The organism is Xanthocytophaga flava, from assembly GCF_030068545.1.
GTDB lineage: Bacteria > Bacteroidota > Bacteroidia > Cytophagales > 172606-1 > Xanthocytophaga > Xanthocytophaga flava.
This window is the reverse complement of sequence record NZ_JASJOR010000002.1, coordinates 346,029-403,699: the sequence shown is the minus strand read 5'-3', so window position 1 is coordinate 403,699 and position 57,671 is coordinate 346,029. Positions and strand designations below refer to the sequence as shown.

At 39.1% G+C, this 57,671-nt stretch carries 54 protein-coding genes (2 of these 54 cut by a window edge); 41 read left to right on the top strand and 13 right to left on the bottom strand.

The features are described 5' to 3' along the window. The 7 genes from QNI15_RS04455 to QNI15_RS04425 all read left to right on the top strand — a co-directional run. On the top strand, positions 1–535 hold the 3' end of the coding sequence (locus tag QNI15_RS04455) for a SusC/RagA family TonB-linked outer membrane protein (protein ID WP_314030739.1). The gene continues 2,507 nt to the left of window position 1, outside the view; only the last 535 of its 3,042 coding nucleotides appear in the window; its start codon lies off the left edge, out of view; its stop codon occupies positions 533–535. A gap of 8 nt (positions 536–543) precedes the next feature. Further along, positions 544–2,031, top strand: a complete 1,488-nt coding sequence (locus QNI15_RS04450) for a RagB/SusD family nutrient uptake outer membrane protein (protein ID WP_314030738.1) — start codon at positions 544–546, stop codon at positions 2,029–2,031. Positions 2,032–2,043: 12 nt separating this feature from the next. Then, positions 2,044–3,132: a SusE domain-containing protein gene (locus tag QNI15_RS04445; protein ID WP_314030736.1), complete on the top strand. Its 1,089-nt coding sequence runs from the start codon at positions 2,044–2,046 to the stop codon at positions 3,130–3,132. Positions 3,133–3,198: 66 nt separating this feature from the next. Then, complete coding sequence (locus tag QNI15_RS04440; protein WP_314030735.1) at positions 3,199–4,590, top strand: alpha-amylase family glycosyl hydrolase; 1,392 nt, start codon at positions 3,199–3,201, stop codon at positions 4,588–4,590. Between the two features lie 72 nt (positions 4,591–4,662). Further along, complete coding sequence (locus QNI15_RS04435) at positions 4,663–6,852, top strand: glycoside hydrolase family 97 protein (RefSeq protein WP_314030733.1); 2,190 nt, start codon at positions 4,663–4,665, stop codon at positions 6,850–6,852. 344 nt (positions 6,853–7,196) lie between these two features. Further along, positions 7,197–7,745 carry a hypothetical protein gene (locus QNI15_RS04430; RefSeq protein ID WP_314030731.1) on the top strand — a complete coding sequence of 183 codons (549 nt, stop codon included), beginning with the start codon at positions 7,197–7,199 and terminating at the stop codon, positions 7,743–7,745. A gap of 318 nt (positions 7,746–8,063) precedes the next feature. Continuing rightward, the gene (locus QNI15_RS04425; protein ID WP_314030730.1) at positions 8,064–8,780 is read left to right on the top strand and encodes a pirin family protein; all 717 of its coding nucleotides are present in this window, start codon (positions 8,064–8,066) and stop codon (positions 8,778–8,780) included. Positions 8,781–9,122: 342 nt separating this feature from the next. On the opposite strand, the gene QNI15_RS04420 is transcribed toward QNI15_RS04425, so the two are convergent. From QNI15_RS04420 to QNI15_RS04400, 5 genes are all read right to left on the bottom strand, one after another. Then, positions 9,123–9,926 (bottom strand): enoyl-CoA hydratase/isomerase family protein, encoded by an 804-nt coding sequence (locus QNI15_RS04420; protein WP_314030729.1) that lies wholly within the window; start codon positions 9,924–9,926, stop codon positions 9,123–9,125. 79 nt (positions 9,927–10,005) lie between these two features. After that, positions 10,006–10,902 carry an AraC family transcriptional regulator gene (locus QNI15_RS04415; protein ID WP_314003018.1) on the bottom strand — a complete coding sequence of 299 codons (897 nt, stop codon included), beginning with the start codon at positions 10,900–10,902 and terminating at the stop codon, positions 10,006–10,008. Between the two features lie 167 nt (positions 10,903–11,069). Then, the gene (locus tag QNI15_RS04410; RefSeq protein WP_314003020.1) at positions 11,070–11,504 is read right to left on the bottom strand and encodes a hypothetical protein; all 435 of its coding nucleotides are present in this window, start codon (positions 11,502–11,504) and stop codon (positions 11,070–11,072) included. A 382-nt stretch (positions 11,505–11,886) separates the two neighbouring features. Continuing rightward, the gene (locus tag QNI15_RS04405) at positions 11,887–12,837 is read right to left on the bottom strand and encodes a bifunctional metallophosphatase/5'-nucleotidase (RefSeq protein ID WP_314003022.1); all 951 of its coding nucleotides are present in this window, start codon (positions 12,835–12,837) and stop codon (positions 11,887–11,889) included. Continuing rightward, positions 12,815–13,573, bottom strand: coding sequence for a 5'-nucleotidase (locus QNI15_RS04400; protein ID WP_314030727.1), 759 nt, complete (start codon positions 13,571–13,573; stop codon positions 12,815–12,817). Before QNI15_RS04400 ends, QNI15_RS04405 begins: the two co-directional genes overlap by 23 nt. An 833-nt stretch (positions 13,574–14,406) precedes the next feature. Between QNI15_RS04400 and QNI15_RS04395 the strand changes: the two genes are divergently transcribed. The 3 genes from QNI15_RS04395 (at position 14,407) to QNI15_RS04385 (ending at position 18,487) form a co-directional block, all read left to right on the top strand. Then, on the top strand, positions 14,407–15,300 hold the full coding sequence (locus tag QNI15_RS04395; RefSeq protein WP_314030726.1) for an OmpA family protein: 894 nt from the start codon (positions 14,407–14,409) through the stop codon (positions 15,298–15,300). Positions 15,301–15,422: 122 nt separating this feature from the next. Further along, positions 15,423–16,844, top strand: coding sequence for a chloride channel protein (locus tag QNI15_RS04390; RefSeq protein WP_314030724.1), 1,422 nt, complete (start codon positions 15,423–15,425; stop codon positions 16,842–16,844). Between the two features lie 200 nt (positions 16,845–17,044). Continuing rightward, positions 17,045–18,487, top strand: a complete 1,443-nt coding sequence (locus tag QNI15_RS04385; RefSeq protein ID WP_314030722.1) for an HTTM domain-containing protein — start codon at positions 17,045–17,047, stop codon at positions 18,485–18,487. Between the two features lie 100 nt (positions 18,488–18,587). On the opposite strand, the gene QNI15_RS04380 is transcribed toward QNI15_RS04385, so the two are convergent. Then, positions 18,588–18,884, bottom strand: coding sequence for a hypothetical protein (locus QNI15_RS04380; RefSeq protein ID WP_314003032.1), 297 nt, complete (start codon positions 18,882–18,884; stop codon positions 18,588–18,590). A 333-nt stretch (positions 18,885–19,217) separates the two neighbouring features. On the opposite strand from QNI15_RS04380, the gene QNI15_RS04375 reads away from it, so the two are divergent. From QNI15_RS04375 to QNI15_RS04345, 7 genes are all read left to right on the top strand, one after another. Next, on the top strand, positions 19,218–19,958 hold the full coding sequence (locus QNI15_RS04375) for an SDR family oxidoreductase (protein WP_314003034.1): 741 nt from the start codon (positions 19,218–19,220) through the stop codon (positions 19,956–19,958). 41 nt (positions 19,959–19,999) lie between these two features. Further along, the gene (locus QNI15_RS04370; protein ID WP_314003036.1) at positions 20,000–20,752 is read left to right on the top strand and encodes an SDR family oxidoreductase; all 753 of its coding nucleotides are present in this window, start codon (positions 20,000–20,002) and stop codon (positions 20,750–20,752) included. A 70-nt stretch (positions 20,753–20,822) separates the two neighbouring features. Beyond that, positions 20,823–21,176, top strand: a complete 354-nt coding sequence (locus QNI15_RS04365; RefSeq protein ID WP_314003038.1) for a hypothetical protein — start codon at positions 20,823–20,825, stop codon at positions 21,174–21,176. 97 nt (positions 21,177–21,273) lie between these two features. Beyond that, entirely contained in the window at positions 21,274–21,597 is a 324-nt protein-coding gene (locus QNI15_RS04360) for a hypothetical protein (protein WP_314030721.1), read from the top strand. A 78-nt stretch (positions 21,598–21,675) separates the two neighbouring features. Beyond that, positions 21,676–22,554: an SDR family oxidoreductase gene (locus QNI15_RS04355; RefSeq protein WP_314030719.1), complete on the top strand. Its 879-nt coding sequence runs from the start codon at positions 21,676–21,678 to the stop codon at positions 22,552–22,554. Positions 22,555–22,780: 226 nt separating this feature from the next. Then, positions 22,781–23,713, top strand: a complete 933-nt coding sequence (locus QNI15_RS04350) for an AraC family transcriptional regulator (protein WP_314030718.1) — start codon at positions 22,781–22,783, stop codon at positions 23,711–23,713. A gap of 56 nt (positions 23,714–23,769) precedes the next feature. Beyond that, positions 23,770–26,079 (top strand): hypothetical protein, encoded by a 2,310-nt coding sequence (locus QNI15_RS04345; protein ID WP_314030717.1) that lies wholly within the window; start codon positions 23,770–23,772, stop codon positions 26,077–26,079. Positions 26,080–26,143: 64 nt separating this feature from the next. Here the strand turns inward: QNI15_RS04345 and QNI15_RS04340 are convergent, their stop codons facing one another. Continuing rightward, on the bottom strand, positions 26,144–26,533 hold the full coding sequence (locus QNI15_RS04340) for a hypothetical protein (RefSeq protein ID WP_314030716.1): 390 nt from the start codon (positions 26,531–26,533) through the stop codon (positions 26,144–26,146). 646 nt (positions 26,534–27,179) lie between these two features. Here QNI15_RS04340 and QNI15_RS04335 point away from each other — a divergent pair. From QNI15_RS04335 to QNI15_RS04230, 22 genes are all read left to right on the top strand, one after another. Continuing rightward, positions 27,180–28,400 carry a winged helix-turn-helix domain-containing protein gene (locus tag QNI15_RS04335; protein WP_314003049.1) on the top strand — a complete coding sequence of 407 codons (1,221 nt, stop codon included), beginning with the start codon at positions 27,180–27,182 and terminating at the stop codon, positions 28,398–28,400. 183 nt (positions 28,401–28,583) lie between these two features. Then, a complete protein-coding gene (locus tag QNI15_RS04330) occupies positions 28,584–29,285 on the top strand; it encodes an NUDIX hydrolase (RefSeq protein ID WP_314003051.1) in 702 nt (233 codons plus the stop codon). 118 nt (positions 29,286–29,403) lie between these two features. Next, entirely contained in the window at positions 29,404–30,546 is a 1,143-nt protein-coding gene (wecB, locus tag QNI15_RS04325; RefSeq protein ID WP_314003053.1) for a non-hydrolyzing UDP-N-acetylglucosamine 2-epimerase, read from the top strand. Beyond that, positions 30,539–31,588, top strand: a complete 1,050-nt coding sequence (locus tag QNI15_RS04320) for a hypothetical protein (RefSeq protein WP_314003055.1) — start codon at positions 30,539–30,541, stop codon at positions 31,586–31,588. The genes wecB and QNI15_RS04320 overlap by 8 nt, the downstream gene beginning before the upstream one ends. A 37-nt stretch (positions 31,589–31,625) precedes the next feature. Beyond that, entirely contained in the window at positions 31,626–32,786 is a 1,161-nt protein-coding gene (locus tag QNI15_RS04315; protein WP_314003057.1) for a glycosyltransferase family 4 protein, read from the top strand. Positions 32,787–33,135: 349 nt separating this feature from the next. Continuing rightward, positions 33,136–34,032 carry an O-antigen ligase family protein gene (locus tag QNI15_RS04310; protein WP_314030715.1) on the top strand — a complete coding sequence of 299 codons (897 nt, stop codon included), beginning with the start codon at positions 33,136–33,138 and terminating at the stop codon, positions 34,030–34,032. Positions 34,033–34,065: 33 nt separating this feature from the next. Beyond that, on the top strand, positions 34,066–34,863 hold the full coding sequence (locus QNI15_RS04305) for a glycosyltransferase (RefSeq protein WP_314030713.1): 798 nt from the start codon (positions 34,066–34,068) through the stop codon (positions 34,861–34,863). 11 nt (positions 34,864–34,874) lie between these two features. After that, positions 34,875–36,140: a hypothetical protein gene (locus QNI15_RS04300; protein WP_314030711.1), complete on the top strand. Its 1,266-nt coding sequence runs from the start codon at positions 34,875–34,877 to the stop codon at positions 36,138–36,140. A gap of 2 nt (positions 36,141–36,142) precedes the next feature. Further along, a complete protein-coding gene (locus QNI15_RS04295; protein WP_314030709.1) occupies positions 36,143–38,275 on the top strand; it encodes a bi-domain-containing oxidoreductase in 2,133 nt (710 codons plus the stop codon). Positions 38,276–38,425: 150 nt separating this feature from the next. Continuing rightward, positions 38,426–39,130: a tetratricopeptide repeat protein gene (locus tag QNI15_RS04290; RefSeq protein ID WP_314030707.1), complete on the top strand. Its 705-nt coding sequence runs from the start codon at positions 38,426–38,428 to the stop codon at positions 39,128–39,130. A gap of 129 nt (positions 39,131–39,259) precedes the next feature. Continuing rightward, on the top strand, positions 39,260–39,736 hold the full coding sequence (ribH, locus tag QNI15_RS04285) for a 6,7-dimethyl-8-ribityllumazine synthase (protein WP_313986873.1): 477 nt from the start codon (positions 39,260–39,262) through the stop codon (positions 39,734–39,736). 87 nt (positions 39,737–39,823) lie between these two features. Beyond that, positions 39,824–41,179: an aspartate kinase gene (locus QNI15_RS04280; RefSeq protein WP_313986875.1), complete on the top strand. Its 1,356-nt coding sequence runs from the start codon at positions 39,824–39,826 to the stop codon at positions 41,177–41,179. A 217-nt stretch (positions 41,180–41,396) separates the two neighbouring features. Beyond that, entirely contained in the window at positions 41,397–42,671 is a 1,275-nt protein-coding gene (gene serS, locus QNI15_RS04275) for a serine--tRNA ligase (protein ID WP_314003067.1), read from the top strand. Between the two features lie 86 nt (positions 42,672–42,757). Continuing rightward, positions 42,758–43,336: a hypothetical protein gene (locus QNI15_RS04270; RefSeq protein ID WP_314030706.1), complete on the top strand. Its 579-nt coding sequence runs from the start codon at positions 42,758–42,760 to the stop codon at positions 43,334–43,336. 25 nt (positions 43,337–43,361) lie between these two features. Further along, positions 43,362–43,895 carry a hypothetical protein gene (locus QNI15_RS04265; protein ID WP_314030704.1) on the top strand — a complete coding sequence of 178 codons (534 nt, stop codon included), beginning with the start codon at positions 43,362–43,364 and terminating at the stop codon, positions 43,893–43,895. A gap of 71 nt (positions 43,896–43,966) precedes the next feature. Next, complete coding sequence (locus QNI15_RS04260; protein ID WP_314030703.1) at positions 43,967–44,341, top strand: hypothetical protein; 375 nt, start codon at positions 43,967–43,969, stop codon at positions 44,339–44,341. Between the two features lie 6 nt (positions 44,342–44,347). Next, positions 44,348–44,602 carry an immunity protein Imm33 domain-containing protein gene (locus tag QNI15_RS04255; RefSeq protein ID WP_449358284.1) on the top strand — a complete coding sequence of 85 codons (255 nt, stop codon included), beginning with the start codon at positions 44,348–44,350 and terminating at the stop codon, positions 44,600–44,602. A 69-nt stretch (positions 44,603–44,671) separates the two neighbouring features. Next, a complete protein-coding gene (locus QNI15_RS04250) occupies positions 44,672–44,977 on the top strand; it encodes a hypothetical protein (protein WP_314030700.1) in 306 nt (101 codons plus the stop codon). A gap of 191 nt (positions 44,978–45,168) precedes the next feature. Continuing rightward, positions 45,169–45,639: a hypothetical protein gene (locus QNI15_RS04245; protein ID WP_314030698.1), complete on the top strand. Its 471-nt coding sequence runs from the start codon at positions 45,169–45,171 to the stop codon at positions 45,637–45,639. Between the two features lie 117 nt (positions 45,640–45,756). After that, entirely contained in the window at positions 45,757–46,290 is a 534-nt protein-coding gene (locus QNI15_RS04240) for a hypothetical protein (protein WP_314030696.1), read from the top strand. 627 nt (positions 46,291–46,917) lie between these two features. Continuing rightward, positions 46,918–47,511, top strand: coding sequence for a T6SS immunity protein Tdi1 domain-containing protein (locus QNI15_RS04235; RefSeq protein WP_314030694.1), 594 nt, complete (start codon positions 46,918–46,920; stop codon positions 47,509–47,511). A 132-nt stretch (positions 47,512–47,643) separates the two neighbouring features. Next, positions 47,644–48,045: a hypothetical protein gene (locus tag QNI15_RS04230; protein ID WP_314004333.1), complete on the top strand. Its 402-nt coding sequence runs from the start codon at positions 47,644–47,646 to the stop codon at positions 48,043–48,045. Between the two features lie 463 nt (positions 48,046–48,508). Here QNI15_RS04230 and QNI15_RS04225 read toward each other — a convergent pair whose 3' ends face one another. After that, on the bottom strand, positions 48,509–48,916 hold the full coding sequence (locus QNI15_RS04225) for a PRC-barrel domain-containing protein (RefSeq protein WP_314030693.1): 408 nt from the start codon (positions 48,914–48,916) through the stop codon (positions 48,509–48,511). 451 nt (positions 48,917–49,367) lie between these two features. Then, positions 49,368–50,471, bottom strand: a complete 1,104-nt coding sequence (locus QNI15_RS04220; protein ID WP_314004331.1) for a PAS domain-containing sensor histidine kinase — start codon at positions 50,469–50,471, stop codon at positions 49,368–49,370. Positions 50,472–51,173: 702 nt separating this feature from the next. Between QNI15_RS04220 and msrB the strand changes: the two genes are divergently transcribed. Next, positions 51,174–51,638, top strand: coding sequence for a peptide-methionine (R)-S-oxide reductase MsrB (gene msrB, locus QNI15_RS04215; protein WP_314004330.1), 465 nt, complete (start codon positions 51,174–51,176; stop codon positions 51,636–51,638). A gap of 341 nt (positions 51,639–51,979) precedes the next feature. Here the strand turns inward: msrB and QNI15_RS04210 are convergent, their stop codons facing one another. Next, positions 51,980–54,175 carry an ATP-binding protein gene (locus QNI15_RS04210; RefSeq protein ID WP_314004327.1) on the bottom strand — a complete coding sequence of 732 codons (2,196 nt, stop codon included), beginning with the start codon at positions 54,173–54,175 and terminating at the stop codon, positions 51,980–51,982. Positions 54,176–54,377: 202 nt separating this feature from the next. After that, positions 54,378–55,076 carry a LytR/AlgR family response regulator transcription factor gene (locus tag QNI15_RS04205; protein ID WP_314004325.1) on the bottom strand — a complete coding sequence of 233 codons (699 nt, stop codon included), beginning with the start codon at positions 55,074–55,076 and terminating at the stop codon, positions 54,378–54,380. 159 nt (positions 55,077–55,235) lie between these two features. On the opposite strand from QNI15_RS04205, the gene QNI15_RS04200 reads away from it, so the two are divergent. Then, the gene (locus tag QNI15_RS04200; RefSeq protein WP_314004323.1) at positions 55,236–56,189 is read left to right on the top strand and encodes an AraC family transcriptional regulator; all 954 of its coding nucleotides are present in this window, start codon (positions 55,236–55,238) and stop codon (positions 56,187–56,189) included. Between the two features lie 738 nt (positions 56,190–56,927). On the opposite strand, the gene QNI15_RS04195 is transcribed toward QNI15_RS04200, so the two are convergent. Continuing rightward, positions 56,928–57,416: a YybH family protein gene (locus QNI15_RS04195; RefSeq protein WP_314030692.1), complete on the bottom strand. Its 489-nt coding sequence runs from the start codon at positions 57,414–57,416 to the stop codon at positions 56,928–56,930. A 116-nt stretch (positions 57,417–57,532) separates the two neighbouring features. Then, a protein-coding gene (locus QNI15_RS04190) for a hypothetical protein (RefSeq protein ID WP_314004319.1) crosses the window boundary here: on the bottom strand, positions 57,533–57,671 show its 3' portion. It continues 284 nt past the right edge of the window; the window shows 139 of its 423 coding nt (coding positions 285–423); its start codon lies off the right edge, out of view; its stop codon occupies positions 57,533–57,535.

Below are 57,671 nucleotides of genomic sequence, written 5' to 3'. Positions count from 1 at the left end.
TGAGACAGTAGCGGATCGTGATGGTAATGGTATTATAGACCAGGGGGTAAGAAGTCCTGACAGAGCATATGCTGGAAATGCGTTGCCTACACATACCTATGCATTTACCCCAACACTAAAACACAAAAATCTGGATGTAACTATGGTATGGCGTGGATCAGGTGGAAACAAGATTTACAATGGGCTACGTCAAAATCTGAGTCTGATGGAAAACATCGGGAAGGCCAATGTACTGAAGAGTGCGGTTGCAGACGGCATCTATACAACTCAATACGGTTCGGATCTATGGCTGGAAAATGGTTCTTATCTCCGACTGGATAACGTAACAGTAGGGTACACTATCCGTTCTGCCAGCCTCAAATACATTGATCATCTCCGAATTGCATTGACTGCAAACAACCTTGCCTTAATTACACGCTATTCAGGGGTTGATCCCGAATTGAATGTGAGTGGTGGAAATGGATTTGGAGGAGACAATGGAATCTATCCTCGTACAAGAAGCATTGCTTTGGGATTAAACGTAGTTTTTAAATAATGACGAATATGCGAAAGATATTTTTATTTACCTGTTTTAGCTTTCTGTTCTTCTCTGCTTGTACCAATGTAGATGAACATGTATATGATAAATACTCTGAAAAGGATTTCTATGGCTCTGCAGAAGGTGCCAATGTAGCTCTGGCTGGTGTATATGCCAAAATTGGGGGAAACTGGGGCGGTGTAGGATATGCTGGTGCAGATAACGGATGGTATGATCTGAATACTATGTCTACTGACGAGCAGGTAATTCCTCATCGAAATACAGGAGACTGGCAACTCGATTTTGCCCGTCTGCATCTTCATCAGTGGCTGCCTACTGACCTTATTGTTACCAATACCTGGAACTGGCTGTATAGTTCTATATTCTCTGCTAATCTGGCTGTAGCACAGTTAGAAAATGCCAATGCTGATCCTGCAAAAATTGCAGAAGCAAGAGTGTTGCGTGCCTTTTTCTATTATCTGCTGATGGATGATTATGGGAACGTACCCTTTTATACAGAGAATACCATTACAGTTGACAAATTGCCTCAGGTTAGTCGTGCAGAGATCTATCAGTTTGTGGTAAATGAGCTAACCAATAATGTAGACAAACTGTCTACTAATAAAGGCGGAGAATATTATGGACGATTTAACCGATGGGCAGGGTATGCATTACTGGCAAAAGTATATCTGAATGCCGAAGTATATACGGGCACTGCTAAATGGAATGAATGTCTGGCGGCTTGCGAAAAGTTAACAGAGGGAGGCTTTTCTCTTCATCCAGGGGCTGCCAATGCTTCCAGTCCGCTGGGCTATCAGTATTATGAGTTGTTTGGCGACAAACTGCCTGACGACGAAACGATCCTGGCTATCTATGTACAGGCAAACGTAGTTTCACGTAATATCTTTACCATACGATCTCTCAATGGACCTAACGCTCTGGCATTGTTCGGCTTTAATGGATGGAATGGTACCATTGTTCCCAAGTCCTATTATGAAAAATTTTCAGATGCTGATATACGAAAAAAACAGTTCCTAGTAGGAGCACAGCCTGGAGGTGTTACCTACACGCCAGAAGTAACTTCTTTAGACAACCCTGGTGCTGATCGCAATGCAGGTGTACGAAATATGAAGTTCTATCCTGTTACACCTATGGATGGTGGCGGTGCATCTAATGACTTTCCAATTTACCGCTATGCTGATATTCTATTGATGCAGGCAGAGTGCTATGTACGATTGGGGAATGCTTCGCAAGCTAAGTCTTTGGTAGATGCTGTACGGGTTCGGGCTGGACTAAATGCACTTACAGCTAACCCAACTCTGACAGATATATACAACGAACGGGTACTGGAACTCAACTGGGAAGGACATCACAGGCAGGATATGATCCGGTTTGGAACCTTTCTGCAACCCAATGATTTCAGAGGCGCTTCTGAGGAACATAGAAAGTTGTTTCCTATTCCTACCGATGCATTGAATACTAATCCTGCTTTAAAACAGAACCCTGGTTATTAATAAGCTATTCGTATGAGAAAATATATAAATATACTCCTTGTATTCTGTACCATATTGATAGGGGGGACTGCCTGTGAGAAGGATGCTGAACTAACCGTTTTGAAACCCGTATCTTTCACTGGTACTCCACAGATTTCTGCTGCTGATATTGTACTGAATAAGCAAAATAAAAATGAATCTGTACTAAGTATTTCCTGGCCAGAGGTATCTTTTCCAGTAAAGGCTCCTGTAACCTATACAGTCCAGATTGATGTACCTGCTGATACTCTCGGAACTACTGCCTGGGCTAATGCCAAAACTGTTACTGCCGGAGAGGATGTGCTGAGTAAATCTTTTCTGGGAAGCGATCTCAACAATCTGGCGAAAGGATTAGGATTAGTAGATGATCAGAAAGGAACGTTGGTGATGCGCGTACAGTCTACATTAGACAGATCTGTTTATTCCTCTGCTCTTGCTGTGGCCGTAACACCTTATTCAGAAGTAACACAGTTTCCTTCTGCTTTGTGGGTAGCAGGTGATTTTCAGGGCTGGAATGTCACTGCTGCTCCCACATTGATTTCTGAAAACAATGATGGTATCTATGAAGGCTACATTTACATCCCTCAAGGCGGAACCAACGAGTTTAAACTTTATGCACAGGCTGCCTGGGAACCGATGTCCTATGGAGATGCAGGAGGCAGCAAGATTATGGAAGCCAACTATGCAGGTGGTAACTTCAAAGCTCCTTCAGATGGTTATTACCTACTGGCTGTAAACCTGAATACCATGAGTTATCTGTTGTTGAAAACTTCCTGGGGAATTATCGGCGCGGCTACTCCGGGTGGTTGGGATGCTGATACACCGATGACATATGATGCAGCCACACAAACCTGGAAGGTGACGGCTGCTATGAAAGCCAACGGATCATTTAAGTTTCGGGCAAACAATGCATGGCAGCTTGACTTTGGTATAGATGCTAATGGAAAGCCAGCCTATGCCAATCATCCCTGGAGAACCTATGTAGATCAACCACAGTTCACCGTTCCCGATGATGGTAACTATACGATTACACTGGATCTGCACAAGGCGGGTAACTACAAGTACACACTCCAGAAAAACTGACTTATCCCAAATCCTGAAAAATGTAAGCTACTTCGAAAGAGGTAGCTTACTTTACCAATACTACTTATGATGAATTATAACAAGCTTAAAGGACTTATCTGGGCCTTTCTACTGATAACCGTTTCTGGTGCGTGCAAGAAAGATAGTCCTGGTCCTTCATTCTCCTATAAACAATATGGAAGTCCTTTTCAGGGAGTGCCAGAACGTCAGAATGCAGCCATCTATCAGGTAAATCTTAGGGCTTTTAGCGAAGCCGGAACCTTCAAAGGGGTGGAAGCCCGTTTGGACTCAGTTAAGGCATTAGGGATAAATGTTCTTTATCTGATGCCTATCTATCCGGTAGGAGTGGTAAACTCGGCGGGTGGTTTAGGCTCTCCCTATTCTATAAAGGATTATAAGGCTGTAAATCCGGAATTTGGTACACTGGAAAACCTTCGTGCCTTAGTAGATGCTGCTCATAGCAAAGGAATGGCAGTGATTCTTGACTGGGTTGCCAACCATACATCCTGGGATAACGAATGGATTACTGCTCACAAAGACTGGTACCAACAGGATAATTCAGGCAATGTGATCAGTCCTCCAGGCACAGGATGGTTGGATGTAGCTCAGCTAAACTATACCAATACAGAGCTTAGAAAAGCGATGATTGATGCAATGGCCTATTGGGTATATACAGCCAATGTCGATGGCTTCCGTTGTGATGCTGCTGATTATGTACCCTATAGTTTCTGGAAAGAAGCTATCGAATCACTACGAACCATCCAAAGCCACAAATTACTGATATTGGCAGAAGGTGGACGAAATGATCATTTCAAGGCTGGCTTTGATCTGCTGTATGGTTTTAACTTCTTCTATACCATGTCTGATAAAGTATTTGAAGAGAAGGGTTCGGTGACATTGCTGCAAAATGTCAATACAGCTGAATATGCCATTACTCCGGAAAGTACTCAAAGAGTAGTGCGTTACACTACTAATCATGACGTAAATCTGAGTGATGGTACTCCTTTAGAACTGTTTGGCGGAAAACAAGGATCTATGTCGGCCTTTGTTGTAGCTGCCTATATGAAAGGTGTGCCTATGATCTACAATGGTCAGGAAGTCGGACAGGCAACCCGCTTGCAATACTTTACCCGAACACCGATTAGCTGGAACACGGCAGATTATGGCATGGTAGCTGAATACAAAAAGCTGCTTGCTTTTTATAATGCAAGTAACACAGTACGTATGGGTGAATTACGGTCTTTTAGTAGTGATGATGTATGTGTATTTACCAAGCATGTGGAAGGGGAAACTATACTGGTAATAGCCAATCTGCGTAATAAAGCAGTTACCTATTCTGTGCCTGGTGCTTTGGTGAATACTGCCTGGACAGATGTATTTACCAATACCAGTACAGCTGTAAGCAACCAAATATCCTTGCCTGCATATAGCTATAAAGTGTTGAAAATAAATCAATAAACATATATTCAGAAATAGTTATCTTGAAGTGATAACCATTTCTGTTTTGTTTCATTTCTCATTTATGTATCCATGATTGCTGATAAAGTACTTAACAAAATACATTGTCGTTCTTTTCTGTCTATAAAGAGACTTTTAGTTGTGATACTTGTGTGCGGAAGCATAAGTCTGGCAGAAGCTCAACAGATTACTTCTCCCAATAAGAACTTCAGTCTAACCTTTAGTCTAAAAGAAAATGGAGTGCCGTTTTATGAACTAACCTTTAAAAGCAAACCTGTCATCAAATCCAGCAAACTTGGACTGGCTACTCGTCAGGGAGGTTCGTTTCTGGATGGATTTACTGTAACTGATGTAAAAACAACTTCCATTGATGAATCATGGGACCCTGTATTGGGTGAACAAAAAACAATCCGCAATCACTACCAGGAGTTGCTGGTAACACTTACCCAGCAGGCACAACAGGGACGATTTATGCGTATCCGTTTTCGTTTGTTTGACGATGGCCTTGGATTCCGTTATGAGTTTCCGATGCAGAGAGGGTTGAGTTATTTTATTGTAAAAGATGAGGTAACAGAGTTTAATCTCGCTGGTAATCATAAAATATTCTGGATTCCAGGTGATTATGATACAAATGAGTATCCATATACTACTTCTACGATTGCAGAAATACCTTCTCTGCAAAAGAAAGCTACTGTTCCGATTACAGCTCAGCAACCTATCAAAGCTCCTTCTGTACAAACACCCTGTATGATGAAATCAGCAGATGGGTTGTACATTAATATCCATGAAGCAGCACTAATAAACTATCCGGCTATGGACCTGGAAGTAGATGCTGCAACATTAAAAATGAAAACGCATCTGGTTCCTGACGCTGTTGGAAACCTTGCCTACATGCAAACCAATGCTCAGACTCCCTGGCGTACCATTGTGGTAAGTGATAAGGCAACAGACATTCTGGCATCACGGCTTATTCTTAATCTGAACGAACCAACCAAATACAAAGACGTATCCTGGATAAAACCTGTCAAGTATATGGGAGTTTGGTGGGAATATTTTGTAGCAGGCAAAAGCAACTGGGCTTACAGCACAGTAAACAATGTGAAGCTGACGGATAATTTTGCCGCCTTTCCACCTAGCGGACATCATGGTGCTACCAACGAAAATGTAAAGAAATACATCGACTTTGCCTCAGCCAATGGGTTTGATGCAGTACTGGTAGAAGGATGGAATGTAGGTTGGGAAGACTGGATTGGAAACTGGAAGGAAGAGGTATTCGACTTTGTTACCCCTTATCCGGATTTTGATGTAAAGATGCTTAGAGAGTATGCTGCCTCAAAAGGCATTAAAATAATCATGCACCATGAGACATCTGCAGCAGCTACCAATTACGAACGGCGTTTGGATAGAGCTTTTCAGTTTATGGTTGATAATGGATATAATGCTGTAAAAACAGGCTATGTAGGAGATATCATCCCTCGTGGAGAACATCATGATGGACAATGGATGGTAAATCACTACATTCATGTTGCGGATCGGGCTGCTGACTATAAGATTATGGTGAATAGTCACGAAGCGGTACGACCTACAGGATTAAACCGTACCTATCCCAATTGGATTGCACAGGAATCGGCGCGGGGAACAGAGTTTGAGGCAATGGCTGGACTTGCTCCTGAACATGGCACCATCCTGCCGTTTACACGACTAATGGGTGGACCTATGGATTATACGCCAGGTATTTTCCAGACAGATTTGTCTTATTATGGCACAGGAAGCAAACAACGTGTCAATACAACATTGGTCAAGCAACTAGCTTATTATGTAACTATGTACAGTCCGTTACAGATGGCAGCCGATATGCCTGAAAATTATGCCCGTTTTCCAGATGCCTTTCAGTTTATTAAAGATGTAGCGGTAGACTGGGACGATACCTACATACTTGAAGCTGAACCGGGAGATTATATAACCATAGCCCGTAAAGCCAAAGGAAAACAGGAATGGTATGTGGGTGGCATTACAGATGAGAACCGCCGTACAGCTACTATTTCATTTAGCTTCCTGCCGAAAGGAAAATCCTATATAGCGACTATCTATGCCGATGGTACAGATGCCAGCTATGATAAGAAGCCCCAGAGTTACACCATTCGTAAGGTATTGGTTTCCTCTTCCAGTGTATTAAAGCAGGTACTTGCTTCCAGTGGTGGGGTGGCAGTGAGTATAAAAGAAGGGACATCAGGAGAGATAAAAGGTCTAAAGAAGTTATAATAACTTTGAAGGCTTAAGTATATTCGAAAAGAAGAACTGTATAAACGGAGGCCATAGGTAACTGTCGGGTTACTTTTAGCCTCCGTTTTGTTTATCTAAAAGAAGCAGATTGAAGGTGTACTTCTATAAACTGTTGTCTGGAAGTTCTTTGTTTGTAATTTTATTCCTTATTTTATGAATCATAATAAAAGTTAGTAGTATTTTTTCTACCCGAACTAACAAGTGTAAGTTACTTCACAGGTTATAGTCGTCAGCAGAGTTGTATATCTTTTAAGAACTTTAGTATTTATGAGTGTGATCTCTATATGGAGAGGTCAATGACTCCTTTAATTATCCATAAGGCTATGACTCAATTTGTTCCTTTTGAAAAAGGTGTAGAAGTAAACGGACAAACCATTCTTGCAGTAGTATATGCCCTTCATGCAGGAAGAGATACCCGATGGGGTATCCTGGAAAAGCATGGACTGGGCAATGTACAGCCCGATCAATGGTATAGTCAGGAAAAGTGGTTGAATGCATTTCGTGATATTAGTAAGCATCTGGGAGATCCTACACTTTTTGTTATTGGAAAGGCCATTCCAGAAAATGCACTATTTCCTCCTGAAATAGATTCTCTGGAAAAGGCATTAAACAGTATTGATATTGCGTATCATATGAATCACCGTGGAGGAGCGATTGGAAGCTACAAGCTTACAAGCTTTGATGCTGCTAAAAGAGAAGCAATTATGGTGTGTCATAACCCATACCCTAGCGAGTTTGACAGAGGTATTATCACAACAATGCTCCGCAAATTTAAGCCAAAAGATTCCTACATAGCTGAAGTTAACCTTGATCAAACGAAAGAAACTCGCCAGGAAGGAAAAGAAACCTGTACTTATATTATTACCTGGTAATACCTTATTACACAAGTAGGAAAATCTGTGTTTTTTGACTTGTGCAAAAAACGATTCTACTATTTCTTTGCAATACAAAAACATAAAAGCAGCATTTAGGGCGGCTTTTCTCAGAGCATTAAGCTCCGAAGCCCGGCGGGAGTGCCGGGCTTTGTTTTTTCTATCTTTCCCCAATTATTCCTGTATTTTTGCTGAAAGCATCAACTGTAACAAGAGGTATTGTTTAGTAGGGCAATGTGTTTTGTAAAAGATACGTTTGCTTACAAAAGCACCACACAGATAGATTCTTCTATTGTTTGCACTCCAACTACATACAACATGATTGTACAAAATAAGGCCGTGATCCATCTGGCCGAACAACGGGGCTTTCTGAGTTCAGAAGGCCAGAAAAGTTATGTTACCTTCAATTTTGGTGAATATCAAAATGAACACCGGAAACCTTTTGGTGTGCTTCAGTTATGGAATGAAGAAATTCTTTCTGCAGAAAAGAGTATTGAGCTAACAGTACCTCAATCAGTAGATGTAGTACTTGTGCCATTGGCTGGGCTGATTGAATACAAAGACAGTAATGGTACAGAAAACTTCATTTCTGCCGGACAGATCTATGTAACCTCATTATCAGAGGGAACAAGTTATCAGCTTATCAATCCATTTGAGAAAGATGAGATTGTGATCTGTCTGCACATGTGGTTGACCAAGTTGACCAAGACAACAGATATCGCAGAGCCAACAGAACAAATTACCTTTAATTTGGATGAAACAAATCAGTTGCTACCGTTGATTGCTGTCACCACGAAACCCTATCAATGCTATATTGGCAAATACGATGGTCGTGTTAAAGGAGAATATACATTGACAAATAACCGTAATGGCATTTACGTTTTTGTCATTACCGGAGCTTTTGAAGTACAGGACAGATTGTTACATGCCAAAGATGCTCTGGCATTATGGGAAACCGAAAGTATAGATTTTGAAGCATTGTCAGAAGGGGCTATTCTTCTCTTATTTGAAGTTTCAGGTGAATTCCCTGCATAAGAGAGATGACCGGAATTCTGTTCATTTCCTGTGAATGATTCGAATTCCGATCAAAGCCTCTCAAAAAGTATTTCGTATGTGTTGAATGATCAAACAAAGAAGTGACCATTATTCGAATCACTTTTAGTTTTGACCATACTTCCGTTCACTTTCAACTTTGACTGGAGTTCCGGTCATTTTTTATTTTGACTGGTATTCCAGTCACTTGTCGGAAATATTCGATCTCTGTTCACTTTACAGAATGACTGGAGTTCTGTTCACTTTTGACAGTGACTGCAACTCCAGTCATTTTTTATTATAACCAGCATTTCGAGAGATATCCTCATTCATACTGATCGCTCGCTAAAGATATTTGGCAAGGTTTAACTCTACATCACTATATTGCTGCAATCCTTTATCCAATAAAGCTTTTATCCGTTGTCTGCTTTCTGGCCATTCCAGTGAAGCAAAGAAACGTTGTTGTGTTTCCTGCAAATGATCGTTTTGTGGAAGTGTGACTCTTTGGTTTATTGTAGCTTTGATTGATGTAATGGCTTGTTTGTCAAATGAGGAAACACGTTTGGCGAAATTATCTACAAACGCATCCAGTTCATTATCAGGAATAGCCCGGTTTACCCATCCATATGAAGCTGCTGTTTCTGCATTGTAATCATCTCCACTCATGATTACTTCTAATGCCTTCGCTCTCCCTATGAGTAACGGCAGGCGTTCCAGTCCACCCCCACCCGGAAAAGCACCGATACCAATTTCAGGTTGTGCAAAAATAGCTTTCTCCTTACTGGCAAACCGAATATCAAATGCCTGTATAAACTCGCTGCCTATCCCTCTTGCTCTCCCTCGTATAGAGGCAATGCTTACAAACGGAGCCTGCTCCAGGCGTTTGGCGAGATCTGGCCAGGCAATGGAGAGTCCTGTCTTACCTGGACCTTTAGGAAACGCTGCAATATCAATAAGTTCAACATGAGCAACAAAGAAATCGGGATTGGCACTTTCGAAAACTACAACTTTTAGGTTTTCATCTGCTTCCATCTGATCCAGTAATACCCGTAATTGATTGGAGAACTCTGCATCAAATATGTTGATAGGAGGGTTGTCAATCAGTACTTTCCAGTACCCCTGGTTTATTTTTTGTGTTGTGAAGATCATAGTAGAAGATTGAATTAGTTTGATAAGACAAAAGTAAATTCAACTTCCTGCTGGCAGTTAACACAAAGTACGGAATTGCTTATCCTTTTCCCTGATTTCGGATTTCGTTGGGTGAGACACCTTTTACTTTCTTAAAAAACCTTGAAAAATAAGGTACATTGTCAAATCCAAGCTGATAGGCAATATCGCTGATATTCATGTCGGTTTGTTGCAATAAAATCTCTGCCTGCTCAGCTACAAACTCGTGTATCAGAGTTATAGTACTTTTTCCTATTTCTGCTCTGACTAAATCGGTAAGATAATTGGGTGAAAGACTTAATTCCTGAGCAATAGAAGATACGGTAGGTATGTTTTGTACAGGTTGTGCTAAGTTGTTGTAATGATATTGCAACAACGCCTTTACTTTGGACGCGATGGAAATAGATTGAGTACCTACTTCGCGGAACTGTCTTTCGTAGAATAGCTCGGCATAGGTAAGTACAACATTGAGCAAGGATAAAATTACATCCTGATTGGCATTGCTTTTATGAGTGATCAATTCCTGATGAATTTTAGTAAATAGCCAGGTTATCGTTTCTTCTTCCTCTGGTGTAAGAAACAATGCATCCTTCACTTCATAACTGAAATATTTGTATTGTTTAACTTTATGAGCAACCGGATGTTTTTTGATCAGATCCGGATGAAAGACAAAAGAATACCCATCCCAGAATGTGAGACTATCCCAGGACACAATTTGTGCAGGTTCTGTAAATAACAGCAAACCGTTTTCTGTATTGTATTTTTTACTGCCATATTTAATATCACCTGTAAAGTTTTTTTTCAATGAAATTCTATACAGATTGACTTGTATCTCTTTACTTGATTGCGGGAAATTAGGAATAGACTCCTTACAAACCCTGCTATCCATTAATGGATGTGGAGGATTTGCCAGATTCAGATACTTGTTATAGGCTGTTATGTCATTGAATACTTTCACAAATGCAAAGATGTGAAAATTTTAGTTTGCTTTTGGCTGAGTGATGTTTTAGTAAATTACAGGTTTACATGTAGGCTTCCCTATAAAGTGAGCCAGTAGTAAGTATAGCTAGCTGGCATTGGTAAAGTCAAAGTGAAAACTTATGCATTTTTTCACACCCTCAAATTTTAGGGCATTTTATTTAGATTCTCTAATGTATACTCAAATAATGCATTATTTCTTTGATCTACTCCGGGTATACAACTAAATATGATGGCTATTCTATTATAGTCATATGGAAAGTCTTTAGTTAAAATTTTCCTATGTAACTGGTTTGCAAGATTATTTGCAATTTTTTTTAAGCTATCTTTTTCTGTAATAGCTCTGCAGGAAACGCTGTCCAGCACCAATATATAATACCCTTTTTCGCTAAAAATTTCATTACTACTTTTATTCCCCTTTCGAATTTTGGGGTTTACTTCTCGTTCAGTACGACAGTTGCATTGCCTTTCAAGTATGTCAATAAATGCTTTTTCCGGCATCGTTAAGGGTGGTTGTTCAGGTCGAGCCATACAACCAACAAAAAAAACGACAATTGCGACAAAAGCTAATCGGGATATCATATTATTCAAGGTTGATTTATCTTAAAAGACCTGTAAAAGTATTAGCATCATTATCAGTATATTTTTTTAGCGTACTCTTCTATACAATCATAATAGTTCTTGTATACTCAGGCAATAGCACTTATGTAAAGGTGTGTATGTCTGAAATGAAACATTTAAATTCTACTGATCATTAATAACTCTAGAGCAGGAAATTGTAATTGCATGCGGTCTGAAAATTGGAGGGTTACTGTACAGCTAAACATAAAGATGCCTCTCATTATCTGCATCCATTGATACCTCTAAAATAAGGAGAAACAACGAAGGTAAAACTCTAGTAAAACAAAACCAGAGCCTACTAAACATAAACTCTGGTTCTTACTAACTATCAAATGAACTTTACTTACCCCGGCAACTGATTATTAATCTGATATTGAGTGGCAGCTTTAATCTTCTTAGCAGAGCCTTTTTCAAAGTAATAATCAATCCGGCCCAGGTTAATGCCTGCCCATCCTACCTGATTGATGGTCGTAATATGTCCATCCAGATTCTTTACATCCTCAGGCTGATCCAGAAACGTATGCGTATGTCCTCCTATGATCAAGTCAATGTTACGGGTATTTTTGGCTAGGACCTGATCCGATACTTTTGACTCTTTGTAGTTATACCCTAAGTGAGATAAACAAATCACCAGATCGCAGGCATGGTCATTTTTAAGAATAGCAGCCATCTCATTACCCTTTTTAATTGGGTCCAGATAGATAGTATCTCCATAATTTTTCTTTTCTACCAATCCTGCCAGTTCAATGCCCAGACCAAAAACTCCTATCTTCAAACCATCTTTCTTAAATATCTTATAGGGTTGAGTAGAGTTTTTAAGAATAGTATTAGAGAAATCGTAATTGCTGACCAGAATCGGGAATTTGGCATGAGGCAATTGTTTATAAAAACCTTCCATTCCATTATCAAAATCATGATTTCCCATAGTGGCTGCATCATACCCCATATCCGTCATCATACGCATTTCCAGTTCACCATTGAACATATTAAAATAGGGCGTACCCTGGAAAATATCACCTGCATCCAGAAGTAATACATTTTTCTGTTCTTCCCGGATTTTTTTTATCAGCGCGGCTCTTCTGGCAACTCCACCCAGACCCTGATTACGTGATCCATCCATAGGGAAAGGTTCAATGCGACTATGAACATCATTGGTATGCAAAATGGTGAGCTTGTGTAGATCTCCTTCTTTCGCAAGAGTTTCTAAGGACTGTGTACTAAAGGCAAGAGAGGCTGCTGCAACTCCTGCTGCTTTCAGAAATTTTCTTCTGTCAAATTTTTGTGATTCTTCCATCGAGTTCTGCATTAATATCTTTACCTGCGTCAGTGGTTGTTCTAATAAAATTAATCAGGGCATCACGTATTTTTAGCCCTAAGGACCTTCTTTCAAGCGGATCTTTAAACCCACCCACATGATCACCACCATTGGCAACATAGTCAGATGTTAGTATCAAATAGGTTCTGTTCTTGTCAAATGGCTGTCCATTAATTAGTGGGTTAACAGGCTTCTGAGACTCAATTGTCATTCGAAGACCTGCTACAGGCTGCCCTCCCGAACGGGCAATAAAGTTTAACAGTTCTTCCACATCTGAGCCTTTGAGTTTCAGTACAACCATTTCATTTTCAAAAGGCATTAACTCAAACACATTCGACAAGTGAATGTCTCCTTTGGGAAGGCTGTTGCGCATGCCACCTTTGGTACTGGGAATAGCAAAGTCAATGGATGGATCTATTTTCTTTCCTTCTGCAAGAACAGCATCTGAAAAAAAGTTGCCCAGCAACGTTTCTGGTAAGTCATAGCTTTTGGTCAGTTCCTTGGCACAATGTCCGATTACCTGATTCATCTTTGCATCCATTTGCTCCTTATAGGGCCAGTAGGTTTTGACAATAGAGGAATCAACAGGAACTTGTGAGTCAATGGAATATTTCCCTCGATCACTGCTTACCAACGCATAGTGTGACTTGCAAGACCAGAGGATCGTAAGCAGATACAGGACTAGAATAGTTTCTAACTTAATTACAATCTTCATTAGGGTTATTTGGATTAAAAATGGTGGTTGACAGTTGCTGAAATTCCGAAGAACAGATTTATACTCTATTTCTTCTGTATTTCACAAGCTGATAAACCATGTATGGTTTGTTTATTGACTATTGCTTTAGTATTCTGTGACTGAATAATGGTAGGCTAAGCGTTAACGAATAAATAATCAGAAAAAAGCGTACACAGGAAATCTGTAATTTCCTCTCATTCTTCTTTTAAATTTATACAGTAATGTAAAAAACGCATCTTACTGTGCGCTGGCATCAAAGGAGATGCAAAAATAGAGAAATGTCTGCATTGCACAATCTACATCTTGTAAAAATTATAAAATAGATATACTAAACGCTATGCACATGGAAAGTAACCCAGCCATCAGGTTTGGGTGAGGTATTTCTTTTTTTGTAAAATATCTGTATTGTCAAAATAGAATTTTAAGGAAATTTTAAGGTTGTTTTTAAGCTTTTTTTAAGGTTGTGAGTTTATGTTTGTGGCATCTAGATTTGTATAGAATAGGATTATTCTATAATACGGTGTTTTAAGATATAGTTATGGTTGGGGGCACTGCCTCCAGCTATACTTTTGCCTCTTCTTTCCTGCAAACCTGCTTCAACAGAATTTCTATTCAAAAATGTGTATCTATGCAATTTCGTTTTCATGTATAGATATACCTCTGCGCTATTTGTTCAGATCCTTTTATATACACATGAATAGAAACAAAGAATTCCAACCATTATTAACCTTAGTATGTATCACAGTAGTCTGTTCAAACGAATAGAGCACAGACAATCTGTGAGCAGAAGTATTAACCCTTGTTCTTTTACTATGTTTGTACATTTTAGAAAAATTACTTTTCTGATTGCATTGCTCATATCGATAAGTTCATGTGTGGTAGGTAAAAAAAAGTATGATGCTGAGGTTGCACTGAAAAAAACAGCACAGCAGCAGCTAGATGATGCCTTAAAGAAAATTACTGCCTTACAGTCTGATACAAGTCAGTTGAATAACCAACTCCAGTATGTACGACAGGAATTGAAAGGATTGCTGGACAATTATCAGCAGTTGGAAACCAAATACAAACAAGCCAATGAACAACTGGCTAATCGACAAAAGACAAATGACCAATTGCGTACCGAGTTAAATCGTAGAGAAAAAGAGCTACAGGATAAGGAGGCAACCTTAGCTGAACGAGAAAAGCTGGTACAGGAATTACAGGACGCCATCCGTAAGAAGGAAGAAGCTTCAAAAGCATTGCTGGATCGTATTAAGGGTGCTCTCAGTGGATTTAACTCAGACGAGTTGTCCATTACGCTGAAAGATGGTTTGGTCTATGTATCTCTTTCGGATAAATTATTGTTTAAATCAGGTAAAACAGATGTAGATGCTAAAGGAAAGCAGGCACTTGGCCAATTGGCTACAGAACTTAATAAAAATCCGGACATACAGATTACCATAGAAGGTCACACCGATAATGTACCAATCAAAACAGCTGTTTTTAATGACAACTGGGATTTGAGTGTAATGCGGGCAACTTCCATTGTGCGATTACTTACCAAAGAGTACGATGTAGATCCCCGTAGATTGACGCCTTCCGGACGTAGTGAATACTTCCCGAAAGCAGCCAATACAACACCTGAAGGGAAAAGTCAGAATCGCCGTACTGAAATCATTCTTTCTCCTAAGCTGGATGAACTTTACCGGATACTGGAAGGAAAATAAATCATTCAGATATTGTAGAGAAATGCGGATACTCAGATATAGATCCGCATTTTTTGTTTCATCCTTATACTTTTTTGAGGAACAATCTTTTTATTTGCTTGGGATTACCTAATACAATCCTAGTGAGCGAAGAAAATCAACACCCTGAAAGTCTATCATCAGACGAATCTGCCTCAGTTGCAGATGAAGAATCTACACCATTCAGAGAAAAATCTGTTTTTACCCGATTGATAAGTTTCCTGGAAGCACGAACCAAACACGTAGCTTCTGAAAAGTGGCGTGAGCCAGTATTACAGGCAGTCCCTCTTTGGATTGCTTCCTTGCTTATCGGATTTATTGCTGTTGGATATGCCAAATTGTTTACTTGGATAGAGCATTGGAGTAGTGGCTGGATAGAGCAATATCCTTACCTGATATTTATTTTTGCTCCCGTTGCATTTCTACTTGGTTGGTGGATTGTACAACGATGGGCTCCCTTTGCCAGTGGAAGTGGAATACCGCAACTGATGGCCGCTATTGAGCTTTCCACTCCACGACGTTACAAAGAGGCTAGACGTTTTGTAAGTTTTCGGGTAATTGTAGTTAAGGTATTGAGTAGTATTTGTGTATTGTTGGGTGGAGGAGCAATCGGACGGGAAGGACCAACATTACAGATCGCAGGTTCTGTCTTTAATCTGGTCCATACGTATTTACCCAAACGCTGGCCTAATCTTTCTCAAAAACTCATGCTGATTACAGGTGGGGCAGCCGGATTGGCAGCTGCATTCAATACTCCATTGGGAGGGATTGTCTTTGTGGTAGAAGAACTAACACGCACACATCTGGTCCATTTTCGGACTGCAATATTTACCTCTGTAATTATTGCTGGTATGGCTGCACAATGGTTGTTGGGGCCATATTTGTATCTGGGATATCCTAAAGTACCCATTGCAGGTTTTTCATTTGTGTGGATAGTGTTACTAGCTAGTATAGCTTCTGGATTATTAGGCGCATTGTTCGGGCGAATTGCGTTTCTTATCTCCAGAGCAAAAAGAAGCTTAAAGACCAAATCTGCCCAGATTATGGTGGTACTAGCTTCTGGAGTGGCGTTTGCAGGAATGGTCTATTTGAGTGATATACAAAGCATGGGCTCAGGCAAAGAAGTAATGACTACCTTATTATTTGAAGGGCACAAGGAAAAAGAATGGACACTTCCATTAGTGCGCTTTATTGGTCCACTTCTAACCTATGCCAGTGGTGCAGCCGGAGGAATATTTGCGCCTTCATTGTCTGCGGGTGCTACTATCGGATATGTATTATCTGAATTACTAGGTGTGCCTCCGGAAAGCTATAATCTGGTTATTCTGGTAAGTATGGTAGGATTTCTGACAGGTGTAACCCGTTCTCCTTTTACATCTGCTATTCTTGTATTGGAAATGACCGATCGGCATTCGGCTATTTTTCATCTTATGCTGGCAGGAATGGTAGCTTCTTTGGTTGCCTTGCTGATAGACAAAGAATCTTTCTATGAACGAATCAAAAAACAATATCTGCAAGTTATGTAATGATATTGAACAGATGTATAGAATCAGATTAGTAAGCCAGATGACAATATGGTAATAACAATAACTTTGTAGTTCTAATGAATAAGTATCAGATCTGATAGGTAAATTCAAGAAAGGCAGACGGGGGCAGAGTTACTTTTTGTTTTTTGCGGGATTAATAGTAGAAGCTCTCCTCAACACTTTCCTGGACTACTATTGGTATGCAGCGCTCTTCATCTAGTACACCTAAATCTGATCTGGACAGACTGACAATCTTTACGTTTTTGTGGGCTGTCGTTCGTTTTTTTCATCAGATCTCCTTTCCGGAATGGTATTACGAGCGTGAGTGGGAAGGAGTGTTAGTGATGTTGGTATTGGTTTTATGTCTGGTACGTCCGCAATCACTCATCCTACTTATAGCATTATTAACAACCAGTCTAGTTCGAACATTTATCTGGATGCCTTTTAATCCCAATCATATTCTCTTTGAGTGGGTTGTGGATGCTGCAATTCTGATATGTATCCTGTTTGCAATTGTACAAAATAGGAACAGGAAAAATGAATTAGCATTTCGTAATGATCTATTCGATTCGTTTGCACCGATTGCACGAATAAGTATATGTATTCTATACTTCTTTGGCGTATTTCATAAGTTGAATACTGACTACCTGAAGATTCCGATTTCTTGTGGCGCTGTGCTTTTACAGGAGATTGCTGATAGAATGTATCCTATGGTAGTGGGAGATGTTCCCAAACTTATTGCCATGTGGGGAACACTGATTATTGAATCACTTATTCCTGTACTTCTTATTGGCAAGAAAACACGAAAGTGGGGGATTTTGCTTGGGCTCGTCTTTCACTTTATGCTTTCTTTTCATCCACATAGGGGAATATATAGTTTTTCATCATTGATGCTCGGTTATTTTAGTTTGTTTCTTCCTCAAAATGCCCCTCTTTTACTGAAGGAAAGCTATCTTTCTTTCAAAGCCAGATATAGGCTTTTGCCTGGCTGGCAACGTTGGTTGATAGGTTTGGGAATTCCAACTGGGTTTGTAGCCTATCTGGGTTATATGCGAATGCATGCAACCAATGGATATGAAAATGTGATGCAGATAGGTTTTGTGTTGTGGTGTGCTTGGGCAATAGTAACATTACTAGTTTATATGCTGGTTTTTATACCTGCCAAATGGGAGTTTACACCTTCTTTCTTTAAGCTTCCGAGTCGTTGGGCTATTATTGTCTTTTTACTTTTACTCTTGAATGGCTTGTCGCCTTATCTGGGTTTTAAGACTCAGACAAGCTTTTCAATGTTTAGCAATCTCCGTACAGAAGGAGGAAAAACCAACCACCTACTGATGCCTAATGCAATAATAACCCATCAATGGCAGGATAATCTGGTACATATTACCCGGACAGATGCCCCTAATCTGCGTGATTTTGCAGATGGCAGAAGGATGCTTACCTATTTTGAATTACATCGGCTAGCTAGTGTAAATCAGCAGGACTTTTTTGTTGAGTACCAACAAGGCAACCAATCCAAAAAACTGATTGTAAAGAATGGCGTAAGCTCTGATCCGGAATTGACAACGCCTCTTTCTTTACTGAACTATAAGTTTATACGCTTTCGTCCTGTTTTTAAAGATACATGCTACTGTCAGCATTGATAGACTAGTTAGACTATTCATTTGGCTCAGATAAATAAAAAAAGGTGTGTTATGACTCATAACACACCTTTTTTTATTGAGAAAATCTATTGATAGGAGATTAGACTATTTTCAGTACCTGAGGACGGAATTCTGCCACTTTCAGTTGTGTATCATCCACATACCATACACAGGTAATCTCATCGGATGCAATACTTTTTACCTGCATCTCCGGACATGGAAAATCGGGGCAGTCATAGATAAGCTTTACCTTATCTCCAATGTGTAGTATATGTTTAAGGGCTGTCGCTGATACAGATGTGATAGGAAATATCTCTTTCTGGATCTCTCGGCTGGAAGAAGCATTACCCAGTGCATTTTTTCTGCTATTGAGAATATTTAGTAAAGTTGCGAACATAGAATGTTGATTTTAACAGGTAAGGAAATCTTCATATTTGCTTTCTTAAAAGTGTGAAAAGTTAAAATATAAAACAATAAAATGCAATTATTTTTTCCTGTATCCTTAAGCTTCTGTATTTGTTTGTAGTACAATCTGTAATAAATATATTGGCTAGTGTATTGATATACAGAGCAATTGAAAATAATAATCCTCACAATAGGTCGCTCAGATCATAGAATTTTACATTTTTTTGCCCAATCTTAGATATTTATATCTTATCATGTAATCCTTGTACTTTCAGAGCAGATTTTATATAGCACCTTTGTGTTATCAATTTTAACACAAAGAAACATGATCACATTAAATGAAAAAGTAGTTTTGGTTACAGGAGCCTCCAGAGGTATAGGCGCTTCTCTGGCCCAGTCGTTTGCTGAAAACGGCGCAAAAGTTATTGTAAACTATGCAGGAAGTAAAGACGCTGCAGAAAAAGTAGTAGCCAATATCAAACAAAAAGGTGGAGATGCTATGGCTGTGCAGGCTGATGTTAGTAAGCCTGCGGATGTTAAAAACCTATTTGATACAGCGATTGCACAGTATGGCAGAATTGATGTCCTGGTGAATAATGCAGGGATCATGATTACAAAGACGATCAAGGATACCACAGATGAAGAGTTTGACCGCCACTTTGATATCAATGTAAAAGGAGTTTTTAATACACTGAGAGAAGCCGCTACCCGGCTGTCTGATAATGGAAGTGTCATCAACTTTTCTACCTCTGTAAACCGGTTGATGTTGCCGGGATATGGAACCTATGTAGCTACCAAATCAGCTGTAGAACAATTGACCCGGATTTTTGCCAAAGAAGTAGGAGCAAGAGGGATCAATGTCAATTCTGTTTCGCCCGGACCTACTGATACAGAACTCTTCACCAACGGCAAATCAGAAGAGTTAATTAACCGCCTGGCATCCTTATCTGCATTCAATCGCATTGGCAAGCCGGAAGATATTGTCCCTATTGTATTGTTTCTGGCAAGTGATGAGGCCAAATGGATCAGTGCTCAGAATATAGGGGCTAATGGAGCTATGGCATAATTTCTCTGTTGATTCTCGTTTACATTCAATTCATACAAACTATGCATACCTTACAAAATAAAGTGGCTCTGATAACCGGATCAGCACGGGGATTGGGAAAAGCTATTGCAGAGCGATATGCAGCCCTGGGAGCTAATATTGTAATCAACTATTCAAAAGATAAAGTAGCAGCTGAAGAAGTCGTAAGTACTATTGCTGCTATGGGAGTAAAGGTAATAGCTGTGCAGGCCGATGTAAGCAAAGTAGCAGACTTGGAACGGCTGTTTGAAGAAGCTAAAAAAGCTTTCGGGAAAATAGACATCGTAGTAGCCAATGCAGGTATTGAGCTGGTTGAGACTCCTGTCACTGAATTTACAGAAGAGCAATTTGACCGGGTATTTTCAATCAATACCAAAGGCTCTTATTTTACGTTGCAACAGGCTGCCCGCCATGTAGAAGATCATGGAAGAATTATTTACATCGCTTCCAGTACCACCTCTTTTCCTGTTCCAGGTATGGCCGTATATGGCGGCAGCAAAACAACACCCCGTTATCTGGTCGACATATTATCAAAAGAGATTGGACATCGGGGAGTTACCGTCAACTCCATTATACCTTTTGCTGTAGATCATGCCGGAATTTTTGCAGAGGCAGACAGTTACCCGGCTCTGCGTAAACAATTACTGGATAGTTGCCCAATGGGACGACTGGCAGAGGTAGAAGATGTAGCCAATGTAGCGGAATTCTTTGCAAGTGATCTTTCTTCGTTTGTCAATGGACAACACCTACTGGTGAATGGGGGAGCAACCAATTAACCTTCATATCTCAACCTTACCCAGAGCAGAGCAAATCTTGTTCTGCTCTGGGTAATAAACCCAAAAAGTCATGATACTTAAGGTAGTCAATGCAATATTGATCTTGTTTGCTGTATATATGGGAATAAAACAGGGATGGGCTATGCTCACAGGAAAGCCAGAAATGCTGGATATGTTCAGAAAATGGAACGTTAACGAAACAGGATTACTGGTATATGGGGGGATAACACTGCTTAGTGCCTTACTCATCCTCTATCCCAAAACGTTTTTATGGGGAAATTTTCTGATGGCAGCAGCTATCCTGCTTCTTATTTGTCTGCATCTGCAGGAGCAGAATCTGAAAGGGGTAGGGATTGAAATACCTTTTTTTCTGCTGAATCTGGTAATTATCTATCTGCAACATCCATTAGCCAAAATTCATTGATGTGAAAGCATTGATTTGTTCACTGGTTGGTATGCTGATATCAGTTACAGGATATTCTCAAAAAGTAGAGAAAAGGTCTCAACACACACAAATAGCTATGAATACTGATAAACTCACAAATACAATTGTACGAAAAGCCATAGAAGCTTTGCAGGCAGGAGATAAAATGGCATGGTTCCCTTTGTTTACCGAACAAGCTGAACTCTTTGATGATGGTCATTCCATGAATTTCAAAAACTTTTTTGAGCAAGCGCTAGGGCATGAACGTTTTACCAGCATTGACAAAGTAGAAAATAATGGATTGGATATCTATGGAAAGTTCCATAGTGATCAATGGGGTGATTTTAAGACATATTTTAAGTTCCGGATCAATGCAGACGGGAAGATCAATCGCCTGGATATTGGACAGGTACAGTATTGACCAGAAAGGGGATTTCGTTTTCTTACAATTTTTAGTTATCGGGTGTGTCTAATTTTGAATCACTAAACAATAAAAATTATGACGACATCCAACATTCTTTCGATTTTGATTACAGGCGCTACAGGAACCATTGGTAGCGAACTAGCCAGACAATTATCTGCTCAAGGTATACCTTTTCGGGCACTGGTACGATCTCTGGAAAATACACAGGAACTTGCCTCCCTACCGGGAGCCGAACTAATAGTCGGTGATATGAGCAACGACAAAAGTATTGAAAAGGCTCTAACAGGTATAGAAAAAGCATTTCTGCTTACCAACTCAAGCGAACAGGCTGAACAGCTACAACTCAATTTTGTAGATAGTGCCATGCGGGCAGGTGTAAGACACATTGTCAAACTGTCTCAATTTGCTGCAGATGTAAATTCTCCTGTACGTTTTCTGCGGTATCATGCTGCAGTGGAGCAGAGAATCAAAGAGTCTGGAATAGACTATACTTTTCTCCGGCCTAACCTATTCATGCAGGGATTGTTTGGTTTCAGAGAACCTATTGCAAAACAGAATAAATTTTTTGCATCAGTCGGAGAGGCTAAAATAAGTCTGGTAGATATACGGGACATTGCTGCCGTTGCTGCTAAAGCGTTAACAAGCCCAGGACACGAAGGTAAGATATATAACCTGACAGGTCCTCAGGCATTGTCCCATCAGGAAATTGCGGAATATCTTTCTCATGAATTAAAACGATCTATTCTGTTTATCAACGTTTCCCCTGAAGACATGCGAAATGCCCTACTGTCTGTTGGTTTTCCGGAATGGCAGGCCGATGGTTTGATTGAAGACTATGCACACTATGCCCGGGGAGAGGCTTCTGCTATTTCTTCAGATATAGAAGTTATAACAGGACAGTCTGCGCGGAGCTTTGACAACTTTGTGAAGGAGTATGCAAGCTTATTCTCCTGAAAAGAATGTGATGCATTCGTTATTATCTTCTGTTGGCAGAGATACCTCCGGGCAGAAGATGATTTATCTTTTATATTTTATACTAGACTTTTGAAAAAATGTTTTTTTTGCAAAAAGGCTTTCTCTTACAAACGATATAGCATTTCTCAATATGTTTGGGAATGGTATTGGGTAATAGTTTGTATGCTGGATTGTCATTGTAAAACAAACATTCTTTACGTTAGGAATGAAAGAAGTAGAACAAAAGCTGATATATAATACACTAAGAGAGCAATATATTTCTTTAGATCTGCCTACAGACTCTATAGATGCACAATCTGAATTTACCATACATAACCTGAAAGATATTCACAATCAATTACCTTATAGGTCACCTGTATACCGGACTAATTTTTTCTCATTTGTTTTTGTGAAAGAAGGCGCAGGTCAGTATACTACAGATGAACAGGTTTTTGTAACAGTACCAGGTACCATTTATTTTACCAATCCCGGACATTTTAAGTCATTTGAATGGCGAATGCTGGAAGAAGTATACCTGATTACATTGAGCGAAGCTTTTCTGAAAGAAAATGTACATGCAGATATATTTGAAGAGTTCCCTTTCCTGCTTGCAGAAACCGTTTCTCCAAGGGTATTGCCTCCTGATCAGTTTGCTGAATTTGAAACCTTATACCAGTTGATTCTAAAAGAATATACAGGTAATTCGTCTTATAAAAATAAGATGATCGGCAATCTGTTTGTGGTGTTGTTATTAAAAATCAAGGATTACTTTTGGAATGATTACAATCCTATTTATGAGGGCAATCGAAGTTCTTATATTGTGAAGACCTTTAAACAGACACTGGAAAAACATTTTCGGGACTTAAGCAAAGGTCTGGTTGATAAACCGCTTAGAGTGCAGGATTATGCAGATGCACAAAATCTGCATCCCAACTATCTCAGTAATGTAATAAAGACGAAAACGGGGAAATCTATCAGCACCTGGATTACGGAAAAGACTATTACCGAAGCCAAGTCATTGCTACAAAATTCATCTGTGTCTGTTAAAGAAATTGCATTTCTGTTAGGATTTTCGGAATCGACACACTTTAGTAATTACTTTAAAAAATACACCCAACTATCACCTGTTGCTTATCGGAAGCAACACACTAGTACCTAACTGGAACTAACCATAAAAATGTGATGTCTGGAATATAACCATTGAAAACCACTGCCATGAATTTTCTACCATTTGTTGATTCCCCTTTGCGGATACAGCTTTCTTTTGAACCGGTTTTTGAACATCTGGAGAGAGTAGCTGCGAATTCGACAAACGATCATTCGGTTCGGGCAAAAAGAGTATTGGCAGATCTGGCCCCTTATCCGGAATTGCGAACAGGAATTACAGACATCACCCAAATAACTGAGAATACGATACTCATTCAGCGGTTGCTGGCAGATTATTTTCCTCCCGAATTGACGCTGAATGAGATTAAGGCTGTTAGCCTTCCTTATACAAACATTGTCTTTAACCATAGTGAGCGATTTAAGAATATTCTGAAAGCTGCAGGGCCTGACTTTGAGATCAATATCCGGGATTTTGACGAACATCAGTTTTATATTCTGAGTTGCTGCTTGATTCTGAATGAGTTTTATGGTACTCAACTGGATTTTAGCAAACCTCTTTTTTACGATATTCCTACAGCAGAAGGTATCCTTAAGCATTATCGAATCTTATACAATGGAGATTTTCTGGAGGTATCACCTACTGAAAATGCTGTATTGTTATCTCAGGAAGACATTGAGCTGTTGATAAACAGCTATGATAATATCTCTTTATGGAAAGAGAAATTTCCGCAGGAATCCTGGCAAATCAGAGGCTTCGGTATCATGACCCTGTTTGATGCAACAGTTGAGAATGCAGTTTCCATATTTAAAGAAAAACTGCTGGGTATCAACTCTGTTGGGTTTCAGCAAAGCGTGGAATCTGTTTTTCGGTCAATCTTTCGTCTCTGGGATATTAAAATAGGATTTTCCTTTTTGAACCCTGATGAACATACACTGAACACAGATCCTTTTGGCCAGCAGATAGGTAGCTTTTTACTGGAAGACAACCAACCCAGAGAGATAACAGATCTCTTAGGCCAGGATATAGTACAAAACTTCTTAGAAAACAGATCGTATTTTGCCATATCCAATACCATTGATTTTCGAATAGCGAATCCGCATGTTTGCTGGATTAATCATTTGATTACTCAGGGAATCCAAAGCATTATTCTTACCCCTATTATTAAAAATGGTCTGTTCCTGGGAATTCTGGAAGTAGTGGCATTTAAGCCCCGCCAACTCAATAGTATCAATGCCAATAAACTGGATGTGGTCATGCCCTTTTTGACAGATACCATTGAGAGACTGGCAGCGGAATGGCAGAATCAGATACAGGCAGTGATTCAGACTAATTATACTACTATTCATAAAAGTGTATACTGGAAATTCAGGGCTGAAGCCGAGTCATTGATTTATAAACGCCAGTTAGGAATAAGTCATGCTCTGAATGAGATTGTTTTTCCGGAGGTGTATCCTCTCTATGGACAGATCGATATCAAAGGTTCATCAGAAGCACGTAATGCAAGTGTTCAAAAAGATTTGATCAAACAGATTAAGACACTGTTGAATCTTTTTAAAAAACTTGATGATCCCTTGTTTATCCATTCCTTTGTTAAAGAAGAGCAACAGCTACAGGACTATCTTACTGACTTGTCTATGCCGTTGCGGGCTAGTACAGAACAATACATCAGTGGCTATATTAGCCGTATACATACTCGTTTACGCTTAATGAGTGAGACAGCAGCTGAACCTTTGATTACGGAATATTTTCGCAAGACAGATAGAGAGACAGGTAGTTTTCATATCTATCGCAGAAAGTATGAGAATACAATCCATCGTATTAATCAGGCATTAGCCGAACATATTGATATGAGACAAGTAGAGGCTCAGGATGTGTTTCCTCATTATTATGAACGCTTTAAGACAGATGGTATTGAGCATAATCTGTACATTGGACATTCAATCGCACCCAGGTTGGAATTTGATATAAAGAAGTTATATGCTTTACGATTATGGCAACTCCAGGTACTTTGTGAGATGGAGTCTATCCATCATGCGCAAATACGGGATTTACCCTATCCGTTGGCTGTTACTACCCTGATCCTGGTATATAACTCAGCTATTTCCATTCGTTTTCGAATGGACGAAAAACGATTTGACGTAGATGGAAGTTATAATGCACGTTTTGAAATTATTAAGAAACGAATTGACAAAGCTTGCATCAAAGGGACAACTAACCGCATTACTCAGGTTGGTAAGATCACAATTGTCTACTCAAATTATGTAGAAGAGCAGGAATATTTACATTACATCAAAACACTGCAGGCTAGAAATATGCTGGCTGCGGAGATTGAACAATTTGAGGTAGAGGATTTGCAGGGAATTTCCGGATTAAAAATGCTGAGGGCTACGATTCTTCATGCAAATGAATCGTTGTAAAATCTATCCCGGTTGTATATAAAGCCAATCAAGCCATATAATTCAAGTTATATGGCTTGATTGGTCAATTGTATGTCATCTTTTTAGGCCCCAGTAAGCCTAGTGCTTCATGGATGATTTCGATAAGTTGTTCAGAGTGAATCGCTTTATGAGTCTGTATTTTAAGCTGGATCAATGTGTCTTGCACAAAAGTGCCTTCTACTCTGAATAATAATTGATCCAGTGCTCTGTTAACATGTGTTTTTACAATCTGTAACCGATGTGCCTGTCCCTCTGAAATTTCATGTTCAGCCCGAATCAGATCACACATATAACAGGCATCAGCCCCATTTTGTCTGTTTTCACTCTCCTTTTTAAAAGCCCATCGAATAAAGTCTTCATACACTTTTCCATGCATGTATGCTTTTTCTATAGCGGGGTCGCTTCCCCAAAAAAAGTAATCATTAGTTTTCATTCGATATTCTTTCTTTTGTTTGCTGTGTGCTAGTTTCCTGCTGGTTGCAGGATTCGGTAAGGCCTATTAGTACAAAATCTATACCACCGAAAAAAATAGAACAGCAGCCTGTTTGTACTTATTGCTTCCAACTCTTCTGTTTACAAGAATTGTACTGACTTTCTTTATCGAAATAACAACATCTTTACAGTAAAAGGGATTTAAAAGCCTTGTATTGCTAACTATAAAGAAAATATAACAGATGTAATATATAGATCTGTAAATTTTATAAACTACTCTCTACTGTTTTGTGAAATGTGGGAATAGCTTAATAGAAGTGAGGAAATAATAGGACATATGTATTGAACAGATTTATAAAGTGTTGGAGAGCTGGTAGTCTCTGAGGTAACCACATTATGAAAACGGCCAGAGATAATAAAGGTGATTTTCTTGTAAAAATAGATGCAGAGTAGAATTGTACAAAAGAAATAAGAATGACCTTTTTTACAGAAACTCTGGCTTGTAAGACTTTGGCCAGTGGTATTGAAAAAATTATAACAGAAAGATTAGTGTCTTCTTTGAGAAAGTGCTTTTTTATGTAAAGGTGCTTTCGCAACCAGATGTGCCGACATTTTGATTATAAGGCAAAAAGTGGGTACTTCATCGTATGAACAAGCACACTCTTACTCAAGCAGAAGCACGAAAAATAATTCTTCATGCAGCAGGGCTATCCAAACAGGCACAATTTGGAAAAGGCAAAGAAGCAGTGTATGATCTTATTGATCATCTGGGCTTTCTTCAACTGGATTCCAATTATGTAGTAGAACGAGCTCACCACCATGCCATTGCTGCACGTGTGCCAGACTACAAAATTGAATGGCTTGATGAACTTCAGGCCGAAGGACGCATCTTTGAGTTCTGGACATACGCTGCCGGCTATATTCCTATGCATGATTTCAGATTTTCATTGCCCACAAAAGAAAGCTTTGCCTCCAGAAGAGACAATATGACAAGAGCAGAAGTATATCAGATGGAGAAAGTGCTGGATAGAGTGGGAAGAGAAGGACCTTTGATGGCGCGTGATTTTGAGAATGACCGGGTTACGGAGAGTTCAGGCTGGTGGGACTGGCGTCCGTCAAAGCTGGCATTGGAAAGATTACATCTGGAAGGAAAGTTGATGGTAATGAAGAGAAAAGAGTTTCAAAAAGTGTTTGATCTTCCAGAGAATTTACTTCCGGCAGACATTGACACAACGCCACCTACTGCAGAAGAATTTGCAATACACCTTATTCTCCGTTCATTGAAAGCATTAGGTATAGCGTATCTAAAGGATATTGCGTATCGGGGACGATATGTGAAAAATGCAATGAAAACAGAATTGAAAAAGCTGATTGAATCAGGAGAAGTATGTGAAGTAGAAGTTTCGGGCGTGACAGGTGCTACTCTTTATATGTTGTCAGAATATAAAAATAAAAGTATCGATCTGGCAGGAGATGCTTTTATTCTTTCTCCTTTTGATACATTGAATGTATACAGACATCGGTTACGAAGCTTTTTTAACTTTGATTATCAGGTAGAATGTTTTGTTCCTATGCCAAAGCGTAAGTATGGATACTTTTCTCTTCCCATACTGATTGGTGATACATTTGTGGCTAGGATGGATTCAAAAGCAGATCGTAAAAAACGTGTTTTGCTGATTCACAATCTCCATTTTGAGCCTGTTGCCTTAACTGATGACATGATCTCTCAAATGATTGAAGCGTTAAAAGCTTTTGCGATGTTCAATCAATGTGAACAAATTGTGATTGCAAAATCTAATGATGAAGTCCTTAGAAAGGCTATTGATACTGAATTAGCAAAAGATAACTATAAACATAAACTATCTTGAGTTGTAATTAGTTAAGTCAAACGCCCGGCACTTCTTTTTAGAGTATGCCAGAAGCATTACTATATTGAACTTGTAAAGTAATCTGTATAAACTATCAAGTAATATAGTTTTCGCATCAACAACCATTTTATATTAAGAAATGCTCTATTTTTGAAGCGTAATATAAAAACTGATAAAACACCCATGTCATATACGTACGAATATCCCCGTCCATCTGTAACAGTAGATTGTATTCTGTTTGGATTTGATGAAGGAGAGTTGAAAATTTTGTTGATCCAGCGGGGAGGTGAACCTTTTAAGGGAATGTGGGCCTTACCGGGAGGTTTTCTGGATATCGATTCAGATCCTTCTCTTGAATATGCGGCTAAGCGTGAACTTGAAGAAGAAACAGGATTGACAAATGTATTTATGGAACAGTTGTATACCTTTGGAGATTCAGGGCGTGACCCTCGGGGACGTACAGTTTCGGCTGCTTATTACGCATTGTTAAAATTATCAGATTACCAGAAAGTACAAGCCGGGACAGATGCAGACAATGTACGTTGGTTTGGATTATCCGAAGTACCTAAAGATCTGGCGTTTGATCATGAAAAGATTGTGGCAATGGCTATAGAACGCCTGAAGGGGAAAGTTCGTTATCAGCCTATTGGCTTTGAGTTGCTTCCGGAGAAATTTACATTGTCAGAACTACAGCACCTGTATGAGGCTGTACTGGGTGTAGAACTGGACAAGAGAAATTTTCGTAAGAAAATCCTGAAAATGGATTTACTTATTGGGCTTGAGGAGAAACAGGAAGGTGTTGCTCACAGAGCCGCGCAACTTTTCGAATTTGATAAGAAACGGTATGAAGAACTAAAGGCCAAAGGCTTTAATTTTGAGGTATAAACGAAAACAAAAAGGAAAATCAGGAGTTTTGTCCTATTTTGCAACACAATCAGCCATCAAAGGGTAATATACCAGAGCGGTATCTGAGACATAGCCCATTTTGTGTAATAAATCATTTATGAAAATACTCTCCGTTTTTGGTACCCGGCCTGAAGCCATTAAAATGGCTGTGCTGGTACAAAAACTCAATGCAAATCCAAACTTTACACATAAACTGTGTGTAACAGGTCAACATCGTGAACTTCTTGCTCAGGTTCTGGATATCTTCAAATTGAAGCCTGATTATGATCTGGCTATTATGCAACCAGGGCAAGACCTGTCAGATATCACGAGCCGCATTCTGTTAAGTATCCGTTCTGTATTTACTGAGTTTCGTCCTGATTTGGTACTAGTACACGGTGACACAACTACCTGTTTCGCTACTACTCTGGCTGCGTTCTATGCGGGCATTCCTGTAGGACACGTAGAAGCTGGCTTACGCACAGGAAATTTACAGGCTCCTTTTCCGGAAGAGGCGAATCGGGTAATGGTATCCCGGCTGGCAACCTATCATTTTGCTCCAACACCCCGTAATGTAGAAGTCCTGAAAAAAGAAGGAGTTCCTTTAGAGAATATACTTCAGACAGGCAATACAGTTATTGATGCTTTGTTACAGATGGCTGGACAGGTTACTCAACTCTCTGATAAGTGGAAAGGGTCTGCTGTAGAGAAAATCATTCTTGAAAAACGCAAAATATTACTGGTCACAGGTCATCGCCGGGAAAACTTCGGACAGGGCTTTATTGAGATCTGTCAGGCATTGGCTACACTGGCGCAGAAATATCCCCAGCTGGAAATTTTGTATCCCGTACATCTGAATCCCAATGTACAGAAGCCTGTTTACGAGATTATCGGAAACTTTCCGAATATTCATCTCGTAGAATCGCTTTCGTATGAAGATTTCATCTTTGTCATGAAAAATGCCTTTCTGATTCTGACAGATTCTGGTGGCGTACAGGAAGAAGCTCCAGGACTTGGCAAACCTGTATTGGTAATGCGTGACACTACTGAACGGCCTGAGGCTGTGGATGCCGGAACTGTAAAACTGGTAGGAGCTAATGCTACACGAATTATAGCCGGTGTGTCAGAATTACTGGAAGATGAAACCATCTATACACGAATGGCTCAATCAACCAATCCGTATGGAGATGGAAAAGCCACTGAACGAATTATTACATTCCTGGAACAACTAGCTTCAAAAAAAAACGGATCGAATGACTAAACCCCGGTTACTATACATTTCTATCAATGATGGGTCTGACACACGCATTAACAAAGAAGTAAAGACATTATCCTCACAGTTTGATATTACCTATATTGGAATAGGCAAAAGCACAGAACAGTCATTTGTAAAAGAGTATTGTCGTCAGTTTCTGGTAGTAAAAGGACACCATAAAAGTCCTTTTGTTTTTCTGAAATATTATCTTCTCTTTTTGAGAGCATTTCTCTTTCGGTCATATCAGTCTATTCATGTTATCAATGAGAATCTCTTATTGATATTTTTTCCTTTTCTGTGGTGGAGCCGGAAGAAAATTGTACTCGATGTGTTTGACTCTATTTTTCTTCGTGCCAAAAATAAAAATACATGGTTGGAGTCTCTCTGTTACAAAACACCTAAAGTGATTATTGTGACAGATGATAACAGAAAGCAGTTACTGCCAAAATCCTTTCATGAAAAGACGGTTGTGGTCGAGAATTATCCTTATCGGTTTCGGGAAGAAGTACAGAAAATCAGCACCCCAGATGAATTACTGGTTTTTTACAATGGCTCTATGAGCAAAGTGCGTGGCACAGAGTTACTACTTCAGCTCCTGCGCCTTGATTCCGGATTAAAGGTTAAAATGGCGGGATGGGTATATGATGAAATGACAAAAGAATTATCCCAACATCCACAGGTAGAGTTTCTGGGTGTATTGCCTCAGCGTACTACCATGCAGGTTGCCTCGCAATGTGATTATATCTTGTCTCTGTATGAGCCTGTCAATGAGAATAATATTAACGCAAGTCCAAACAAAATATATGATGCCATTCAGGCAGGAACACCCGTAATTATCAATCAGGAAGTAAAAATATCAAGTTTTGTAAAAGAACATAATCTGGGATACATTATGTCATCCTTTTACGACTCAGATTACAAACAGATAATGCATGATTGGTTACGCTTAAAAAAATCCTATGTGTTTGATACACAACTTTTGGAGAAATTTACATGGGAGGCTGTTGAAGACAAATTATTGAAAGCACACCAATTCCGTATGGAATGAGTGAAAGAGTGCTTTCTCTGTATAATTATCTATTATTATGAAGATTCTCCTTTGTACCAATTCTTTTGAAAATGTCACTAATGGACCTGCCAAGTTTGCTAACTTGATTCTGGAGATCAATACATTGTATCCGGAACATGAGATTCGAATATTGACAGAGGACATCACAATACCTCATGAGAATGTATATCCAGTAAAAGTGCGTTTACCTCGTTTTCTGAAGTTATTGAGTCAGTTCTTTCGGATGTTTATTTATCACAATGCTGCTCAAAAGATACGGAGAGAGTTTGCTTATGATGTCTTATTATACAATAACTCATTCATTGGTCTATGGAGTGCAATAGTTTCCAAACAGCCCACAGTGGGAATGATTAATGATGATAACAATATCATTATAGGCTGGAATAATTTTAAAGCCAGTTCAATGTGGTTAAAACGGTTTTTATTTCGAAAGTGTGAAAAGTTATCCGTCAGGTATCATCAGCATATCCTGACCAACTCTGACTTCTTAACTGAGAAGGTAATAGCTGCGTATGGTCATCCCCAAAAAGTGACACGCTTATACAAGTCAATTGATTTATCTAAAAATAAGTTTCAGGCTGATCGTCCGTTTGTTCAGCCAATCCGTATATTATTTGTCAAGGCAGATTTTAGACGTGGAGATTTACAAACACTGACAGATGCATTAGCTTTGCTGGACAGATTTACTTTTCAGCTTACTGTTGTAGGACCAGAAGAAAGGTTCAAATCATTGATTGAGTCTTATTTTGTAGGTAAGGGTAATCTGCAACTGGATTGGCGTGGGGAGCAATCACCGGACAATGTCAGACAGCTAATGTATGAATGTGATATCTTCTGTGTACCTGCCCTGCAGGAAGCACTAGGTGTTGCTAACATAGAAGCCCTGGCATGTGGCTTACCTGTGGTGAGTACTATTGTTGGTGGTATTCCGGAAGTACTGGATCATGGAAAAAATGGTTGGCTTGTACCTCCTGGTAACCCTAATGAATTAGCACAGGCCATTGAAAGTAGTATTACTTTTATTGAGCAGCGTAAAAATAAAGTGAGTAATGGTGAAAGCTTTGTTAAGAGGTTTTCAAAGTATGTGATGTATCAGGATTTATTAGCCATTTTACAAGATGTTGTCAGCGACCATACCCATAGAGATCTCTCAAAAAAAGCATCTTCAGGCTCCTAAAAAAGATTGGAATTGGAGATTTTTTGTAATAAGTATTGGTTCTGTAGTACTTTCCTACTGGCTTGCAGGCCTTACAGGAATGGTATCCAATATTTTGACGAAACCACTTCGCATTCTTTTACTCGCAGGAGCGATATATTATTTGTTCTTCATGACAAGAAAGCGGACTTTTATTTTCAAAGGACGGAATTCATGGAAGATATGGATCTTCATTTTGCTGAATATTTATGTAATTCCTTTTAGCTTTAATTTTTTTTCTTCCTTTGAGAAGTTTTTCAATCTTATTCCCTTCTTAGTATACATCAATTATGCCATAATTTACCTTTATAGAAATATTGAAAAAGAAGATTTGCTTATTCTGATTCTTCGTGTATTTAATCTGGTATATGGATTTCCTGTGATAGCCTTTCTTCTTTCTGGTAGTTTGGGTGAGAAGGATATTTATGGAGATGCAGTGGGTGGCTTTGCTAATAATCACTATGGATGGGCTTGTGCTATGTTTTTACTCACAAGTCTTGATCTTTATCGAAATGATCCCTCACTTTCAAAAAAACATCTTTGGTTTATACGTATACTTACTCCACTTGCTGTGATATTATTGTCAATCAGTGGTTCGCGGAGTGGATATCTGACATTTTCCCTAGGATTTTTGCTTTTCATACTACGTAACTCCAATACACATCTTGCTGTCAAGCTATTCTCCGTTCTGTTAGTTTCATTATTGGTCTTTCAGTTGTATGGAGATCCCGAGTCTGCTTTGAATAAACGTTTAAATAAGACAGAGAAACAATTAAAGGAGGGTGAAGCTCGAACACAATTGGCTGATCTTTGTTTTGAAACAATGGCCTCATATCCTGAAACTATGCTCACAGGATTCGGATTTTATGCATTTCGTGATGCCTTATTAAAGCTTAATTCCAAATATAACCCCCAAAAATTGAAGATAAATCTACATAATTCTTATTATGAACTTCTCTTTGGGTGCGGATATCTGATATTTGTCTTCTTTCTTCTTTTTTTTCCTTTGCGGACTATTTTGATTTTTGCACTTAAACACTCTTCCAAATATGTATTTTTACCTCCTATAATTTTAATCCCACTCTTTGAGAATAATTTTAATCCAGGACAGTTTATGTTCTATCCCTGGTTCGTTATTATGTTCTATTATTTACATTATTCAGAGACTCAGACTCCGATTTATTCAAAAAAAGATAATGGATCTGTGTATGGAAATAATATACTATGATTAAAAAAATGATAATCTCTAGATATTGAATACATGATTGGTATAGTGATACCTTGTTATAATGAAGCTAGTCGTCTAAAAGTTACAGAGTTTGTTCAGTTTAATAAAGAACACTCCAAGTATGTTCTTTGCTTTGTAAATGATGGAAGCAAAGATGATACTTTACACCAACTTGAAATACTGAAAAAAAAATGTACATATCCTGAAAAGATAGAGATAGTTTCACTCACACAAAACTCAGGAAAAGCAGAGGCTGTACGTACAGGGATTAATACATTATTGAATATGGAGAATATTCAGTATATAGGATATCTGGATGCAGATCTATCAACGTCTCTGGAAGAGTATACACATGTTGTAGATTATTTGTGTAACAATCCCGAATTTTCAATTGTATGTGGATCTCGTATCAAACGTATGGGTGCAGATATAAGCAGAGAAGTCTATCGTCACTACATAGGTCGTTTTATTGCTACACTTATTAGCATCATCCTTAGACTCCCTTTTTACGATACTCAATGTGGAGCAAAAGTGTTTACCCGTAATTTGGCTGAGAATTGCTTTTCTATACCATTTGTAAGTAAATGGTTGTTTGATGTAGAGATATTTTTGCGAATGAAGATTCGTTATGGTACTGGAAATGTACAACAATTAATATATGAATATCCTTTACAACGATGGATACATGCAGATGGCTCCAAAATTGGTTTGAAAGATGTATTTTATACACCTTTACAACTTTTTCATATATCAAATCATTACAATTTATTTAAGAAATATAAAGTGGAATCCTTACAAACGGCTAAACACTTTGATAAAGAACCTATTTGAAGTTTATAAACATGTCTTCGAGATTATCAGGAAAAAAGAATATTTTCATTATTGTTGTATTGTTCTTTACATGTCTTGCCTGTTATTTTTTTAATAATCCTGTCCAGATGTCTCCTATATGGACCGCACCTTTCTTTTCCGCTGCAACTAACTTTGAGATGGGGAAAGGATTCCGGATTAGTGAGAGTGATTGCTGGCATTTTAAATATATGCCTGCCAGTGATAGAGAGTACTATCATTTCCAAGAGTCAGATTCTTTGAGCAATTACAATCATAATCCCATTGGATATGTATATTTTATAATTGTTGCGAAAAAAATCTTTTTCTGGCAGAGTGATATTCAGGCTGTGGAATCATTGCAGATCCTGATACATATATTGATTTCACTAGTATTATTATGGTCTGCCCGCTCGTGGGCTGAAATGTGGTTGTATACCTTATTGTATGCAGTAAACCCATTAATTATCTATTTTGTTACATTTCCGTTTTACTATGCATTGCAGGCAATTCCAACTATTTTTGCGGTTGGATACTTGATAAACAAAAAACTGAAATATCAGTATGGGTCTTTCTTTATCGCTGTTATTATGGCTTTTGTTTTTCTTTCAAGACCTACTACACTTTTTGTGTGCCTCTTTGTGTTGTTATTCTTTTTTTTGAAAGAAAAGCGAGTGTATAGTATTAGTGCTGTATTGCTTTTTATTGCAACGATTTTAGTTTTTAATACCTCGACAAAAAAAAATCCGTGGCATACTTTCTATATTGGAATTGGAGGTTATCCTAATCCATATATGTCAGGATTAACAGACAATAACGGATATCTGTTATACCAGACCAAGACCGGAAAAACATTGAATATGGGTTTTGGAGGAAGTTATTATAATGATACAGTTGCTACTCAATATCAGGAAATTTCCCATAGTGAATTTATTCGGATAGCAAAAGAGTCTCCTTTTATGCTCATTAAGAATGCAGCTCTCAACTTCTTTGAATCATTTTCGGGTGGATATTTTATTGATCTCCCTTTGTGGGTTAATTATGTAAGCGCAATTGTTGGATTACTACTCCTGGGGTGGATGCTCTATCGCAAATATTACTGGTGGGCAGTTCTGATTGCTGTTTGTTCATTATCATTTTCACCTTATTTTCCTCCTATACAGGCTTATATGTTTGGTTCCTATGTGGCAATTGTATGTGTGATTGTACAACTGCTCGTACAAACAGAATTAGGAAAACGAATTTATCAGAAAACAATTATTCAGAATACGGCTGACTAAGCATGAAGCAAATTATTCAATCTTTTAAAACAGGTGAAACCATACTGGAGGATGTTCCTCGTCCTCTGATCCGTAAAGGACATGTGCTAATTCGTACCCATCGTTCACTGGTGTCATTAGGCACAGAGAAGATGCTGGTCGAATTTGGACGTTCCAGTCTTATTGAGAAAGCCCGTCAACAGCCTGATCGGGTAAAACAGGTACTTGATAAAATAAAGTCAGATGGTTTAATACCTACTTTGGAAGCCGTCTTTACACGGTTGGGAGAACCCTTGCCATTGGGTTATTGCAATGCAGGTGAAGTTGTGGAAGTGGGAGAGGGTATTACAGATCTGAAACCCGGAGATAGAGTTGCTTCTAATGGCCCTCATGCAGAGATCGTGTGTGTACCGCGTAACCTGGTAACAAAGATTCCGGATAAGGTCTCCTATGAAGAAGCTGCCTTTACCGTTATCGGTTCCATTGGGTTACAGGGAATACGTCTGGTTAATCCTACATTGGGAGAGACAGTCGTTGTATCCGGATTGGGGTTAATAGGATTAATTACCTGTGAGTTGTTACTGGCAAATGGCTGTAATGTAATAGGTTTCGATTTTGATGCACAGAAAGTGACACTGGCTCAGGAAAAAGGTGTGCATGCCTTTAATCTGGCCGATGGTACTGATCCTGTAAAGACCGTGGCTGGACTTACAGAAGGTATTGGTGCAGATGCGGTTATTATCACGGCCTCAACCAAAAGTGATGAGTTAATATCTCAGGCTGCTCAAATGAGCCGTAAACGCGGACGTATTGTGTTAGTGGGCGTAATAGGGTTAGATATCAAGCGAGCTGATTTTTATGAGAAAGAGTTATCGTTTCAAGTGTCCTGTTCCTATGGTCCCGGACGATATGATGAAGAATATGAAAAACGAGGTGTAGATTATCCGCTTTCGTTTGTACGGTGGACAGAAAACAGAAACTTCCAGACTATCCTGCAGGCTATAGCCAAAGGTCAGCTGGATGTGAAACGCCTGATTACTGAAGCAGTAGATCTGTCTGAATACCAGAAAATCTATAACAACATAGGAGATAGCCGTTCTATTGCTTCTATTCTGCAGTACCCTAATAATCCGGATTGGTCAACTTCTATTAAGATAGGACATAGTACAACAGACACGAAAAGTAAATCGGGTACAGGTACTATCGCAATTGCAGGAGCAGGAAATTTTACCAAGATGACATTACTGCCTGCTTTGGGTAAAATAAAGGCAGATATCCGGCATATTGTAAGTGCATCAGGTGTAAGTGGAACCCATCTGGCACAGAAACATGCGATTACTCAAAGTACTACACGTTATGAGGATGTACTCTCTGATCCGACGGTACAATCTGTTATCATTACTACTCAGCATAATCTGCATGCTTCGCAAACTATGCAGGCATTACAGGCGGGAAAACATGTATTTGTAGAGAAACCACTGGTATTGACAGAAGAAGAACTTCAACAGGTTGTGGCTGAAAAAGAGAAGAGTTCTCTCTCTGTAATGGTTGGTTTTAATCGGCGGTTTGCTCCATTATCTCAGAAAGCCAAAAAGCTTTTGGGTAATACGTCTGAGCCTGTAAATATTGTAATCACCGTAAATGCAGGTTTTATTCCGGCCAATCACTGGACTCAGAATATGGCTATCGGGGGAGGACGAATCATTGGAGAGGGCTGTCACTTTATTGATTTAGTACAGTTCTTTGCAGGGAGTCAAATCACAGAGGTGTTTGCTTCTGCACTGGGAACATCTCCTTCTCAAAATACAGATAATACCTCTATTACACTGAAATGCCTCAATGGCTCTCAAGGAGTAGTTAACTATTTTGCCAATGGACATAAATCCTATTCCAAAGAACGAATAGAAATATACTCTCAGGGACGTGTGCTGATTCTGGATAACTTCAGAAAACTGGAAGGATATGGATTTAAAGGGTTCTCTTCTGCCTCTGGCAAACAGGACAAAGGACATACTACTCAGTTTGAACAATACATCCGTTTTCTGAAAGAAGGAGGTGTGCAACTTATTGACTTTCAGGATATAGTAAACTCTACGCAGGCTACTTTTGCAGCGCTGAAATCCTTGCAAAGTGGTGAAAAACAGATTATATTGTAAGTAATATGTAAAAAAAGTGAAATCCTTGTGAAAAAGATCTTTTTTATTCTAACTTTGCAGCCCATTCGGAAACGGTAAGGAAAAATCAATCCTTTTTTTAGTAAGCCCTGCATTTCTGAGTTCTCAAAATAGAAATCTGTTTAAAAAACAATGGCAAAAAAAACACCAGAGGCAACTGTTAATGAGCCTGTTGAACAACCAATCAAAGAAACTCCTGAATTAAGTCTGGAGAATGCAGAAGATTTTGTACAACGGAATCGTAACCTCTTTTTAGGCGGACTGGCAGCAGTTGTGTTGCTGGTAGGCGGTATCTTTTTCTATCGGTATTACACACAGAACAAAGAAACCGAAGCTCAGAAGTACATGTTTCGCGCAGTGCTCTATTTTGAAGCAGATTCACTGACAAAAGCGCTTAATGGAGATGGGGTTAACGATGGTTTGTTGAAAATTGCAGATGAATACGGTAGTACAAAAGCTGGTAAACTGGCGCATTTCTATGCTGGTGTCGCTTTGCTAAAACAAGGAAAATACGATGATGCTATCACTCATCTGAAAGATTTTAGTTCTAGTGATCTTTTATTACAGGCTCGTGCTTATAGTCTGGTAGGTGATGCCTATCTGGAGAAAAAACAGCCAGAAGAAGCTATTTCTTATTATGAAAAAGCAGCTAACTATGAGCCTAACAAATTCTTTACTCCAGCTTATTTGCTGAAGTTGGGTATTGCGTATGAAATGGCTAAGCAGAATGACAAAGCAATCGAAACGTATGACAAGATCATAACAAATTACGAAGATTCTGCTGAGACTATTACTGCCAAGAAATATAAATCCAAACTACAGGGTTTGGCAGGGTAATTAGTGTGTATAAAAAACATCCGGCCAAACCCAAAAAAGGATAAAGCACCTGCTTTATCCTTTTTTGTTTATCTACATTTTAACATTAGAATCTAACCTTTTTCTGTTTGACATTCAATAGTAACTTTTATGGCAACTGCTCTGAAAAACCTGAGTGAATACGAATTAAAGAATTCTGTCAAGATTGAAAGCAAAACCTTTGCTATTGTAGTAGCAGAGTGGAATGCTGATGTAACAGAAAAACTATATGAAGGAGCTTATACCACTTTGATCAAAGAGGGTGCAAAACCAGAAAATATCATTCGTAAGAATGTACCTGGCAGCTTTGAGTTAAGCTTGGGTGCACAATGGATGGCGGCCCGCAATGAGATTGATGCGGTGATTTGTCTGGGTTGTGTGATTCAGGGAGATACCAAACACTTTGACTTTATTTGTCAGGCAGTAGCACAGGGAATAACCAATGTAAGTCTCAAATATAGCAAGCCTGTAATTTTTGGTGTGCTAACTCCCAATACACAGGAACAAGCTTTAGACAGAGCCGGGGGAAAGCATGGAAATAAAGGCGATGAAGCTGCAGTCACAGCTATCAAAATGCTTGGTTTCTAAAAAAATCAGGATTTTTCAAGATTGAATCATCAACACCCGTTAAATAAAAAATCATTTCACATTCTTACTTTTAATTTCTTCTAGAATATGCAAGTCTGGAAATTCGGTGGCACCTCTGTTGGCAAACCTGAACGGATGCACTCCATCAAAAATCTGATCACCAAAGACGGCAAACAAAAAATTGTTGTATTATCGGCACTATCCGGTACAACCAATGCCCTCCTTTCCATCGCAGAATCTCTTTATCAGAACAACGATGCTGAAGCGACTCAGAAGATAGACAATCTGTATGCTCACTATGAGTTGTTTATAAAAGAACTATATAAAACAGACGAAGCATATAAGAAGGGAAAGGAAATCATTGACAATGAATTCAACTTCATTCGTTCACTGGTAAAAGTGAAGCCTTTCACGCTTAAGCAGGAGAAAGAGATTGCTGCCGAAGGAGAGATTCTTTCGACTCAGATGTTTACTGTGTATCTGGAAGAAGAAGGAGTAAAATCAGTACTATTGCCTGCATTGGAGTTTATGAAGATTGATGCAGACGATGAGCCAATGCTGGACTTCATAGAAGAGAAGTTAGGAGAAATGCTGAAGTATCATGCAGACAAAGAAATCATTGTAACACAAGGCTATATTTGTCGTAATCCTCGTGGGGAAGTAGATAATCTGAAACGGGGTGGTAGTGACTATACGGCATCTTTGGTAGGAGCAGCTGCTTATTCTGAAGAAATTCAGATCTGGACAGATATTGATGGCATGCACAACAATGACCCTCGCATTGTGAAGCGTACATTCCCTGTACGTGAAATATCCTTTGATGAGGCTGCTGAGTTAGCATACTTCGGAGCAAAAATCCTTCACCCGTTTACTATCCGTCCGGCTCGTTTACGTAACATTCCGGTACGTCTACTGAATACCATGCAGCCTGAAGCGCCTGGTACACTCATCAGCAACCAGACGGTAAACAAGGATATCAAAGCGATTGCAGCGAAAGATGGTATTACCAGTATTCAGATCCGATCGTCGCGTATGTTGCTGGCGTATGGGTTTCTGCGTAAAGTGTTTGAAGTATTTGAAAAACACAAAACACCGGTAGATATGGTAACCACTTCGGAGGTAGCTGTATCACTAACTATTGATAACATAACTCATCTGGAGGCAATCCAGGAGGAACTGGAAAGATTCAGTACAGTGTACGTTGATAAAGAGCAAACGATTATCTGTATTGTTGGAGACTTTACCTTCAATAAAAATGGTATCGTTACCCGTGTACTGGATGCACTGTCCAATATTCCGCTTCGTATGGTGGCATATGGTGGCAGTGAACACAATACATCGGTGTTGATCCCTACTGAATACAAAACACAGGCATTGAATGCACTAAACGAGCGATTGTTTTTTTATGAAGAGGCTATGAAAAACATCTTCACAGCTCCATAAGCTAACATCACAACAACTATATACGGATGGTGCAGATTGTCTTTACAGATTTAAACATCTGTTAGCTCTGAGCCATCCGTATTTTATTTATAGGATGAAAAGAATAGGGATGCAGATTTTTTTCTTCAGCATATTTTCTTTCACCTTTGTATAATATGTTTATTTGCCAATAAGAACAAGCCTTTAGATACAGACTTATTCATTAACAAATTGAAAAATGCTGCAACTCAACTTTATACGTGAAAATACAGAGCAGGTCATTAAAGCCCTGCACAAAAAACACTTTAAGCAGGCAGAAGAGACCGTTGCCGATCTGCTGGACCTGGACCAACGTCGTCGACAGGCTCAAAATGAACTGGATCAGACATTGGCTAGAGCCAATAATCTGGCAAAAGAGATTGGAGGTTTGATGAAAAACGGACAAAAAGAAGAAGCTGAAAAAGCAAAAGCAGAAGCGACTTCTTTACGTGAAAAAAGCAAAGTGTTGGAAGAAAGTCTGAAAGAACTGGAACAAAAGCAACAGGATGTACTGGTAACCTTGCCTAATCTGCCTCATAGCAGTGTACCCGAAGGACGCAGTGCAGAAGACAATGAAGTGGTTTATGCACATGGTGCTATTCCTGAACTGGGACCTGAAGCTGTTCCTCACTGGGATCTGATCAAGAAATATGACATCATTGATTTTGAATTAGGAAATAAAATTACAGGTGCTGGATTTCCTGTGTACAAAGGCAAAGGAGCTAAATTGCAACGTGCCTTAATTCAGTTTTTCCTGGACGAAGCAGAAGCCGCCGGATACACAGAGATTCAACCACCTATCCTGATCAATAAAGATTCTGGATTTGGTACAGGACAGCTACCTGACAAGGAAGGTCAGATGTATTATGCAACAGAAGACGAACTCTATCTGATTCCAACAGCTGAAGTACCGATTACCAACCTGTATCGGGATGTCATTCTGGAACCTAAAAACCTGCCCGTTAAAAATGCTGGGTTTACACCTTGTTTCCGCAGAGAAGCCGGTGCATGGGGTGCTCACGTGCGTGGTCTGAATCGTCTGCATCAGTTTGATAAGGTAGAGATTGTACGGATTGAATTGCCTGAAAACTCATATAGTGCATTGGAAGAGATGAGTAAGTATGTACAGGGATTGCTGCAAAAGCTGGAACTGCCTTATCGGGTACTTCGGTTGTGTGGAGGAGATATGGGCTTTACGTCTGCTCTTACCTATGACATGGAAGTATACTCTGGAGCACAGCAACGCTGGTTGGAAGTTAGCTCTGTAAGTAACTTTGAAACGTATCAGGCTAATCGCTTGAAATTACGTTATCGGGACGAAAACAAGAAAACTCAATTGTTGCATACACTGAACGGAAGTGCATTGGCTCTGCCTCGTATTGTGGCATCTATTCTGGAAAATAACCAGACACCAGAAGGTATCCGCATTCCAAAAGTATTGCAGCCTTATACAAAATTTGATATGATCTCTTAACAGATCTGTTTAGTTGTTTTTCCATAAAGGCCCTTCTATCTGATTTGTGTGGAAGGGCTTTTCTTTTGTAAATATATTCTCTGTATATGCTTTCTCTCACTGAATTTCAAAAGAACTTTGGGACTTTGCCTGTATCAGATACGTTGGTTCAGTTACTCACTTTTCAGGATACTATTCCTGAAGGCGCATTCTATGCCGAGGGATTTCAACTCTGTTTACTACAGAATGAAGGAATTCGTTCGTACTCAGAGGATGAAGAGTTTCTTTGTTCATTGATAGAATTTGCTCAGGCAGGTTGGACTGGTTCGACCTATGCACTCTGGATTAATGAACCTACCAAAAGCCTTGAAGAAATGCCTGTTGTAGTTTTTGGTAGTGAGGGTGGCTACCATGTGATTGCACAAAATATAGTTGAGCTGATTAGGCTCTTAACGTTAGACACTGAACCCCTGGTAGACTGGGAAAAAGTTTCTTATTACAAAGATGAGAGCGATTGTATTTCCAGTTCATGTGCTCATGAGTATAAAGCGTGGGTATTAAGTACATTTCAACTAAATTCTATCGAAACGACTGATGAAGCAGACGATAGTATAAAACAAGCACAAAGGCTTTATCAGGATGCATTTCATAATTGGATAAATAGGTATATTCCTGAAAGAACATAAAGAGAAGCAGTAATAGTATTTTGCTATGGCAGAGAAGTTATCAGAGACAATAAAACAGATTATCGAATTGGCAACAAACTCTCCTCATCTTTACCGAGAGCTTGTTCATAAAGAGTGGTTTCCTTCGGAGGAGCTAGATTTATTAGTAAGGCGATATGGTAAAAGATATTCTATCTTTCAATCTCCACTATTGCCCTTTGCATCAGTTGAGTTATTTTTGCCTCCATATAACAATAATGAAGTACACTACACTATCCAATTCAGCAAAGTTTCAGATCTGTGTACCCATTATTTTATATATGAGATTAATAACCCATTTGCTGAACCCATACGAAAGTTTACAATATGGGAAGGAACTGCCTATTCACTTAAAGAAGAGAGATTTGAAAAAGAGATTAAAGACTATTTTGAAAAGGCTAATCTTTTTTGGGTGCATTATGAAGATTTAAAGGTATCTACATCCATAAAAAGATACAACCCAGAATTTGGGAAAGAGATAGAAGAATGTGTAACTCTTGATCATCTGGTATTTTGGGATAGCTTTTATTTGTTAGAATGATTGTGATTACCAGTTAGGAATGCTTATCATGCCTGATGGGGATTATACCCAGGCTTTTTTAATAGATCACAATGAAATATTCCTATACTTTACTAGAACTAGGCGAGGTTATTATAACCCAGGGAATAAACCCTTTGATAGGACGAGAATTCTCAATCAGGAATAATGGACCATCTAAAGAAGATATCAGATTACTAGTTGATTATATACTGACATACATTTTGGAAGAGGGGAAACAGATCCGTGATCAGGAAACGTTTGGTTGTGGTTCGTGGATGATTCAGTTTGTGTTTGATGCGACTTATATCCAGTTGCATGAACTGAAAGGCGTAAATGATAATAAGAATATATACGAGTTTGATCTAACCCATACCATTAATTTTTTCAGATCACAATTTGATCTGTGCGAGGAATATGCTGTTTCCCCGGAGATTCCTGCAATATGACAGAAAATAGTCGCTTCCAGGGAAGTGTACGAAGGGAGTGAAGTCAACGGTGTCAGATACAAATCTCCTGACCATATGACGGGCTGGTATTTAACCTCCAATTCTTACAATGGGGACATTAATTCTTTGCTAGTCGACCATCTGTATCATATTCTAAAAGAACGGCCAGACCTGGCTAAATTCTTAGCTTTGCCAGTTGGTTGGAGATTTTATGCAGATACACACAATAAAGAAGTGTGGTTTGACAAAGACACATTGTAACTGCTGATTGACTAGGAGAGAGAATAGAATAACTATCGGATAATAACTATATAAGCCTATTGGAAATGTATGAGTTGGGTAAAACAAGCATTGGAACAACTAAAGAGTAACGGAACATGTACCATTTATCCGACTGGCAACTCTATGAGAGGCAAGATTGAAAGTGGACAGGAAGTATGTCTGACAAATAAGACCCTGGATGAATTGACAGTGGGAGATATCGTCTTTATACGCTGGAAGGGCAATTACCTATTGCATCTAATTCTGGAAATCAAAGAGGATCAGATTCTGATTGGAAATAACCTGGGCAAAGTGAATGGTTGGATTAATAGACGTGATGTATTAGCCCGGATGGATGAGATAAATGCTAGGTAAGAAAGATTAAAGTAGAGAGATGTGGTACTATATGATAGTTAAAAGTTACCTACTTATAAGCTTTGGTGTGTAAACTTGGCCTCCAGATGATAAACATGAATAAGCAGAGACAAAGCTGGAATAATAAGTAGTTAAGGATTAAGCTACCAGATGAATATTATTTCCCTGCTAATCCAAAAAGCTTTAAGATTATGAAAAAACGAGAATTAGTGTTTCGGTATTTTATGGATACCGAGATAATTGCTGTAGATAGAAGACGAAAGTTAAAAGATATGAATCTTCAGGAAATTTATGACGTGCTTGCTTTTTGTGATATCTTGATATTAGATAGGAATAAATTGAACAATACTATCTACATAAAAGATACAATAGTTAGCTTTTGCTATAATTTTCTGAAGGGATTAAAAGAAATAGAAATTGATAATAACTATAAAGGTCTTATGATGAATTTGGATGATCATTATTCATTTCGGTACTATTTTGAAAATGATTTTCTTCTTGTGGTAGACGATGATAAGGTTTATAAATATGATTTTAAACCTTTTTATCAATCACTTAAAAAGTTTTGGAAGAAGGTATCGCTAGATCTGGTATTTTTTTATCCTGAGCTAAAAGAAAATAGACATTTTCAGGCTATACAAAAAGAGTTAACTGGTATCTGATAATGAGGCTAACTTCGATAGTGGGTGTATCAGTAAGGAGTAGAAAACTTTTGTGAATGGTTGAGTAAGTCTTTACAATAATACAAGGTTAGTGACAAAAATATTACTTAAACAATAATGGATGGAATAGTAAGTAGATACAAAACACGGGAGTGGTTAATAAAAAGTATTACTAAAGTAGCAGCTAGCAAAGATACCTGTGACATTCATATAGATGAGTTGCTGGGCAAAGAATATTACAAAACACTTAAACCAAAAGAGGTGCTGCAGACCTGTTGTATATTCATGGATATTATAGATGAGTTGCTGCAAGAGCTTGATATTAACCTAAATGGTATAGGGATCTATATATCAATAAGTTTGACTAGTGAGCAATCCATATTTCAGGGTGCACCAAAGAATCTTTCAGAACTGGAAGAACTTGTAGAAACTTATTTTGTACCTGAAATCATTATATATTCTATCATTCAATCAGAAATTATCCCACTCATCGAGTTTTACAGAGTTCCCATACACTTTGAAGTGTACAATTTTAGAAGAAAAGCTATGCTTCTTTACAAAGAGTACAGGGATTCTCAACTGGCTATCATAAATGCCAATGAAGAATTTACCAGAAGTATAAACATAGTTTTTCAGAACTATACCTACTAGGGATGTATATATCATCAACAGTAAGGCTTACTCACTGACTTCAGCAAAAATTTCCTCTTCATGAAAACCATCGTTACCTTTCTGTTATATAGTATAGTTATGGGTTGTTGTATCAGATATAGAGTATATGATGCTTTTGGGGCAGGTAGGTATGATGCAACACGGTCAGAAATTCCAGGATTACAATCAATGTACGAGCTGCAGCATCATAGAAATACTCGTCCTGGCACACGAAATATGTACAGACCATACCTTCCAGAAATCACAATCGAACGAATCAGAATACCTAGCCGATGAAAAAAAATATACTTTTTGTTCTATGTGGATACTTGATGATTCTTGTTTATAGTTGCAGTCATAACGACACCAATGTTTCCTGTAAAGGAATAAGCTTTGAAAGAATATACGCTGAAAGAAAAGGAAATAATAAAGTTCAATTTAAAAAGCTGGAAGAGTATTAAAACCTGATGATGTAAATTATATGCAAGATTTACAATTAGGTGGGAAGGACGATACTTTTAATATGGATGGCTTACATAAAAGTGTTAATAGAAGCTTAAAGTTCCAAATCCATCAAATAAAAAACGAACCAGTTGGGACTAAAATAACCATTAACTAATTTTATATATGTTAGACATATTTTTATCCAAATTTACTAAAGCATCAAGCTTTGAAGGTAGTCGTAGTAATACTGAAAAAAATACAGGTATCGAAAGTCTTCTAAATTATTTGGGAGGTTGTTCTTTTGATAATGGTTTATATAGAATTCATACATCTGATTCGTCAAAACACTGGACAAAATTGCTATCTTCTTATTTTTCTGTAAATGGTATAAAATGTTTTGCTTTTGACTGGGCAGGGAAACAGTATGCAACTGACAACAAAGACGAACAAATTATAGTATTTGATCCAGCGGAAATGCAGATTTATACTATGAAAGTAAATTGGGAAAAGTTTCATGATTATGAATTAGTTGACTATAGGGAAGAAGACTTAGATGAGAAATTATTTAAAGAGTGGATGACATTAAATGATACTAAAAAATTGAGTATTGATAAATGTATTGGCTATAAACAATATTTGTTTCTTGGAGGTGAGGATAACTTTGATAATATGGAACTAGTAGATATAGAAATATATTGGGAACTATCCAATCAGATCTATAGAAAAACGAAAGATCTACCATCAGAAACAAACATAAGGGGAGTATCTTTAGATTAAAATTCTCCAATCACATGGACACAATTTTGTTAATGTAAGAATCTAGGGTAGAGTATTCCCAACAAATGGCTTATATTCCGGCTACTTGTATTCCTTCAGATTACAAACAAACTACCCTGTTGATTCCTGCATTTGAATACACAGAGATCACCCAGAAGAACAGAGAGAAGAAACGTATTCTTCAAGTACACCAATCGTCACCTGAACAAGCTAAACAGAAAGCTAGCCAAGCGGTGGAGTCGGTATAAGTATCCTTTTCAGATTGTCAAATACCGCCAGATAGATTCACTCTACCCTGACAAAGAGAAGTATCGGTATATCGTAGATCGGTTTGCTACCTTTCGCTATAAACCAATGGACAATGTTTCGTATGCTACCTATCTGTATTATTTTCAGGACCGGAAAACAGACAAGACCTATCAGGAAATGAAGATCTACTCAAGTATATTCTGGAAAACGACACGGGTAATTATCCAGAAGCTTAACAAAGGCGTCAGACAGCCCGCACTCGCTTCTTCCTCACAGCCTAAATGAGGGAAATAATTCTTTCTCATACACCAAGCATGGCTCTATTTTTCACACGTGTCCCGCAGTGGCGGGAAGTTTCTTTCAGAAGGACAGCAAGGGGGATTCCTTTCAGAAGGACAGAAAAGGATTTCTTCTTCTATGAGGATGTTTTTCTTTATTTACAGAAGTCATTTCCGGAAAAGTTATGGGACAGGACAAAGGTTGGTCTTCATTGGAGGAAGGATCGGAGAAAAGTTCCTTTTTGATTATCACGCCGTGGTGTGACAAAAAAGTGTCATGTTGCAAGTAAAACAAAAATGAGCACTATAAAAAAGTTCAGAAATAGCTCTGAAAAATGAAATAGACAAGCTATCTGAAATAAAACAACGCCTACACTTTTGAAAAGCATAGGCGTTGCTTACTTTTTAATTGAAAGTACATCCAAAATTTGAGATAACTATATCAACTACTGTAGATTCAGTAAGTCACTTTACCTATACACCCAATATTCATTCACCTCCGCATAGTAGGCTGTATCACTATTGGTATTAGGCCAGTGGTCTTTATCAAAACCGGGAGAGTTCTTTACATACTCTTTGGTTCTGTCGAGGACAAAACACCTGCGAGGGCCATCCAGTATTAATTCATTGTAAGGAATGGCAAACAGTTTGCCGCCAATACCTAAAAATGATCCGGACTCTAGCACTACATATTCAATCTTTCCTGTCTGGATGTTGATCATCAGATTTTGGATGTTTCCCAGGTCTTCATCGGCCCGGTTAATCACTTTGTCACCTATAATAGAAGTCGCGGTGAGACGTTGTACCGGAATGTTGGCATCTGCTCCTTCATGATTGATGCCTGTTCGGTTATCAGCTTCATAAGTTCCTATAGCCATAAGTACCTCCTTATTTTAGTAAGACATTATACACTACAACTTTCCAAAGAAAGCCTTTTTACTAAAAGCAAAAGGCTACCTATGTGGGGTAGCCTTCGGTTAATCGTGGTCCTTTCGCTGGCATTACCCAGTTCAAGTAAATGAGGATATATTCTCAGGTCTGACTTAAGAAAATGGATCTTTTTCATCAGAAAATGAATCTTACTTTTAGATACATTTCTTTTTACTTCTATCAGATGAATAATCTTAAACCAGCCACTCCTTTTAAATTATCTCTCCTTTCTCAGACTAACGCTTACAATAGATAAACTTCTGTGCCTGAGGCAAATTTGTGCAAAAATTGGTATTTACCTGAGTAGGAAGGGAGATAAGTGTGGTGTTTTTTTCAGGGTGTGGCGAAAAAATGCCTCAGTATTATTTCTGTCTATCAGTATGTTATACTAGAATTCGTTTACTTAAGATTAGGTAATGTAATGGTTAGTGTGGTTCCTTCTCTTTCTCTTGTTTTAAGATCAATCTTTCCCTTGAGCTTCTCTACAACCTTCTTAACCAGATACAATCCTAAACCAGAACCTTCTGATATATCAGATGCTCTGAAAAACATGTCAAATACCCTGTCAGTGTAATGCTCCATAATCCCAATCCCATTGTCTTTCACCTGGATAACAAACTCCTTTGTTTTGGGATTTTCCCATATCGAGATACGGATATAGGGATCTTCTTTGCGCAAATCATGGTATTTGATAGAATTGGAGAGCAGAGTGTTGAGAATGATACGCAACCGGGATATATCTGAATAGATAGGATGATCCTGGCGGATGTCTATCTCAAAATCAATAGAAGAGAACTGAGGCAAAAACTTCTGTCCCTCCATTGCTTCCATTATTAACAGCGACATATCTATCTTTTCCGACTCAACCTTTGTGCGGTCGTTGCGTGAGTACTGTGTCAGATCAAAGATAAATTTGTCCAGACGTAATACGCTACGTTTCATCATATCCATGTATTGCATAGCCTGTATCGGAAAGTCCCGTTGTGCAATGTCTATCAGTCCCAGAATGTTAACAAGCGGGGCTCTCATATCATGAGATGCTTTATATACAAAGCTGTCCAGTTCAAAATTAAGGCGACTGAGTTGTTCTTCTGATCTTTTGCGGTCTGTAATATTGTGTAGATAAAAGGCAAAGCCTGCGATAACAGGATCTTCCATCAGATTGGTAATCGCGGCATCAAAGTGCATAGTGCCTTCTTCTGTTTCAATAGAGAGTTCCTCTCTAATAGAGGAAGCTGTACTTCCGGGTTGGACCAGTGTATCTAACAGGTAGCTCAATCGCCGATGTTCTACAATGTTCAAGGCTTCAAACAGATTTCTTCCCAATAGTTCCGCAGGCTTTATTTTTAAGATGGATGTTACAGAGTCATAGACGTACGTGATATTGAGTTCTCTATCGACCAGCAAAATAACCACATAGGATCGCTCTAATGGATACCGGTATTTTTTTTCGTTGCGGCAAAGTGCTTCCTGAAAATGAGGGCGAGCAGTTGACAAATCCATAGTATAACAGAGTTAAGTAATGGAGAATCAGGTTATAATCTTAATGTATCTTTGTATACATGTTGCATGGTTTATCAGTTAAAACTGACAGAATAAATAACGGACAGAGATAGTCTGCCCGTTATTCGCAACCTGGAAAAACACTCTACACAACTTCTGATTGTTGGTTCAAAAAAATGCTCCTTTTCCATGTAACTGTATTCGCTGGTTGTGATATAAAGCTACTGTAGAATCACTGTTGTTGAATACCGGAATCGTTCAACAGGCAAAAGTGATCGTTGAAAAAGTGAATTAAAAAGATGCTACGCTACCGCCTTATCCTGTCCTATAACTTTTCTGGAAATGAAACCTGTAAATAAAGAAAAAACACTCTTACTGTCCTTCTGAAAGGAATATCCACACGCTGTCCTTCTGTAAGAAACTTTTGCCAATAGAGCCACATTTCCTTTATGAGAGAAAAAATCATCTCTGTCGGAGAGGCCGGCAGTCTTGCCACGAGTTCCTTTCAGGAGGACAAAAAGGGTGTAAGTACATAAAAAAGAGAGTTTTCTCTAAAACCTTCAAAATTGAAAAAGGTATCGGACACGATAAGCGTTACCTCTTGCCTAAAAGTTTCAACAGTAGCCAGCATACACCATCATCCGAACCGAACTTTGTGTCATACTGTTCTTTGTGTAAAACCTTTTCTGGAATTTGTTGCTTATGTTACGCTGGCTGGATGTTCTCAAATATGCCCGGTATAGTAATCCGGAACCTTCTCGCAGAGTAGAGAAGACTGAAGACGAATGGAAACAGATACTCACTCCGGCTCAATACCATATTACACGCGAAAAAGGCACAGAGCCCCGATACCGCAATGCCTATTGCCGATCGTATGAACCTGGTGTGTATGTCTGTGTAGGGTGTGGAAGTCTGTTGTTTAACTGGACAGAAAAATACCATGCAATATCCGGTTGGCCCAGTTTTACCCAACCAATCTCCAGAGGGGCTATCAAATATGCTTTTGATGATAGCTACAAGATGGAGCGTATTGAGGCACTATGTAGTGTATGCGATTGTCACTTAGGACATGTATTTCCCGACGGCCCTGAGCCTTCCGGATTGCGGTATTGTATCAATTCAGAGAGCTTGGTGAGGTTGGAGGAGGGTATAGAAAAGCAGGCTTAGTTTTTTGGAGGGAAAAGTGCTAGTTCGTACTTCTGTTCAGGTTATAAATTTAACAAGATAGCATGGTTTGGAAACTCACTCCTTTTTATCCTCCGAGAAGCTTTCAGGAGGACAGAAAAGGGGGAAAGCTTCTCAGGAGAAAAAAGGAACAGCAAAACAGAACACTAATTTCAAGTTGACAGGAAGAGAGAATGATTTTTTCAGAAGGGCAGGATGTAGAAATTTTCTTAGGAGGACACAAAGGGATAGGTTTCTTTATAAAGAGAAAGGTATTTTTTAATGTTATCTACAAGACGATACAGCAAAATAGAGCGATAAACTCATGCTACCACAACAGCTACCTAACTCAATGACTTATAGAAATGATTGGCTTCTTCTAATGCCTGGGTACAAATTTGCTTGAGGATTGTAACGTGAGCCAGCTGCTGTTCTTCATCACCTATATTCTCTTCAAGTGCCGTAAGATAGTCAGCTACTTGATCTGTCAAGCCCATAATGGATATGGTTGTTTTCATGTTATGGGCTACACGACGCACAACCGCAAAATCTTTTTTTAGTAGAGAGGATTCTATAATTTCCAGTTCTTTAGGAAGGATCTCCAGAAACTGCAGTGTCATCATTTTCTCATATTCTTTGTCACCTTTGCTAATCTCTGATAAGTACTGCAGATCAATACAGGAATAGGTATGAGATACAACGTTAATGGAGTCCGGAGCCGTTTGCGAGTTCTTATCGGTTATCAGAAACTGATTAATCAACCCATACAGATCCTGCTCACGGACAGGTTTGCTGAGGTATTCGTTCATGCCATAACTGAGGCATTTTTCGCGTTCGCCTGCCATTGCATGGGCTGTCATGGCAATGATGGGCACATCCAGCTTTAGTTCTCCCCGGATATGCTGGCTGGTTGTATAGCCATCCATTCGCGGCATCTGAATATCCATCAGTATCAGATCGTATTTTCGATCCTGCAAGTATGCCAATGCTTCCACACCATTACTGGCAACGTCATAGGATAGTTTCCACTGATTGAGTAGATGTTTAATCAGACTTTGATTCATCGTATTGTCATCAACCAGTAACAGATGAGCCTGTGTCAGTTCTCTGTTTTCAGAATAGGTGACATCTCTTGGCTGGGGAGCAGTAAATTGCTCAGCCGAGATCTGGTAAGGAATACAGAAAGAGAAGGTCGTTCCCTTGCCCACTTCACTCTGTACACTAATTTCTCCGCCCTGTATTTCTATCAGTTCTTTGACAATAGAGAGTCCTAGCCCGGTACCTCCATAATTACGGGTAGTAGAGTCTTCTGCCTGCTGAAATCGTTCAAATATGGCTGCTATTTTCTTTGTATCAATGCCAATACCTGTATCTCGTATAGAAAATCCCAGTCGGATGGTTGTATCTGTAGTGCTTTTGGTAATGACCCGCACAGAGATATGTCCCTTTTCTGTAAATTTCAATGCATTGCCAAGCAGATTGACCAGAATCTGAGTCAGGCGGGTGGCATCTCCAATAAGTGTATCTGGTACAGAGGCCTCAATATCTGTTTGAAGCACTAGCCCTTTTTCCCGCATTCGTTCACCAAACAAGGTTTCCACAGAGTGTACCAAGCCCCGTACACTAAAAGGATTTGCTTCAATACGCACCATTCCGGCCTCTATCTTAGACAAATCCAGAATATCGTTGACAATAGAGAGCAGATTTTCGCCTGCTTTCTGAATAGAATCTGTAAACTCTGCTTGTGCTGCATCTTGTTTGTGACTTTTCAGCAGGTTTGTAAAGCCCAGAATGGCATTGAGTGGCGTTCGTATTTCGTGGCTCATATTTGCCAGGAAATTTTCCTTGACCCGGGCGGCTTCTCTTGCCTTCTTTTCCGATTCATCCAGTCTTACAATCAATTGGTTTTGTCTGCGAATCCGGTTTACTATAAACCAGAACCATCCACTGGCACTCACTACAATAAACGCAATCAGTATCCCACCCCAGGTACGCACCCTTTTGCTGCTTTCCTCTATCGAGTCACTGAGTTGTGTCATCAGTTGCTGACGACTGTTATAGATACGACGTGTAGCCATACTGATCTCATTGGATACTTCTCTCGCATGTGGATTGGAAATCAGGGTAGTATCATCCATCTTGCCTGTATGCTTGTAGCGGAAGAGGAGAAGATCTTTGGTGCTCCGTTTATTTTCGGCAATGACATGAAGCCGGTCTATATACTGAATCACTGTCTTATCCTTATCCATTGCCCGAAGTGTATCCAGATAGGCCTCAATCTGAGAGATCTTTTCATCCACTTCACTTAAGTGTGATATATCACTGGTGGCAATAGCACCTCTTATTCTGCTTTCTACCCAATACATATCCCGTTCCATTTCTCTCAGATGGCTACTCAAACGAAGTTCGGTCAATAACTTTTCGTTACCTTCAATGAGTTGGTTAATGTTTTGGGAAGAGTTATACTGAATACCTATCAGCAGCAATGTGCCTATAATAAAAGCAGATAAGATAAGAAGTATGAAGCGATTACCAATCATATAGTATATGCAAAAGAGCTGGTAAAATGACAAAGCATACTGTGACAACTCCTATCAGAACTTTTCACTGTGTTTTCCGAAGGATATACATTGTCAGAGATACTTTTATCCATAAAACTCTGCATAAAGGAAGAAGTTACCAGCTATCAATCGCTGAAAAAAGAAAAACTATCGGTGAATACAGAAAAAGGATAGGCAGAAGTTACAGGATATTCATTCGCTTCGTAAGCACCTTGCGATACGCATCTGCAATAGGAATAAACTTATGTGCTACTACCGCACCTCCATCTTCCAGTGTATCTATTTTGCTGACAGCTACAATATAGGATCGGTGAATACGAATAAACTTTCCGGCAGGCAACCGCTCTTCTACAGACTTCAGCGTTGTATGGATCGCATAAAATTTCTGAGGAGTGTGTAGTTTTACATAGTCACCCATGGCTTCTGCATACAAAATATCATCTACCTTTAACCGACGCACAATGTGTGCATCCCGTATAAATATAAATTCATCATCTGACCACTTTACCTCTTCCCGGTTGCTTTCCAGAATTTCTTTCGCCTTTGCCATTGCCTGTTCAAATCGGGCGGGTACAACGGGCTTGACCAGATAGTCGGCTACATTGAGTTCAAATGCTTCTGCTGCATACTCTTTTTTGGACGTTGTAAAAATAATAACCGGACGGGCATTGCCCAGATTTCGGGTGAGTTCCAGACCACTCATACCGGGCATCTCAATATCCAGAAGCAGCAGATCTACCGGATTGTCCATCATATACGTGTAGGCTTCCATTGCATCACTGCATTCGCCTACAATAGTCATATCATTAACAGCACTTGCCAGACGGCTTAAAATAGATCGGGCTATCTTATTGTCATCAATGATTAAGGCTCTTATCATTTTATACACGAATATGATCTGACTTGTTACGGAATTTAACTGCCAAATATACTAGTTATAGCGAACATCTTCTCAGATTTATGACAGATGGTTGGGCAATATTCCTGTAGTCCATCTCTTTCTATTCTGTATATTTACCGCCCAGTAGCATGCATGTCTATGGAATCCATACAATCCCGTCAGGAATATATAGCCCGTATCAACAAAGTGATAGACTATATCAAAAGTCATTTGGACGAAGAACTATCTGTCGATCATCTGGCAGAGGTTTCCTGTTTTTCCAAATTTCACTTTCATCGTATTTTCCGATCTGTAGTAGGTGAAACTGTGAACCAGTTTGTGAAACGATCCCGAATAGAGCGGGCTGCTTTTTATCTTCGGAATAATCCCGGAAAGTCTGTTTCTGAAGTAGCTACAGACAGTGGATTTATCAATCTGGCTTCCTTTGCCCGTACCTTTCGGGAAACGACAGGAGCCAGTGCAACAGAGTGGAAACAAAAGCTAATTTTTGAGAATAGCAAGAATTGCAAAACGGATCGCACTGGCGGCAAAGTCATTCATTTTTACCCTACCTACCTTGCTTCCTCTAGTATAAACCAGGAAGCAAATATGATTCACACACCTAACAAGATTCAGGTAGAGATCAAAGAACTGCCCGCTCTGAATGTAGCGTATGTTCGTTCACTCTCGATCTCTCCACAAGACGGCCTTGCTTTTGAGCAACTGTTTGACAAACTGTTTAAATGGGCTGGTCCCAGAGGCTTCATTTCTTTTCCTCAAACGAAGGCCCTAACAGTCTATCGCAGTAATCCGGAACTCAGTACAGATGGTAACATGCAGGCTGATGTCTGTATTACAGTACCCGAAGGCACAGCCGGAGAAGGAGAAATTGGCATTGCTCAGATTTCAGGTGGCCAGTACGCGGTTATTCATCTGGAAGGCGATATCCGGGAAAGCGGAGAAGCCTGGACATATGTCTACACGGAATGGCTTTCGGACAATGGCTATCAGCCAGACAACCGTAACTTTTACATTAATCATCTGAACAATCCGAAAGAGCATCCACAGCAACTGCATATGGTAGACATGTGCATTCCTGTGAAGCCTTTGTAAGGGTATTTACAAAATAGGAATGGCCTCGGATTTTAGATGTGAGGTCATTCCTATTTGTTAAAAACAAGATTTTGTCCGAAGAACAAGGGCGTAAGAACAATACACCCCTTACGTTTTCTGAAAGGAACTACCTCTCGCTGTTCTCCTGTAAGAATCAGCCCTCTTTCTGTCCTATAAAAACTTACTCTCCCTGATGTCCTTCTGGAAGAATCTTTTGGCAAATAGTGCCCTCTCTGTTTTGTGAGAGAAAAATACTTCCCAGTCGGAAATGTTACCGGTCTTGTCACACGTGTCCCGACAAGGGTGGGAAGATCCTTACAGGAGGGTAGCAAGAAAAAATAGAGAGAGGATGGAGTGGAGTGATTGCCTATTATTGTTGAATAGAATTCTAGTCACTTTCTCCAGTGACCGGAATTCTGGTCATATTGAAGAAATATCCGAAATATGGTCAGCATAGGTGACTGACCGGAAGTATGGTCAAAATGGTAATCGATGACTGAGTGAACAGAAAAATGTTCAGCAAGGCAAGTGAACAGAACTCGAATCAATTTTACTTTTGACTGGTATTCTGTTTACTTTTTGTTTTGACCATACTTCCTGTCGCTTTTGGGTTTGACTGGAACTATGGTCAGATTGAAGAAATATCCGAATACCAGTCGCTTTTCAGAAATATCCGAACTCTGTTCACTTTTATCTTTGACTGGTATTCGAATAGTTGCCTGAAGTCAATTCGAGACTCTACTTCGTTGAGTTATCGTGATTGCTGCTAAATGAATCCCGATACATTTTCCAACCTTTGGAAGTCTTCTTCCAGAGTACCAGAAATTTGCCATCATCCATCAACGCATTGTTAGCGTTATACGATTGCCATAAACCTTCTTCCGTTACATACTCATTACCCATGCCATAAATTTTGGTAGTGATAAACTTACCATTGCGAAGTTTTAGCTGATGGTAGGCTATCCGAAAAAAATCGAGTGCACCTTGGGCTCCACACAGAGGTTGAGAGTTAGGCGCAAGGATGCAGCATTCATCAGCATATCGTTCAATGAAGATGGACGAATCTCCTTTGACGAAAGCTTGAAAATAGACTGCATTGCTTTCTGCTATAGCCTTTCTGGCTTCTTCAAGCTTGGTCTGTGTTTTAGACTGAGCTGATTGACAGCCATACTGTATACAGGCCAGCCCTAGAAGATATACAATGATAAACCAGGTGTTCTTTTTCATAGGATTATGTTTGTAGTAGTTGTAATCTACGACAAACATAGAAGGAAGAATAGCCCGGAAATTGTATAAATCGGAACGGGGTAGGAGTTTGAATTCTTTATTGCCTCATCACTTTTTTAGAGTAGAGAAAGAATAAATTCATCAGCTTTATTGAACATTTCTAAAAAGCTTTTCTTCTCCAAGGGAAGGAGTTTAGTTACGTTTTCTATGCTAATTACTTCTTCTATTTCTCCTTTTACATCTGTAAGATAAATC

Bases quoted from the DNA above. Each gene is read 5' to 3' on its own strand.
- QNI15_RS04450 (WP_314030738.1), top strand. From the start codon at position 544: ATGCGAAAGATATTTTTATTTACCTGTTTTAGCTTTCTGTTCTTCTCT.
- QNI15_RS04445 (WP_314030736.1), top strand. From the start codon at position 2,044: ATGAGAAAATATATAAATATACTCCTTGTATTCTGTACCATATTGATA.
- QNI15_RS04440 (WP_314030735.1), top strand. From the start codon at position 3,199: ATGATGAATTATAACAAGCTTAAAGGACTTATCTGGGCCTTTCTACTG.
- QNI15_RS04435 (WP_314030733.1), top strand. From the start codon at position 4,663: ATGATTGCTGATAAAGTACTTAACAAAATACATTGTCGTTCTTTTCTG.
- QNI15_RS04430 (WP_314030731.1), top strand. From the start codon at position 7,197: ATGACTCAATTTGTTCCTTTTGAAAAAGGTGTAGAAGTAAACGGACAA.
- QNI15_RS04425 (WP_314030730.1), top strand. From the start codon at position 8,064: ATGATTGTACAAAATAAGGCCGTGATCCATCTGGCCGAACAACGGGGC.
- QNI15_RS04420 (WP_314030729.1), bottom strand. From the start codon at position 9,926: ATGATCTTCACAACACAAAAAATAAACCAGGGGTACTGGAAAGTACTG.
- QNI15_RS04410 (WP_314003020.1), bottom strand. From the start codon at position 11,504: ATGATATCCCGATTAGCTTTTGTCGCAATTGTCGTTTTTTTTGTTGGT.
- QNI15_RS04405 (WP_314003022.1), bottom strand. From the start codon at position 12,837: ATGGAAGAATCACAAAAATTTGACAGAAGAAAATTTCTGAAAGCAGCA.
- QNI15_RS04400 (WP_314030727.1), bottom strand. From the start codon at position 13,573: ATGAAGATTGTAATTAAGTTAGAAACTATTCTAGTCCTGTATCTGCTT.
- QNI15_RS04395 (WP_314030726.1), top strand. From the start codon at position 14,407: ATGTTTGTACATTTTAGAAAAATTACTTTTCTGATTGCATTGCTCATA.
- QNI15_RS04385 (WP_314030722.1), top strand. From the start codon at position 17,045: ATGCAGCGCTCTTCATCTAGTACACCTAAATCTGATCTGGACAGACTG.
- QNI15_RS04380 (WP_314003032.1), bottom strand. From the start codon at position 18,884: ATGTTCGCAACTTTACTAAATATTCTCAATAGCAGAAAAAATGCACTG.
- QNI15_RS04375 (WP_314003034.1), top strand. From the start codon at position 19,218: ATGATCACATTAAATGAAAAAGTAGTTTTGGTTACAGGAGCCTCCAGA.
- QNI15_RS04370 (WP_314003036.1), top strand. From the start codon at position 20,000: ATGCATACCTTACAAAATAAAGTGGCTCTGATAACCGGATCAGCACGG.
- QNI15_RS04365 (WP_314003038.1), top strand. From the start codon at position 20,823: ATGATACTTAAGGTAGTCAATGCAATATTGATCTTGTTTGCTGTATAT.
- QNI15_RS04360 (WP_314030721.1), top strand. From the start codon at position 21,274: ATGAATACTGATAAACTCACAAATACAATTGTACGAAAAGCCATAGAA.
- QNI15_RS04355 (WP_314030719.1), top strand. From the start codon at position 21,676: ATGACGACATCCAACATTCTTTCGATTTTGATTACAGGCGCTACAGGA.
- QNI15_RS04350 (WP_314030718.1), top strand. From the start codon at position 22,781: ATGAAAGAAGTAGAACAAAAGCTGATATATAATACACTAAGAGAGCAA.
- QNI15_RS04345 (WP_314030717.1), top strand. From the start codon at position 23,770: ATGAATTTTCTACCATTTGTTGATTCCCCTTTGCGGATACAGCTTTCT.
- QNI15_RS04340 (WP_314030716.1), bottom strand. From the start codon at position 26,533: ATGAAAACTAATGATTACTTTTTTTGGGGAAGCGACCCCGCTATAGAA.
- QNI15_RS04335 (WP_314003049.1), top strand. From the start codon at position 27,180: ATGAACAAGCACACTCTTACTCAAGCAGAAGCACGAAAAATAATTCTT.
- QNI15_RS04330 (WP_314003051.1), top strand. From the start codon at position 28,584: ATGTCATATACGTACGAATATCCCCGTCCATCTGTAACAGTAGATTGT.
- wecB (WP_314003053.1), top strand. From the start codon at position 29,404: ATGAAAATACTCTCCGTTTTTGGTACCCGGCCTGAAGCCATTAAAATG.
- QNI15_RS04320 (WP_314003055.1), top strand. From the start codon at position 30,539: ATGACTAAACCCCGGTTACTATACATTTCTATCAATGATGGGTCTGAC.
- QNI15_RS04315 (WP_314003057.1), top strand. From the start codon at position 31,626: ATGAAGATTCTCCTTTGTACCAATTCTTTTGAAAATGTCACTAATGGA.
- QNI15_RS04305 (WP_314030713.1), top strand. From the start codon at position 34,066: ATGATTGGTATAGTGATACCTTGTTATAATGAAGCTAGTCGTCTAAAA.
- QNI15_RS04300 (WP_314030711.1), top strand. From the start codon at position 34,875: ATGTCTTCGAGATTATCAGGAAAAAAGAATATTTTCATTATTGTTGTA.
- QNI15_RS04295 (WP_314030709.1), top strand. From the start codon at position 36,143: ATGAAGCAAATTATTCAATCTTTTAAAACAGGTGAAACCATACTGGAG.
- QNI15_RS04290 (WP_314030707.1), top strand. From the start codon at position 38,426: ATGGCAAAAAAAACACCAGAGGCAACTGTTAATGAGCCTGTTGAACAA.
- ribH (WP_313986873.1), top strand. From the start codon at position 39,260: ATGGCAACTGCTCTGAAAAACCTGAGTGAATACGAATTAAAGAATTCT.
- QNI15_RS04280 (WP_313986875.1), top strand. From the start codon at position 39,824: ATGCAAGTCTGGAAATTCGGTGGCACCTCTGTTGGCAAACCTGAACGG.
- serS (WP_314003067.1), top strand. From the start codon at position 41,397: ATGCTGCAACTCAACTTTATACGTGAAAATACAGAGCAGGTCATTAAA.
- QNI15_RS04270 (WP_314030706.1), top strand. From the start codon at position 42,758: ATGCTTTCTCTCACTGAATTTCAAAAGAACTTTGGGACTTTGCCTGTA.
- QNI15_RS04265 (WP_314030704.1), top strand. From the start codon at position 43,362: ATGGCAGAGAAGTTATCAGAGACAATAAAACAGATTATCGAATTGGCA.
- QNI15_RS04260 (WP_314030703.1), top strand. From the start codon at position 43,967: ATGAAATATTCCTATACTTTACTAGAACTAGGCGAGGTTATTATAACC.
- QNI15_RS04250 (WP_314030700.1), top strand. From the start codon at position 44,672: ATGAGTTGGGTAAAACAAGCATTGGAACAACTAAAGAGTAACGGAACA.
- QNI15_RS04245 (WP_314030698.1), top strand. From the start codon at position 45,169: ATGAAAAAACGAGAATTAGTGTTTCGGTATTTTATGGATACCGAGATA.
- QNI15_RS04240 (WP_314030696.1), top strand. From the start codon at position 45,757: ATGGATGGAATAGTAAGTAGATACAAAACACGGGAGTGGTTAATAAAA.
- QNI15_RS04235 (WP_314030694.1), top strand. From the start codon at position 46,918: ATGTTAGACATATTTTTATCCAAATTTACTAAAGCATCAAGCTTTGAA.
- QNI15_RS04225 (WP_314030693.1), bottom strand. From the start codon at position 48,916: ATGGCTATAGGAACTTATGAAGCTGATAACCGAACAGGCATCAATCAT.
- QNI15_RS04220 (WP_314004331.1), bottom strand. From the start codon at position 50,471: ATGGATTTGTCAACTGCTCGCCCTCATTTTCAGGAAGCACTTTGCCGC.
- msrB (WP_314004330.1), top strand. From the start codon at position 51,174: ATGTTACGCTGGCTGGATGTTCTCAAATATGCCCGGTATAGTAATCCG.
- QNI15_RS04210 (WP_314004327.1), bottom strand. From the start codon at position 54,175: ATGATTGGTAATCGCTTCATACTTCTTATCTTATCTGCTTTTATTATA.
- QNI15_RS04205 (WP_314004325.1), bottom strand. From the start codon at position 55,076: ATGATAAGAGCCTTAATCATTGATGACAATAAGATAGCCCGATCTATT.
- QNI15_RS04200 (WP_314004323.1), top strand. From the start codon at position 55,236: ATGGAATCCATACAATCCCGTCAGGAATATATAGCCCGTATCAACAAA.
- QNI15_RS04195 (WP_314030692.1), bottom strand. From the start codon at position 57,416: ATGAAAAAGAACACCTGGTTTATCATTGTATATCTTCTAGGGCTGGCC.